The following is a 51,525-nucleotide window of genomic DNA, read 5'->3' on the forward strand; positions in this document are numbered from 1 at the left end:
GCCGCGCTCGTCCGCGCCCTCGCGCACGGAACCCCGAGCGCGGGGCGCCGCGCGGCCGACGCCCTGTTGGGCCTGGGCCCCGGAGCCACCCCCTCCGGCGACGACTTCCTGTGCGGCCTGCTGCTCGCCGCCCGCCTCTCCCCGCTGCCACCCACCTGGCTCCCCGTCCTCGTAGCCACCGCCGAACGGGCCGGAACACGTACGCCCCCGGTCTCGGCCGCGCTCCTGCGGCACGCCGTCGACGGTCACTGCATTCCACAGGTGGCGGCGGTACTGCACGCGGCGGCGACCGGCGCGGATCCGACCGCACCGGTCGCCGATCTGCTCGCCGTCGGACACAGCTCCGGGGGCGACCTGCTGCACGGGCTGTGCGCGAGGGCTCGGCTGACCGCCGAGGTGAGCCGCCCACGTGTCGGAAGCTCACCGGGGTGAGCCGCCCACATGTCGGAAGCCCGCAGGCGTGAGCCGCCCACATGTCAGCAGCTCACCGGGATGAGTCGCCCACGTGGCGGCAGCCCACCGAGGTGAGCCGCCCGCGTGGCGCTGTCAGGCCCCGATCCACACCGTGGTGATGTTGCAGAACTCCTTGATGCCGTGGTCCGACAGCTCGCGTCCGTAGCCGGAGCGCTTCGCGCCGCCGAAGGGGAGGGCCGGGTGCGAGGCCGTCATGCCGTTGACGAAGACGCCGCCGGCCTGGCTGTCGCGCGCGAAGCGCTCGATCTCGCCCTCGTCACCGGTCCACAGGTTGGAACTCAGGCCGAAGGGCGTGTCGTTGGCGACGGCGATCGCCTCGTCCAGGTCCGCTACCCGGTACAGGGTTGCCACCGGGCCGAACGTCTCCTCCAGGTGGATGCGCATCTCGGGAGTCACATCGGCGATCACGGTCGGCTCGTAGAACCAGCCCCGGTCGGCGAGGTCCTTGGGTCGCTGCCCGCCGCACAGCACGGTCGCGCCGCTCTCCACGGCGTCGTCGACCAGCTCCTCCAGATCACTGCGCCCCTGCTCGCTGGAGAGCGGGCCGACGTCCGTGTCCTCGTCGAGCGGATCGCCCACCCGCAGCTCCCGCATGCCGGCCACGAACGCCTCGCGGAACTCCTCGAACACCGACTCGTGCACGATGAACCGCTTGGCCGCGATGCACGACTGCCCGTTGTTCTGGACGCGCGCCGTGACCGCCGTCTTCGCGGCCTTCGCCACGTCCGCCGACGGCAGCACCACATACGGGTCGCTGCCGCCCAGCTCCAGGACCGTCTTCTTCACCTCGTCGCCCGCGATCGAGGCCACGGAACGGCCGGCCGGTTCGCTGCCGGTGAGCGTCGCCGCGACCACCCGCTCGTCGCGCAGAATCCCCTCGACCGCGCCGGACCCGATGAGCAGCGTCTGGAAACAGCCCTCGGGGTAGCCGGCCCGGCGGAAGAGATCCTCCAGGTAGAGGGCGGTCTGCGGCACGTTCGACGCGTGCTTGAGCAGGCCCACGTTCCCGGCCATGAGAGCGGGCGCCGCGAACCGTACGACCTGCCACAGTGGGAAGTTCCACGGCATCACCGCGAGCACCGGGCCGAGCGGCCGGTAGCGCACGTGTGCCCGCGCGGCGCCCGAGTCCTTCACATCCGACTCCGCGGGATGTTCGTCCGCGAGCAGCCGCGCCGCGTGCTCCGCGTACCAGCGCATCGTCTTCACGCACTTCAACGCCTCGGCCCGGGCCGCCGCGACCGGCTTGCCCATCTCGGTCGTCATCACGCGGGCGATGTCCGGCGCATCCGCCTCCAGCAGGTCCGCGGCCCGCTGCAGCAGCCTCGCCCGGTCGAAGAACGTCGTCGTCCGGTACGAGTCGAAGGCGCGCGCCGCGAGGGCGAGCCTGCGCTCGATCTCCTCCGGGGACAGGGCCTCGTACGTCTTGAGGGTCTCGCCGTTCGCCGGGTTGACCGTCGCGATGGGCATGCTGCCGACCTCCTCTGCGCGGTTTCTTCGACCTTCCCGCGCGCCACGCACGTGCGCAACGCGGGCTGCGGGGCGATGCCGGGTACCCGCGGGGAGGTCCGTCAGACGTCCGCCGGTCGGATCACTGCCCGCAGGTGCACCCCGCCTCGGCCTGCGCGCTCTTGCCGAGCGCGTCGGCGTCGGCCTTGACCACGTACACCTCCCAGGGCTCCTGGCCGGGACCGTGGACCCACACCTTGTCCTGGAGGGCGTAGCAGCACGAGGTGTCGTTCTCCTCGAACGTCGCGAGGCCCGCGTCCTTGAGCCGGCCGGTGGCCGCACCGACCTGGTCGGCGGACTCGACCTCGACGCCGAGGTGGTCGAGGCGGGTCTCCTGCCCGGGCTTGCCCTCGATGAGGACGAGCTTGAGTGGGGGTTCGGCGATGGCGAAGTTGGCGTAACCCTCGCGGCGCTTGGCCGGTTCGGTGCCGAACAGCTTCGAGTAGAAGGTGATCGACGCTTCCAGATCGCTGACCCGCAGGGCGAGCTGAGCACGAGACATGGCGGTACCCCCAGCGGCTTGTGTCGATAGTGGCTTGTATCGATCCACTTGCATTGACCCCTGTCGATGCAACGGTGCGCCCTGGATCGAAGACTGTCAACATAGAGGGGTATCGACACAGTGGCGCGTGGCGCGTAGGGCGTGGCGCTGAGGCCAGATGGCCAGGACGCCCGGTCAGGACACCTGCGCCGCGAGCCGGTCGAGGAAGACTGCCTGCGCCTTCACGATCCGGGTCCGCGCCGAGTCCAGGCCGAACCAGGCCACCCGGTCCAGCTCGGGGAACTCCGCCGTACGACCGGAACCGCGCGGCCACTCCATCGTGAACGTCCCCGGCACCATCTCCGCCGGATCCAGATCCGCCTCCACCGCCCACACGGTCACGTGCTTGCCGCCGGACTGCACCGTCTCGCCCAGCGGCAGCGCGACCCCCTCCGGCGGCGGCAGCCCCAGCTCCTCCTGGAACTCGCGCCGCGCCGCCTCCCACGCCGTCTCTCCCTGCTCGTACTCGCCCTTCGGCACGCCCCACGCGCCCGCGTCCTTGCGCGCCCAGAACGGGCCACCCATGTGCCCGAGCAGCACCTCGACCCCTTCCGACGCACGCCGGAAGAGAAGCAGACCCGCGCTGCGCTTCATTCGCCTCGTCCCGTCAGCCATGCGTCAAGTCTCGGTGCAGGAACCGGATGACCGCGAGTACACGGCGATTGTGATCCTCCGACACCGGCAGCCCCAGCTTCCCGAAGACCGCCGCGACGTGCTTCTCGACCGTGCCCGCCGACACGTGCAGCGACTCGGCGATCGCCGCGTTCGACCGGCCCTCCGCCATCAGCTCCCACACGTCCCGCTCCCGCTCCGTCAGTGAGCTCAGCTCCTCGGTCGCCCGGCCCGCACCGGCGAGCTGGGTCACCACCTCCGGGTCCAGCGCGGTGCCGCCCGCCGCGACCCGGGCGAGCGCGTCGGTGAACTCCGCGACGTTCGCCACCCGTTCCTTGAGCAGATACCCGACGCCCGCCGAGCCTTCGGCGAGCAGCCGCGTGGCGTACTTCGTCTCCACGTACTGCGAGAACAGCAGCACACCGGTCCCCGGATGCTCGCGCCGAATGTCGATCGCCGCGCGCAGCCCGTCGTCGGTGTGCGTCGGCGGCATCCGGATGTCGATGACCGTCACGTCGGGCCGGTGCTCCGCCACGGCCGCCCGCAGCGCATCGGCGTCACTCACCGCCGCCACGACCTCGTGCCCCCGCATGGACAGCATCTGAGCCAGCAACTCCCGCAGCACGGCGGCGTCTTCGGCGATGACTACGCGCATGGCCGGGATCGTCTCATGGGCCCTCTCCGCATTCACCTTGCTCCCTCGCCTCCCTTCCGCTCCCGCCCGCTCCCGCCCGTGCCTGAGTCTGCGCCTATGTGTGCTCCCATGTGTGCGCCTACGTGTGCAGCGGCAGCGACACCGTCACCGCTGTCGGCCCGCCCTGCGGACTCGTCACCTCCAGCGTCCCGTCCACCGTCCGGGCCCGCTGCACCAGACCCGCAAGGCCGCCACCCGACTCCATGCGTGCGCCGCCCCTCCCGTCGTCCGTCACCCGCAGCCGCAACGTGCCGTCCCCCGCGGCGATCTCCACCCCGCAGCGCTGCGCCCCACTGTGCTTTATCGCGTTGGCCAGCAGCTCCGCCACGCAGAAGTAGGCCAGGCTCTCCATCGCGGGCGCCGGCCGCTCCGGCAGATCCACGCTCACATCGACCGGCAGCGTGCTGCGCGCCGCGAGCGTGCCCAGCGCATCGCCGAGCCCGCCGTCGAGCGCGGGCGGATGCAGGCCCCGCGACAGGTCGCGCAGCTCCGTGAGGACCTCCGTCGCGTTGTCCCGGGCCGCCTCCACCATGCGATGCAACTCCGGCCGGTCCCGGTCGTCCAACTGCTCGCGCACCATGTCCAGGCTCATCGCGAGCGCCACCAGGCGGACCTGCGCCCCGTCGTGCAGATCCCGCTCGATCCGGCGCAGCCGCTCATTGGCTTCCTCCACCGCCAGCGCCCGCTTCTCCTCCAGGTCCCGCACCCGGTCGGCCAGCTCACCGGGCCCGAGCAGCGCCGGCATCAGCGTGCGATCCGCCTTGACGGCGATCCGCGTCAGCCACGGCGCGACCACTACGATCAGCAGCCCCCGCAGCGCGACGCCGAACGCCCCGGCCAGCGAGTGCACCTGCGGCTGCCCGCCCCACGGCAACGGTGTCACCAGCGTCAGATCCCCGGGCGTGAACGCCCACCGCACCGGCGCCGCCAAGTTCACCGCGCCGATCACCCACCACACCACCCCGTACAGCCCCACCGTCGCCAACGGCAGCTTCACCAGTACGTACGCGACCGCCCGCCACGCCGCCCCGTCCCGCAGCCGCGCCTCCACGCGCGCGAACATCCCGCCCTCGGCCGACGGCGGGCCCGGCGCCGCCACCCGCTCGCCGAGCAGCGCGCCCGCGAGGCGCCGGTGCAGCGCGCCGAGACCGCGGGCCAGGCCGAGCGCGGCCAGCAGGAACACCGCGCCGAGAACCGCCCCGACCACCGTCAGCGTCAGCGCCGACCCCAGGGCCAGCGCGATCACGACGAGGAGGAACCCCGCGAGCGCGGGGACGTAGGACAGCAGGCAGTACGCCGCCTCCGCCCACGCCCGTCGCGTCACGCAGGCCGTCAGCGCCGCCCGCAGGCTCGGCAGGCGGACGAGGGGGAAGTCAGGCATCGCGGCGCGCCAGCAGCCGGTCGCCCACGGCGAGGAACGCCGCCGTGTACAGGCACAGCACCCCGAACCCGGCCCACGGCGACAGCATCCCGTCGACCGGCACCGTCACCGCCAGCGAATTGCCCGCGATCATCGTCGGGAAGAACTTCGCGACCGTCGTCCCCGTCGTCCCGGCCAGGAGCGCGGGCAGCACATACGTGATGCCGACCAGGACACCTATCGCGCTCGCCGTGTGCCGGGTGATCGCGCCGATCCCGAGGCCCATCAGGCCGACCATCGCCAGATACGCGCCCGACATGAGCACGGCGCGCAGCACAGCCGGGTCACCGAGCGAGGGGCGGGGCACACCCGGGGAGAGCGCCGCGGTCCCCGCGAGGAACGTCACGAACGTGACCACCTCGCCGATGACCAGCGCGAGTGCGCCGAACACCGCGGCCTTGGCCGCCAGCGCGAGCCGCCGGTCCGGCACCGCGGCCAGCGTCGAGCGGATCGTCCCCGATGAGTACTCGCCGGATATCGCGAGGACGCCCAGCACACCGATGATGAGCTGCCCGAGGGCCACACCCGCCAGGACATTGTTGGTCGGGTCGAAGGACGCCACCCGCGAAGCGCCCTGCGGTGCCTTGGTGTTGGCCATCGTCACGATCCCCATGGCGATCATGCCGGCCACGGTGAGGAGTAGCGCGTACATCGTCGACCGCAGGCTCCGCAGCTTGATCCACTCCATCCGCGCGGCCTGCCGGAAGCCGTAGTGCCCCGCCAGGGCGGGCGCGTACGTCGTGGCGCTCATCGGGCTCCTCCTGCCTGGTACACGGCCGCGCCCCCGGTGAGCGCGAAGAACGACTCCTCCAACGACCGCCCGCCCGCCGTGAGTTCGGCGACCGAGGTGTCCGCGAGCAGCCTGCCCTGGCCGATCACCAGGAGATGGTCGGCGGTCAGGGCCATCTCGCTGATCAGATGGCTCGACAGCAGGACCGTACGTCCCTCGGCGGCCAGCGAGCGCAGCAACTCCCTTATCCAGCGGACGCCTTCGGGATCCAGGCCGTTCACCGGCTCGTCGAACAGCAGCACCGCCGGGTCGCCCAGGAGCGCCGACGCGATCCCGAGGCGCTGTGCCATGCCGAGCGAGAAGGAACCCGCCCGCCTGTGCGCGACCGACGCCAGACCGACCCTCTCCAGGACCGTGTCCACCCGCGCCGATTCGATGCCGCCGCCCGCCGCGAGCGCCGCGAGATGGCTGCGCGCGCTGCGGCCCGGGTGGAACGTACGGGCCTCAAGGAGCGCGCCGACCCGGCGCAGCGGCCAGTCCAGCTCGGCGTACGGGCGGCCGTCGATCGTGGCGTGCCCGGCGTCCGGCCTGTCGAGGCCCATGATCATGCGCATGGTCGTGGACTTCCCCGACCCGTTCGGCCCGAGGAAGCCCGTGACGCTCCCGGGCCGCACCCGAAAGCTCAGGTCCTCCACGGCGACCGTCTCGCCGTACCGCTTAGTGAGACCCCTGGCCTCGATCATCACGACTCCCTCTGCCCGCGCGCTCTGCCGTCGCGTCCTTCGTGTGACATCCACGCTAGGAACCGGGACGATCCGCCGGAACGAGGTTGTCCTCCGACCTGCCTGGGGGAAATCCCCCAGGCCACGTCCACGGGGGAGCAGCGCGAGGAGAGCAGGAGACGCGGCAGGCGCTCGCTCAGGCCCGCCCCCGCGGCACGACCCCCAACGCCGTCGCGTCCGCGAGATGCTGCCCCAGACGCAACCGCAGCGGCCCGATCGGACCCGAGAGCTCCGACAGCAGACTCAGCGAGCCCACCGCCCGGTCCGAGGCCCGCAGCGGCACCGCCACCACGCACGCGAAGCCCAGACTGCGCGCCATCGCCGTGTACGACGGCCAGTTGGCGCGCGCGTAGGGATGCGCGAGCGGGACGCCGCTGATGGCCGTGGCGGAGCTGCGGCAGTCCAGACCGGGACCCTCGCCCCAGGTCAGCGAGGCCCGCTCCAGACGCAGGCCGCGCGGGTCGGACGCCGCGACCTCGATCCGGGCCGCGGGCGGATTCAGCACCGCCACCGCCGACGCCACGTCGAGCAGCGACACACAGTTGCCGACGAGCGCGCCGAGGGCCTGTGCACCACCCCGTACGGCGGCTTCGGCCACTTCCACGAACGCCGTCGCCAGCCGCTCGCTGTCCACCTGGTACGCCTCGTACGGCACGCCACGCATGACGGCTCCCTCGCCCCTGTCTCGTCCGCCCCGCGCGGCGCAGCCTCCCGCCCTGCCACTTGTCTGCGGGGCGGACTGTGCTCAGGGGGTATGCCCCCTGAATGGGCCGCGCGAACCGCACGCCCGCCTCACATGTGCGTGGCTCCTTCGCCGGACATCACCTTCGGTGCCCCCGGCCGGTACAGAAGCAGCGTCACGATGAAGCCGACGCCGAAGAACGCGGCCGACCACCAGTAGGCGGTCGAATAGCTCTCGATCGCGGCCTGCGCCCGCACCAGCGGCGTGGGCCGCTTGCCGACGAGGTAACTGGTCGCGGCGGTCGTGGCCAGCGTGTTCAGCAGCGCCGTGCCGATCGAACCGCCCACCTGCTGACTGGTGTTGACCATCGCGGAGGCGACACCCGCGTCGTGCGTCGCGATGCCGGACGTGGCGAGGTTCATGGCCGTGGCGAAGATCATGCCCATGCCGAGGCCCATCACCATCGTGGGCGGCAGCACATGGCCGGCGTACGTGCTGTCGATGTCGAGGAAGGTCAGCCAGATCATCGCCCCCACCGCCAGGGCCATGCCCAGCGGAACGATCGGCTTCGGTCCGAACTTCGGCGCGAGGGAGTTCTGCGTGACCATCGACGAGAAGATCATGCAGGCGACCATCGGCAGGAACGCCACACCCGTCTGCACCGGCGAGAACTCCAGGATCTGCTGCAGGTAGTACGTCAGGAACAGGAACACGCCGAACATGCCCGCACCGGCGATGAACATCGCCAGGTACGACGCGCCGCGGTCCCGGTCGAGAGGCACGCGCAGCGGCAGCAGCGGATGCGCGGCCCGCGTCTCGAACCAGGCGAACGCCGCCAGCAGGAGCGCGCCGATCACCAGGAAGCCCCAGGTCGCGAACGAGCTCCAGTCGTGCGTCTCGGCGTTGGAGAACCCGTACACGATGCAGAACAGGCCCGCCGACACCAGGATCGTGCCCGGCACGTCCAGCTTCGGCCGGTCCGCGGGACGCCCGCCGTGCAGCAGCCGCAGGCCGCCCAGGAACGCGAAGGCGGCGAAGGCCAGGTTCACGAACAGGCACCAGCGCCAGTCCAGATACTCGGTCAGCACACCGCCGAGCAGCAGCCCGACCGCGCCGCCCGCACCGGCGATGGCGCCGTAGATGCCGAAGGCCTTGGCCCGCTCCTTGGGATCGGTGAACGTCGTCGTCAGCAGGGAGAGCGCGGCCGGTGCGAGCAGCGCGCCGAACGCGCCCTGCAGGGCGCGCGCCGCGACCAGCATCTCGAAGCTGGTCGCCGCACCACCCAGCGCGGAGGCCACCGCGAACCCGATCAGGCCCGTGAGGAAGACCGCCTTGCGGCCGACGAGGTCGGCGATCCGCCCGCCGAGCAGCAACAGGCTGCCGAACGCCAAGGAGTACGCGGTGACGATCCACTGCCGGTTGCCGTCGGAGAACCCGAGGTCCTGCTGGGCCGACGGCAGCGCGATGTTCACGATGGTGGCGTCGAGGACGACCATCAGTTGCGCCAGGCCGATCACGGCGAGGATCAGCCACCGGTGCTCGTGCCTGCCCCCGCCCGCGTACGGCACGGAGCCGCCGTCGGGAGGGGAGCTGCGTATGCCGGGTTCGGCGTCTGTCTGGGCGGGGTCGGGCGAGCGATCCATCGTGGCCTCCAAACCACCGGACCCCCCGATCGACTTCGCCCACCACGCTAAGCGCCCTGGTCATGGCAGGCGACTGGAGAGAGAACGGGGCCGTTCTCCATGGAGGGAGAACGGCCCCGTCGGGTTCCGGGATTCAGCGGTGTGTGCCGAGGTTCAGCGGTGTGTGCTGAGGCTCAGCAGTGTGTGCCGAGGCTCAGCGGCTGATCGTCAGTGGCTGTGCTCGTCCAGAACGGCCGGCTTGTCGCCGGGCTTCGCGTCCGGCTGCTCGTCCGGCTTCGCGTCGCCCTGGGCGGGCTGCTCGGCCGCACGCGGCTCGGGAATCGCGCCGACGCCCGCCGCCGCGCGCTGCGGGAACAGCCGCTGCGCGAGAGGCTGGACGAACCGCGCGGTCAGCGGGCCCACGATCACCAGGATCAGCACGTACGCCGTGGCCAGCGGGCCGAGCCGAGGCTCGATACCCGAGGTGACGGCGAGGCCGGCGATCACGATGGAGAACTCGCCGCGCGCCACCAGCGCGCCACCGGCCCGCCAGCGTCCCTTGACGGAGATCCCGGCGCGCCGCGCCGCCCAGTACCCCGTCGCGATCTTCGTGCAGGCCGTGACCACGGCGAGCAGCAGCGCGGGCAGCAGCACCGGCGGAATGCTCGCGGGGTCGGTGTGCAGGCCGAAGAAGACGAAGAAGACGGCCGCGAACAGGTCTCGCAACGGGGACAGCAGCGTATGCGTGTTCTCGGCGACCTCACCGGACAGCGCGATGCCCACGAGGAACGCGCCCACGGCCGCGGACACCTGGAGCTGCTGCGCGAGGCCCGCGACCAGGATGGTCAGACCGAGCACCACAAGAAGCAGCTTCTCCGGGTCGTCGCTCGACACGAACTTCGAGATGTGCCGCCCGAACCGCACCGCGATGAACAGCACCAGACCGGCGGCGCCGAGCGCGATGGCGAGCGTGAGCCCGCCGGCCGCCCAGCCGACACCGGCGAGCAGCGCGGTGATGATGGGCAGATACACGGCCATCGCCAGGTCCTCGAGCACCAGAATGCTGAGGATCACCGGCGTCTCTCGGTTGCCGAGCCGGCCGAGGTCACCGAGCACCTTGGCGATCACGCCGGACGACGAGATCCAGGTGACACCGGCGAGCACCACGGCCGCCACCGGACCCCAGCCCATGAGCAGCGCGGCGACGGCACCGGGCAGCGCGTTGAACGTCATGTCGACGAGGCCGGCCGGGTACTGCGTCTTCAGATTGGTGACGAGATCGCTGGCCGTGTACTCGAGGCCGAGCATCAACAGCAGCAGGATCACGCCTATTTCGGAGCCGATGGCGACGAACTCCTCGCTGGCGCCGAGCGGCAGCAGGCCGCCCTCGCCGAACGCGAGCCCTGCCAGGAGATACAGCGGGATCGGCGAGAACCGCAGCCGTCCCGCGAGCCGCCCGAGCAGCCCGAGCGCCAGAGTGATGGCACCGAATTCGATCAGAAACAGAGCACTGTGCATACGGTCACTCCCGCCCCAGAATCGTGGCCGCCGCGTCGACGCCCTCGCGCGTACCGATGACGATGACCGTGTCGCCGCCCGCGAGCCGGAAGTCCGGCGTCGGCGACGGGATCGCGTCGGCGCGGCGCAACACGGCCACGATCGACGCGCCGGTATCGGTGCGCATCTTCGTCTCGCCGAGCAGCCGCCCGTTCCAGATCGAGGTGCCCGGCACCTCGATGCGCTCGGCGACAAGTCCCAGATCGGTGGTGTGCAGCAGGTTCGGGCTGTGGTGCGACGGCGTCAACGCGTCGATGAGATACGCCGCTTCCCCCGACGTCAGCTTCAGCGACAGGTCGCAGGCGTCCGGGTCGTCCGCCCGGTACGCGCTGAGGGTCCGGCCCCCGTCCCGGTGGGCGACGACCGACAGCTGACGCTGCTCGCGGGTCGTGAGGTCATAGCGGTAGCCGATCCCCGGCAATGGTGTCCTGCTCAGGCGTGAAGCGGGCACGTCTCTCCCCTTGTCCGTGCGTGGCCGCTGTCCCGGCGGCCAATAGGTGGCAGATGCAACTTTAGTTGGATGACCGTCACCCTATACGCGCCAAGCTTTGGCAAAAAAACGGTCAGGCATGGAAAAGGACATTCGAAGCCATACAGGACCAAGCGAGGCCAAGCAGCGGGGAGGTCGTACACAGGGAGGTCGTACACGGGGAGGTCATGCACGGGGAGGCCATACAGCGTCATACAGCTAAGCGTTCGGGCATCGACACGGTCACGCGTCGAACGACGGATGCGCGGCGAGCACCGCCTCCACCGTGTCCGCCTCCCCGGCCGACTTGTCCTCCCGATACCGCACCACGCGCGCGAAGCGGAGCGTCACGCCCGCCGGGTATCGCGTCGAGCGCTGCAACCCGTCGTAGGCGATCTCCACGACCAACTCGGGCCGCACGGTCACGACATGACCGTCGTCACTGACGGCCGACGCGAGCAGCCGCTCCGTCTGCCAGGTCAGCAGCGCGTCGGTGAGCCCCTTGAACGTCTTGCCGAGCATTGCGTACGTACCGTCGGCGCGGCGCGCGCCCAGATGCAGGTTGGACAGCTTTCCGGTGCGCCGCCCGTGCCCCCACTCGGCGGCGAGCACGACCAGGTCCAGCGTGTGCACAGGCTTGACCTTCACCCAGGACGCGCCGCGGCGGCCCGCGCTGTACGGCGCCTCCAGCCCTTTGAGTACGACGCCTTCGTGACCGCGCGCGAGGGTGTCGGCGAAGAACGCCTCGGCGGCGCCCCGCTGTTCGGCATCGCTGGCATCCTCCACGAGGAAGCGCCGCACCCGCATCGCCTCCGGCGCGAGCCGGGCCAGCTGCTCGTGCCGCCCGGCGAACGGCAGGTCCAGCAGATCCCGCCCGTCGACGTACAGCACATCGAAGAACACGGGGGAGACCGGCAGCGCCTCCGCCGCCCGCGCGACGTCGACCCGCGACCCGACCCGCCCCGCGACATCCTGGAACGCCCGCGGCCGCCCGTCTTCACCGAGCGCGATGACCTCCCCGTCGAGAATGAACCGCTCACCGGGGAACTCCCGTACGGCGTCGGTCACTTCGGGAAGCCGATCGGTGATGTCGTCTAGCGTGCGCGTATAGACCCGTACGACATCGCCGTCCCGATGAACCTGTACGCGAATGCCGTCGAGCTTCTCCTCCACGGCGCAGGCGCCCAACTTGTCGAGCGCCTCGCCGACGCCACCGGCGCTGTGCGCGAGCATCGGCAGCACGGGCCGGCCGACCGTGAGCCGGAAGTCGTCGAGCGCCTCTGGCCCGCGGGCGAGCAGCGCCTGCGCGACGTCCTGCAGCCCACCCGCCAGCATCACGGCACGCCGTACGTCGGCGGGGGCGGCGCCCGTCGCCTGCGCAAGCCCCTCGGCCGCGACGGCATCCAGGGCGCCCTGCCGCACCTCACCGGTCACGAGCCCGAACAGAAACCGCTGCTCGCCCTCGGTCGCGGCCCCCATCAGCTCGCCAACAAGACGCTTCCGCTCGGCCTGCGACCCGGCGCCGGACACATCCCCGAGCTCGGTCATCAGGGCATCGACATCCTGGACGCTCAGCCGCGGCTCCGGCGCCGCGTCGACCCGCTCGCTCAGCACCCGCCACCCGACCCCGAGCCGCCCCTGGGGCAGCCGCCCCGCCAGATACGGAATGACGATAGGCACGTCGTCCGGATCGGCATCCCGGAACAACTCGGCGAGCAACGCGATCTTCCGCGACCGCGCGGAGGCGGCGGCGACGTCCTGTGACACCTGAGCGAGCCGGGCGAACAGCATGTAGCCATGGTGCTACGGGGGGAGCGGAGGCGCAGCGGGGCGGAGCGCCGGGCGCGCCCGCCACCCGCCCCCGATCCTCAGCTCTCCGTCGAGAGCTCCCGCTCGATGGCGGCCACGACCTCCGGGGCGTCCGGCGTCGTCTGCGGCGAGAAGCGGGCGACGACGTCGCCGGAGCGCCCGACGAGGAACTTCTCGAAGTTCCAACGAACATCACCGGTGTGACCCTCGGCGTCCGCCATGTCGACGAGGTTCGCGTACAACGGGTGCCGCTCCTCGCCGTTGACGTCGACCTTCTCCGTCATGGGGAACGTGACGCCGTACGTGGCCGAGCAGAACTTGGTGATCTCGTCGGCGGTACCGGGCTCCTGCCCCATGAACTGGTTGCAGGGCACGCCGAGGACGGTGAAGCCACGGTCCGCGTACTGCTTCTGGAGCTCCTCCAGAGCGGTGTACTGCGGCGTGAGCCCGCACTTCGAAGCAACGTTGACGATCAGGACGGCCTTGCCCTGGTACTGGGAGAGGTCGGCGGAGCCGCCCTGAAGGTTGTCCATCTGAACTGCGTCGTAAATGGTCATGGTTCGGAGCGTACGCCGCCACGGAGCCGTGGCTGCCCCTGCCCCTTTGCCGTGTGAAGCGCCCCTCGGCACGTTGAGGGGCGCTTCGTGCCGGGAAGGCCCTCAGCGAACACGCTCTGGCGGGAGCGGCCGGGCGTCAAGGCACATCAACGTGCGCCGTCGGCTTCAGCCCTCGGTGCGCCTGCTGCACCCGATCGGCCTGGAGCTTGGCCGCCATCTCGGCCCGCTCGCCCGTGACTGCCTTCTCGGTGCCCATGGCGTACGTCCATATGACGGTCCTGCCCACACGCACCTTGTCGTGGAAGCTCACGAGGGGGTGTTCCCCCTTCAGCACGTCGCTGGACGCTGCGCTTTCGTCTCCGAGCGAAGAGATCTTCTTGCTGCCGGGACGCGCGGCGTAGTCGGGCAGCGCCTCGTACATACGCCGGGCATGGTCCTCAGTGCGGCAGGAATAGACGTTGAAGCTGTACCGGAGCCACTTGTCGGTGCGCTTCGGTCCGCGTACGAAGTTCGCCGTTCCAGTGGCAACCACGCCTTTGCAAGCGTCGCCGGCCACGACCTGGCACATGTAGACGTCTGTATCGACACGGCGTGCACCGACTTGCGTCCAGCCTGGCAGCGACGACTTGTCCGGCAGGGCCGTTTTCGCCTGACGGGCCTGCAACGTGTCCACCGGCTTTGCGGCCGGCTCGCTGCCCGAGCCGCTCCCGGACCCGCACCCACCCAGCAGCAACACCGCCGCCGCTGCAACTGCCAACGCCCCGCGGCTTCCTGCGTGTCTTCGCGCACTCCACACCATGCATCCCACCCCTTGTTTGATGTGGCGTGATCATACGTAGCCAGGGGCCGGAGGTCTTTGCGGATCAGCTGCGTTGGTATCTGGCTGCCATCGTGTGGAACACCTTCTTCGGTTCCCAGCGCCTCTCGTCGAGCATCCGGACGACGCCGTAGGAGCCAAGGTCGTGCTCCCCGCGCCTGCTGTAAGCGGCGAAAGTGAACCAGAGTGCGGTGTCCACGCCTTCCTCTTCGAAGATGTCCAGCAGTTCGGTGAGGTAGCGGGCCTGCTCGTCCTCGTCCGGGACTGCGCCGTGCGGCACCTGCCAGGCCATGCCGCCACGTTCTCCCGCGCCTTGGTAGGCACAGGTTCCGTACTCGGTCACCGCTACGGGCTTGCCGTGGGCGAGGTGCCCACGCAGCTCGTCCCGGAAGGTCTCGGCGTTGTAGGCGGCCCGGTAGGCATCGATGCCGACGAGGTCGAACGCACTCCAGTCGACGAACTCCCAGGGCGCCGAGGCGTAGGTGACCTGTCCGCTGAAGTGCGTCCGGACACTCGCGGCGACCTGGAAGAGAAATTCGTTGAGTCGTTCTTGCACCGGCCCGAGGGAGGACCACCATGCCATGTCGGCGGATGCCATGGCCTCCATACGGTCGCCGTAGGTGTCGCCCGGGAGGAAACCGCCGCAGAACGCGCTGATCTCGCAACCGGCGACGAACACCACATCGGCGCCGGCGGCCCGTACGGCTTCGGCCCGAGCGGCGCAGTCGGCGAAGAACGGGAGCAACTGGTCGCGGGGGAGGTCCACGGGAAAGGGGGCGAACCAGACCTCAAGGCCTGCGTCTGCGGCGTGTCGGGCAGCGATGCTCAACCGTTCCGGTTCTCGCCCGGAGATACGAACGGCGTCACAATGCAGTTCCTCGGCGATCACCGCCATGTCGTGCCGGACAGCCTCAGGGGTGAAGCTCTTGCGGGAGAGTTGTTCCCCTGGGAGGAACCCTGTGTCGTAGTTGATGCCCCGTGCGCGCACGTCCCTGTCCCTTCACGTGACCGTTGCCGTGTTCGGGCAAGTCAAAGCCGCGTTCGGGGTTATTGGCCAGAGGGCGGACTGGCTCCGAAGGTGGTGTCGCATCCGCACGCTGCACGCTCGTCAGTGGGAACCGGTGAGTTCCGCCGCTGACGGACGAACTACTGCCGGGGCGGTGACAACGATGTGACCGCGCCCCGGCTCTGGCTCCTGCCTGGGCTCAGAGGATGAAGACGCTCTGTGCGGTCTCGGTGTTGTACGTCTCGCCGGGGTACACCAGCCACTGGACCTGACCGGTGCAGCCGGGGCCCGAGCGCACTTCCGCGATCGCATTGGTGTTGTTGGTGACGGAGGAAGGGAACCAGTCCACCGGGTAGCAGCCGCTCGGGTTCTCGTACGACACGCCGTTGACTGTGAGGATGCCCTCGGCGGCGAAGGCGGAGGTGGGAACGGACAGGGCGACAAGAGCCGCCGCTGCCATGGTGCCGAGCGCAGTGGTGATGCGACGAAGGTTCATGATCGAGACAACGCGGAGCAAACGCATTGGTCACGCGCGCGTGGGGGTGACCTGAGGGGACGTCAACCTCCGCTCTCATGACGTCCGTTGGGGGTCGGTACGAACCTAGGATCGCCTTCAGGATTCGTTCGGCGGAGTGGAGTTGACCGGCTGTGCTGCCCCCGTGCTGCGAGATCTGCCGCGCGTCCCCCAGGGACCACGACTACGAGACATTCACGCTCGTGTACTTCCGCGCGACAGCGCCACCGCTCGACCACGTGGGGCATCCCGAGAACGCCCTCTGGTTCTGCAAGGACCACGTAAGACCCACATGAGCGCCATCCTGGCCATGGTCCACATTCGCGCGGCGGTGCGGCGCGACGCCCCGAACCCCTGGCCGCTCACCGGCATGCCCTGAGGTCCGGGGGCCGGTGGGCGACACGCGCCTCGTGCGTCTCGCGTGTCAGCTTGCGTTGGAAATCGAACACGCGATCTAATCTGTCTCATGCGGAACACGATCACTGAGGACCTCGTGCAGACACAGCGGGAGTGGGACGCGACCTATCGGCAGCTTGCCGATAGGCCTGGGCGTACCGCTCTGCGGCGGCGTCTGCTGTATCTGTCCCGGGTGCTGGCGGGCGAGAAGCTCACTCCGACGCAGAAGGCGGAGCTGCGCCGGCGGGCGCGGGGGCGGGCGTGACGCCGCGTCTGGCCCGTCGGTCGACGGGGTGTGGTGGCGTGGTGGGTGTATGGCGCCGGAGATAGTCGTGCACCGGCCGTCGGCGCCGAACGGAGGGCGCAGGGTCACGGTCGGCGGTGTGGACGTCGGTCTGGCCCGTGACGACCACGACCTGGTCGAGTTCCTGCGTCGGTCCGGGCTCGACGACGCCGATCAGCTGGTGTCCGGGGACTCGCCGATCATTCAGTGGCGCGGCGGGCGCGCGCACGAGTACGAGGCCGCCGGGGGATAGCCCCACCCCGGATACGGGTGGCCGCCCCAGCGTGCGGCGCGAACGCAGCGGGCATCGTGGTGACCTTGGGCGAAGTTGGGCGTTGGTCCGCTCGGCGGGGAGACTGTACGCGGCGCCCCTTAGGGGGCTCCCAGAGGTTTCCCCGAGATACGTCAACTCCTCTGGTTTTGTTCATCTTCGCCCCGTTACCTGTAGGTATGCCCGACTATTTGATTTACGGCTTGCTTGTTCTGTGCGTCGTGCCTCCGCTGGTGCCCAATTCGTGGCTGCTCGTCAGTGCCGGGGCCATGGCGGCCGACGGCCGACTCCAACTCGCCCTCGTGCTGCTGGTGGTGTCGGGCGCCGCCATCCTCGGGGACCTGCTGGTGTACCGGTCGACGCGGCGGTTCGGTGGGCCGGTGGTGCGTCGGCTGCGACGCAAGCGGCGACGTGCCGTGCTGCTCGATTGGGCTTCTGTACGGGTGCGTCGGCACGGGATCCCGTTCATCATCGGCATCCGGTTTCTGCCCACCGGGCGGTTCGTCGGCGCGGTGGCGGCCGGGCTGGTCGACGTTCGGTTGGGCCGGTTCCTCGTGGCCTCGGGCGTCGCCGAGGCGGTCTGGGCCGCGTACTCGACAGGTGTGGGTCTGCTGGGCGGGATCGCCGCCGGCGGGCCGTTCACCGGCGCGCTGCTCGGGCTGGCGATCTCCGGGGTCGTGGCGACCCTGGCCGGGGGCGCGCAGTGGCTCGTGGCACGGCGCAGGCGGCGGGCGTCGGCCGGCTGTGCGGACGCCTGGGCGCGCCGCGCCGAGCCGGCGGCGTGAAGACGTCACCTGTCGCTGTCGCGCGAGAAATCCGCGTCATGAACGACTGAGCCTCCCCCACGCCACCAGCTCCACCGTCGCCGCCACCGCGATCGCCTGTACGGCCAGCAGCGCCACCAGGACGAAGAGTTGCACCGCCCCGGCGGTCACCGGTGACGCGCCGCCCAGGAGCATGCCGACGAAGGCGCCCGGGAGCGTGACCAGGCCCACCGTCCGGGTCTGGTCGAGGCCGGGCAGGAGGGCGTCGGAGGCGGTGGGGCGGGCGATTTCGAGGCGGGCCTCGTGGGGGAGCAGGCCGAGGGCCAGGCACGCCTCCACCTCGCCGTTGCGCGCGGTCAGCTCGTCGAGGGCGCGGCGCCCCGCCAGCACGGTCGCGGTGAGCGCGCCGCCGATGAGGATGCCGGTCACCGGGATCACGGCGATGCCCCGGAGCGGGAGCAGGCCGCAGGCGATCAGTGCCGTGACGAGCGGGGTCACCGGCGCCGCGATCGGCAGGGCCGCCCAGATCCAGGTCCGGTTCGGGGTGAGGCGGCGGCCCGCCGTGCGGGTGGCCACCGCCAGCATGAGCAGCAGGAAGGCGAGCAGCGCCGCTCCGTGGTGCACCACCCAGCCGATCAGGAGCGACACCACGGCGAGTTGGACCGTCGCCCGGACACCGGCGATCGCGAGGTCCCGGGCCCGGCGGCGCGACCCGTCCGGGGAGAGGCGGTACACCGCCGTCACCGCTGCCGCGATCACGAGGAGAACGACGAGCACCGCCGCGAGAGTTCCGTTGACGGGCAGCAGGGTGGCCGCTGCCTGGGTTCGAACGCGCACGGGAACACAGTAGAGCGCTCCGACCTGGGCACCGGTGCTGTTATCCGCTTGACCGGTGAGCGAGGATGGGCGGGTAACAAAGCGTGAAGTTGCCGCGATTGAGAAAGAGGGCTGACCGTCATGGCACAGCAGGTGCAGGGCGTGATCGCGCGGGCCAAGGGTGCCCCCGTGGAGATCGCGACGATCACGGTGCCGGACCCGGGTCCGGGCGAGGCCGTCGTGAAGATCCAGGCGTGCGGGGTCTGCCACACCGATCTGCACTACCGGGAGGGCGGGATCAACGACGAGTTCCCGTTCCTGCTCGGTCACGAGGCGGCGGGTGTCGTCGAATCGGTGGGTGACGGGGTGAGCGAGGTTGCCCCCGGTGACTTCGTGATTCTCAACTGGCGTGCGGTGTGCGGGCAGTGTCGTGCCTGTCGGCGCGGGCGTGCCCAGTACTGCTTCAACACCCACAACGCGAAGCAGAAGATGACCCTGGCCGACGGCACCGAGCTGTCGCCCGCGCTCGGGATCGGGGCCTTCGCCGAGAAGACCCTGGTGGCCGCCGGGCAGTGCACCAAGGTGGACCCGGCGGCCTCGCCGGCCGCCGCGGGCCTGCTGGGCTGCGGTGTGATGGCCGGGCTCGGTGCCGCGATCAACACGGGCAACGTCGGCCGCGGTGACTCCGTCGCCGTGATCGGCTGCGGTGGCGTGGGCAATGCCTCCGTCGTCGGGGCCCGCCTCGCCGGTGCCGCGAAGATCATCGCCGTGGACATCGACGACAAGAAGCTCGCCACCGCGCGCGAGCTGGGCGCCACCCACACCGTCAACTCCCGCTCCACCGACCCGATCGAGGCCGTGCGCCAGCTCACCGGCGGCTTCGGCGCCGACGTCGTCATCGAGGCCGTCGGCCGCCCGGAGACGTACGAGCAGGCCTTCTACGCCCGCGACCTGGCGGGCACGGTCGTCCTCGTCGGCGTGCCGACGCCGGAGATGAAGCTCGAACTGCCGCTGCTCGACGTGTTCGGGCGTGGCGGCGCGCTCAAGTCGTCCTGGTACGGCGACTGCCTGCCCTCGCGCGACTTCCCGATGCTCATCGACCTGTATCTGCAGGGGCGCCTCGACCTGGACGCGTTCGTGACCGAGACGATCGCCCTGGACGACGTGGAGAAGGCGTTCGAGCGGATGCACCACGGCGACGTGCTGCGTTCGGTGGTGGTGTTCTGATGACCGACACGACTGCTTCCGGCGCCCGTATCGAGCACCTCGTCACCTCGGGAACGTTCTCCCTCGACGGGGGCACGTGGGACGTCGACAACAATGTGTGGATCGTCGGGGACGACCGTGAGGCGATCGTCATCGACGCCGCCCACGACGCCGACGCCATCGCCGAGGCCGTCGGCGAGCGGCGGCTCGTCGCGATCGTGTGCACCCACGCGCACGACGACCACATCGACGCCGCGCCCGCGCTCGCCGCGCGCACTGGGGCGCCGATCCTGCTGCACCCGGCCGACACCGAGCTGTGGAAGCGCACGCACCCGGACCGCGCGCCGGACGGGGAGCTGGCCGACGGGCAGAGGATCGGTGTCGCGGGCGTCGAGCTGACCGTGCTGCACACGCCGGGGCACTGCCACGGCGCGGTCAGCCTGTACGCTCCCGCGCTCGCCACGGTGTTCACCGGGGACACCCTCTTCCAGGGCGGTCCCGGCGCTACCGGGCGGACCTTCAGCGACTTCCCGACCATCGTGGAGTCGATCAAGGACCGTCTCCTCGCGCTCCCGGCCGAGACCGCCGTACGCACCGGACACGGTGACAGCACGACGATCGGCGCGGAGGCGCCGCATCTCGACGAGTGGATCGCGCGCGGGCACTGATCCGAGGTCCTGGCCGGGGTGGCATGGCCGCCGCTCCGGTCGGGCCGGGATTCAGCAGGGTGCCAGCACCGCCAGCACCGTCTTTCCGCCCCTGGGGTCGGGCCGCACGCTCCAGCGGCGGGCGAGCGCCTGGACCAGTGCGATGCCCCGGCCCGACTCGGCCGTCCGCGAGTCCGGCATCAGGCGGGGGCCGCCGGGCGCGTCGTCGTGCACGGCCACGGTCAGCTCGCCGGAGTGCAGGCACAGGCTCATCCGGCAGCTGCCGCTCTGCGCCTCGATGGCGTTGGCGACGAGCTCCGACACCACCAGCTCGGCGTCCGTCACCCCTTCGCCCGCACGTCCCGCGAGAAACCCTCGGGTCAGCCGCCGGGCCCAGCGGGCGGCGCCCGACCCCTGCGGCATCAGGAATTCCACGCGCGCGGCACGCCGGTCGGCGCCCCTCGACGCACGCATGACGACCACTTCCTCTCGTGGTGGATTGTGCTCGGTTCGCATCTCGGTGACGGTCCCCATTCCCACCGCACCGTGGCGTCACCCCTGCTCCTGTGCACCGAGTGCCCCGCACCGTCCGTTTCAGGCCGTGTCAGCCGCTCTCTGTGGGATGCGGGTGCGCCAGCGTGTCGAGGAACCGGTCGATGGCGGGCGAGGAGGCCCCGTCGGCGCAGTGGGAGCGCTCCACCTGCGGTATCGGCAACTTGCCCAGACGCGGTGCACGGGCTTCCAGGGCCCGCGTCAAATGGAGCCGCTCCAGGGCCCGTTCGGCGGCTGAGGAGCGTACGTACTCGACCAGGGTCACGCCTAAGTGGTCCGCATGACTGCGTACCGCGGCGTACTCATCCGGTGTGAAGAGCTCCCGTAGGAGCGCAGTACTACCGTCCATGTCGGCATGATGCCGCGCCGTGCCGCGCCGCGCGGGCGGTTGGCATATTCACCCCCCGTTCGCGTGGAGTTGGCGGTGTTCGATGGCGCACGCGGGGGAGGGCGGCACTCAGAAGCGGTCGGGGTCCGCGGCCGCCCAGTCCGCCGCCCAGGTCGCGGGCGGCCGCCCGGTCAACTGGCCCGGCTCCAGCCAGTCGTGCAGGTGCGCGTAGGAGACCGGCAGGTCCGCCGTGGTGCGCCGCATGAGCTGGGCCGGGCGCAGCTCGCGCGGGTCCCGCACGCCCATCGCCGCCATGATCTGCGCCGCGCCGCGCACGGTCGCCTCCTGATAGTGGCGTACGCGCTCCGCCTTGTCGTCGACGTCCAGGGCGCGCACCCGGCGTGGATCCTGCGTCGCGACCCCGACCGGGCAGGTGTTGGTGTGGCAGCGCTGGGCCTGGATGCAGCCGACCGCGAACATCATGGCGCGCGCCGCGTTCGTGAAGTCGGCGCCCTGCACGAGGCGTTTGACGATGTCGGCGCCGGTGGCGACCTTGCCGCTCGCCCCGATCCGGACGGCGTCGCGCAGCCCCGTGCCGACGAGCGCGTTGTGGACCGTGATCAGCCCCTCGGTGAGCGGGGTGCCGAGGTGGTCGGCGAACTCCAGCGGCGCCGCGCCCGTGCCGCCCTCCGAACCGTCCACGATCACGAAGTCCGGTGTCACGCCCTCCGCGACCATCGCCTTGCACACGGCGAGGAACTGCGTACGCGAGCCCAGGCACAGCTTGAACCCGACCGGCTTGCCGCCCGCGAGCTGCCTCAACTCGGCGAGGAACAGCACTAGTTGGCGTGGGGTGTCGAACTCGCGGTGGTAGGGCGGCGACACCACGGTCCGCCCCTCGGGAACGTCCCGTACGCGCGCGATCTCCGCGTTGACCTTGCCGCCCGGCAGCACGCCGCCGATGCCCGGCTTCGCGCCCTGCGACAGTTTCAGGGAGACGCACTTGATGTGCTCGTGCGCCGCCTTGGCGGCGAACTCGTCGCGGTCGAAGCGGCCCTCGCGCGTGCGGCAGCCGAAGTAGCCGGTGCCGATCTCCCACACCAGGTCGCCGCCGTGCGCCAGGTGGTGGTCGGACAGGCCGCCCTCTCCGGTGTCGTGGGCGAAGTTGCCGAGGGCCGCGCCCTTGTTGAGCGCGCGGATCGCGTTGCCGGACAGGGCGCCGAAGCTCATCGCCGATACGTTGAGCAGCGCCATGTCGTAGGGCCGGGTGCAGTCGGGGCCGCCGACGCGGACGGTGGCCGGCCGTTCGGGCGGGTCGACCGGGCGCAGCGACGGCACCAGGAACTCGTGGCCCGAGGCGTACACGTCGCGCTCGGTGCCGAACGGCTCCTCGGCCTCCTGCTGCTTCGCCCGCTCGTAGACGATGCTGCGCACGTCCCGGTCGTAGGGCCGGCCGTCGTAGTTGCGCTCGACGAAGTACTGCTGCATCTCGGGGCGCAGGGACTCCATCACGAAGCGCAGATGCCCGAGGACCGGATAGTTGCGCAGCACGGAGTGGCGCGACTGGGTCAGGTCCCAGGCGCCCAGCGTCGCAAGGGCGAGGAGCGGGGCGGCGGCGAACCACCACCACGCGGAGAGCAGCAGTGACAGGGCCAGGGCGGCGGCCGCTGCGGCGACGGCGACGAGGAACACGACGTATCTGCGCACCCGTCGAGTCAAGCGCACAAGGCCGCTCACGTCGGCGGGCGACACAGGAAGACGGAGGGGTGTGGGGTGGACCGCCATCGATCTTCTCGGGTAAGTTAGGCAAGGCTTACCTAATGGAGGTTCGGGATGGGTGTCCGACAGATCGCTGCCGCCGTGCCCAGCACGGCGGCCCACGCACGCTCCGTGCTCGCCGCCGCATGGACCTGCGGCGTCACCACCGATGTGGGGCAGGACGACCTCGTCGGCGCGCACCGCGTCGACGACGACGGCGCGGTGCGCATCGCGCCGCCGCCCGACAGTGTGCTGGCCGCCGCCGTGCTCTGCTCACCGCACGGACGGCCCACCACGCTCCTGGAGTTCGCCGACGCGGCGCCCGTCCCCGTACGCGACCGGGTGCGCGCGCGGGTGTGGCTGTCGGGCGAGCTGGTCCCGGACGGTGAGGAGTTGGTGCTGCGGCCCGAACGGGCGGTCCTGCAGAACCGGTCCGGGCGCACCGGCATCGACCTCGACGAGCTCGCCGCCACCGCGCCCGACCCGCTCGCGCTCGCCGAGCCCCGCCTGCTCACCCATCTCGCCGACGCCCACCCCGAGGCCGTCGAACAGCTCACCCGGCTCATCGCCCCCGACAGCCTGCACGGCGTCGTCCGGGTGCAGCCGCTCGCCGTCGACCGGAACGGCCTGACGCTGCGTCTGGAGCGGATGCGCGGCCAGGCCGACGTGCGGCTCACCTTCCACCGGCCCGCCGACGACCTGGGTTCGCTCACCGAGCGGATGCACCAGCTGCTCGCCTCGGCGCAGACCGTCAGCCGCCGCCGGAGGTGACCTTCTCGCGCGGCGCCGTCTGTTCGGGCAGGGACCGTTGCCCGGTCGGCCGCCGGAACGCCCAGTCCATCCGGGGCTCGACGACGTAACGGAACACCCGCCGCACCGGTTCCGTGCACAGCACGGTGATGAGGGCGACCGCCGCCGCCGTCACGGCCAGCTCACCGAGCGGGCCGTGCAGCCACGGGTGGTCGTACCAGCCCCAGAACCGGGAGGACTTGATGACGAAACCGTGCAGCAGATACGCGTAGATCGTCCCGGTGCCCAGGGCCGTGAACCACAGCCTGCGGCCCGGCACCCACGCCAGGAAGCACGCGCTCAGCACGAGCGCGAGCACGAACAGGGCGGGCGTCGCGAACAGGCCCGCCCACCCGGGCACACCCCGCCCCTGGACGCTGCCCCGGTGGTAGAACCAGCCCGCGTCGAACCACGGCGCCACCCAGTACGCGGCGACCAGAGCCACGCCCACGACCCCCAGCGCCACCCACCGCACGCGCCATGTCCGCAGCCTCGCGAAGTGCTCGGGCCGCAGCACCAGCCCCGCCACGAAGAACGGCAGGAACTGCAGCACCCGTTGGAGCGCCAGGTCACCGCCCGCGCCCGGCCACATCGACACGGCCGTGCCCACGGCCAGCGACACGAGCACGGGATGGCGCAGCTGGAGCCACAGCGGCGTCGACAGGCGCCAGATGAACAGGGCCACCAGGAACCACATCAGATACCAGGGGTCCAGCAGGCTGATCGGATATCCCGGATCGTCCTGCGCCCACCGGTAGAAGAGCGTGTACGCCACCTCGAAGACGAGGTAGGGCACGACGACCCCGGTCACCAGGCGCCGCAGGCGGTGCGGCGCCATGTCGAAGCTGCGCGAGAAATAGCCCGACACCAGTGCGAAGGCGGGCATGTGGAAGGCGTAGACGGTGAGATAGGTCGCCGTCACCGCGCGGGAGCCGTAGGTCAGCGGCTCCCACGCGTGCCCGCAGGCCACGAGGACGATCGTCAGGAACTTGACGTTGTCGAAGTACGACTCGCGTGCCTGCCCTGCCATTGCGTTCGCTGCACCCTCCGCCTCGGGACGGTCCGGGTCTCCTGCCCGTACCCCTCGCCGACCGTTCCATGAGGTGGACGTGTGACACAAGTGGCGTATGCGGCGTGGCGGGTCAGACCGCCGTGTATGCGCCGTCCACGAGGTGGTAGCTGCCCGCGATGAACGAGGCGCGGTCCGAGAGCAGGAACACGATCAGCTCGGCGACCTCCTCGGACGTGCCCAGGCGGCCCGCCGGGTGCAGCCCGACGAGACCGTCGTGGGCGGCCTTGTCCATCTCCTTCAGGAGCGGGGTCTCGATGAAGCCCGGGCCGACCGCGTTGACGCGGATGCCCTGCGCGGCGTACTCGGCCGCGGCCGTCTTCGTCAGGCCGACCACGCCGTGCTTCGCGGCGACGTACGCGGGGGAGCCGGCGAAGCCGACCGAACCGAGGATCGAGGCGACGTTCACGATGGCGCCGCCGTTGCCCGCGGCCTGCATGGCGGGGAGTTCGAAGCGCATCGAGTAGAAGACGCCGTCCAGGTTCGTGCGCACCACGCGGTTGTACACGTCGATGGCGTACTCGCCCGTGGGGGCGCTCGCGCCGCCGATGCCGGCGTTGTTCACGGCCAGGTCGAGCCCGCCGAACGTGTCGACGGCGAACGCCACGGCCGCCTCGACGGAGGCCGGGTCGGTCACGTCGACGGCGACCGCGGCGGCCTTGAGGCCCTCCGCCTTCAGCGTCTCGGCGGCCTCCTGCGCGCCCTTCTCGTTGTAGTCCGCGATGACGACGTTCGCGCCGCCGCGGCCGAGGCGGCGGGCGGTGGCCAGGCCGATGCCGGAGGCGGAGCCGGTGACGAGGGCGGTCTTCCCGGCGAACTCGGCGGCGTAGTCGATCACGTTGCCGGTGGTGGGGGTGGTGCTCATGGTGCGATCTACTTTCTGGTAGCGACGTCGGGGGCCGCCGCGCGGGCGGCCTCCTCGATGAGGGCGTCGTAGGCCCGCGCCACCAGTTCGGCGAGGTCTTCGGCGTCCGTGCCCGCGCCGCGCGCCCAGGTGCGCAGCGCGGCGGTCAGCACTCCGGCGGCGGCCCCGACGACGACCTCGGGACGCGGGTCCCGGGCCGGGTCGGTGCCGAGCCGGTCGGCGATGATGCGTACGGACTCGTCCTGGGCGTCGACCCGGATGCGTTCGTACGCGGCGAACAGTGCGGGCTCCGCGTCCACGACGGCGTACAGCTCGCGCAGCCGCGGACGGTGGTGCCAGCCGGGTGTCTCCCGGGCGGCGAGATGGTCCGCGACCGCGCGCCGGTAGGCGAGCAGCGGTGGCTCGGCGGCGGGGCGGGCGCGCAGCGCGGCGTTGATTCCCGCGCCGTCGGCCCGCGTGAAGTCCAGGGCCGCGTCCTCCTTGCCGGCGAAGTGCCGGCTGAAGGTGCGGCGCGTGACGTCCGCGCGCTCGGCGATGGCCTCCACGGTCACATCGCCGAGCCCGCGCTCCAGCACCAGCTCGACGGCGGCCTCGGCGAGCGCCTCACGCGTGCGCCGGGCCTTGGCCTGCCGGCGGTCGCCGGCGGGCCGGGAGCTGGTGGCCTCGTTCGCCTTCATGTCTTCGACGATACACCTTGATGTCCCAATGGGACATGTGTCCCGAAGGGACATTTCTGTGGGGGAGGGGCGGCCGGGTCCGTCAGGCGTGCCAGTGCCCGTGCAGCGCGGCGGTCGTGAAGCCGGGGCCGTACGCGACCATCGTTCCGCGGGTGCCCGCGGGCGGCGGCTCCTGGTGGGTGCGCTCCAGGACGCGGAGCACGCTCACGCCGCCCAGATTCCCCTCGTCGGTGAGCGTGGCCGTGGAGTGGCGGGCGTCGTGCGCGGTCAGGCCCAGGGCCGCGGCCGTGTCCGCGATGATCCGGCCGCTGCCCGGGTGGATCACGGCGAAGTCGGTGGGGCGGGCGCCGAGCCAGCCGGTGACACTCGGCAGCGTCACGGTGAAGGCGGCGCGGCCCTGTTTCGTGGCGTCGAAGTGCAGGCCGTCGGCGGTGATGCGGCCGCCCAACTGCCCGGCGGTGTCCGGCAGGACGTGCTCGAAGCTGTCCTCGCACGCGAAGCCGGGGCCGAGCGGCTCGTCACTGACCACGGCCGCGCCGGCGGAGTCGCCGAACAGCGCCTTGTAGATCATCGCGTCGATGCCGGTGTCGCTGTGGTGGTAGACGGCGGAGATCACTTCCGCGGCGACCACGAGCACCCTGCTGCCGGGCCGCGCCGCCACCATGTCCGCCGCCCGGATCAGCGACTTGGCGCCGCCCGTGCAGGCCAGCGTCGTGTGGGCGAGGGAACGGGCCGTGGGGCGCAGGCCGAGCCGGGTCATGAGGTGGACGTCCAGGTTGGGCGCCGCCCACCCGGTGGAGTGCGTGGTGACCAGGCCGTCCAGGTCCTGCGCGCGCAGGCCGGCCGCCGCGACGGCCGAGGTGGCCGCCCGCTCGGCGAGGTCGAGGGCGTCCGCGAACGCGGTGCGGGCGCGCTCGGCGATGCCCGCCGCCCCCGCGACCGTGGGGGAGTCGAGCGGCCGGGCGAAGTAGCGGGTGTGTACGCCGCATCCCTGAACGGCGCGCACCGCGGCGGCGATCCGCGGATGGCCCGGATGACGGGTGCGTATGTCGTCCGCGATCTCGTCGGTGGTCACCTTGTGGGCGCCGAGAACGCTGTGCGGCATCGAGACGTAGGCGGGCATGGATGTCTCCCACGGGGCTCAAGGGGCTGTGGGGGGCCCGCTCAACCTACGTCGCTGCGACGCGTCTGCCACGGGGAAATGTGGTGCGAGGGGTGGAAATCAGCCTGCGCGCAGGGCGGGCCTCCTGGGGTGTGCGCGCTGCACGCCCGGGTGGAAGACCAGGATCATCAGGCGCGCACCCGGCGTGGTGAGCGGCTGCGCCGCGCACATCGTCGCCCAGCCGGGACCCAGGCGGGCGTGCAGCAGCGGGCGTTCGTCGCCGTCGGGGTGCATGGCGGACCCGCCGGACAGGTAGATCGGGGCGGCCTCCGGGTCGGCCAGCACCTCCTTCTCGATCTGGGCGAGCGTGTCGTCGTCGGGGCGCGCGGCGAGGGCGGCGCGCAGCTGGGGGAGCAGCAGCGGCGCCCACGCGTTCTGCCAGTCCACCAGCATGTGCCGGGCGTGCGGGTCGAGGAGCATCCAGCGCATGGTGTTCGCCGGGGCCCGGTGGCCGGGGAACAGCTCCGCGAACGCCCGGTTGCACGCCAGCAGGTCCCAGGACGAGTCCGAGAGATACGCGATGTGGTCGATGCCGTCGACCGCCTCCTGCCACACGCCGGGGATCTCCTTGCCCGACGTCGGATACAGCGGCCCCGGCGGGTCCTGCAGCAGCGCGTAGCGGCACAGCAGCACCCACTCCTGCTCATTGAGCCCGAAGAGGCGCGCCACGTCGCGCAGCAGTTCCGCCGGCGCGTTGGGGTACGTCCCCGACTCCAGGCGGTGGTACGTGCCGAGCGTGCGGTGCAGGAGCTGGTCGACCTGGTGCTGGGAGAGTCCGGGGGCGCGGCGCCCTTGTCCCGTCGGCCTGCTGAAGCCATGGGATTCGGGAGCTATGAGGGCGCGCCGTTCACGGAGCAGGGCGCGAAGCGCCGTCTTGTTCATGGTGGGTAATCCCTCGTTGTTCACACCGAGTTGAGCGTGAGCAGTCTAAATAGTCCCAAGGCCTTTGGTAATAAACATTGCCCGAAGAAAACGATCAGACGGTGCGTCATGATGAGGTGAGTTGGGCTACCCACCTGCTGGTTCTCTCGCTCGTGCGCATGCGGGCGCGGCGTTGCGGCACCTGTGCCGGGCCACTCGAAAATGGCTGAAATTTCCCGCTGCGGGTAACCCACAAGCCTCTGCGACCGTTCACGCAAGTGCGAGTGGGGCCGGGCCACCAATTACGTTCCATGTGGCCGGAAAATGCGTTGCGAGACGCAAACGCCCACGCTCGTCCGGGCGGCCGGTGGAGGTCACTGGCTGCGGTCGGTGCCGTCACTCGCCATCACGTAGCGGCCACGGCACCGGCCGCGCCCGGTCCACGGCCCCGTCACCGGCCGGTCTTGTGCACATCGCGTACGTAGTCGTCGGCCGCCGCGTCGAGGCCGATGTCGTGCTGGGCGCGCTCGGACAAGTACCAGCGGTGCTCCAGGACTTGGTGGTACAGCTCGGCCGAGTCCATCGGCGTCGAGACGCGGTCGCGGACGGCGCGGACCGTGGGGCGGAACACGTCACGGACCCAGCGGTGGGCGAGGACCTCGGGGCGGGCGTCGGCCGCGTCCTCCTGTGTCGCCATCCAGCTCTCCAGGTCGCCGAGCAGTCGCCGCGCCTGGTTCTCCTCGGCGTCCATGCCGGTCAGGCGAAGCAGTTGACGCTGATGGTGGCCCGCGTCGACGACCTTCGGGACGAACGTGACGGTGTCGCCGTGCGGCGAGCGGGAGATCTGCATCTCGGCCACGTCGAAGCCCAGATCGTTGAGGCGGCGGATGCGGCGCTCCATGTAGTGGTGCTTGCCGGCCGGATACACCGAGGTGCGGGTCAGCTCAGTCCACAGGTCCGTGTACCGCTGCACGATCTCCGTGCCGAACTCGATCGGGTCGATCGACGGGTGCAGCGCGCCCGACGCCTCCAGGTCGAGCATCTCGCCCGCGATGTTCACCCGCGCCAGATCGATGTCGTACTCGCGCTGCCCGTCGCTCAGTCGAGGGTGCAGCTCGCCGGTCTCGGCGTCCACCAGGTAGGCGGCGTACGCGCCCGCGTCCCGGCGGAAGAGGGTGTTGGACAGCGAGCAGTCGCCCCAGGCGAACCCGCTGAGATGCAGCCGCACCAGGAGCACGGCGAGCGCGTCCATCAGCCGGTGCACCGTCGTCGGCCGCAGCGTCGTCTCGAACATCGAGCGGTACGGCAGCGAACCGCCCAGGTGCCGCGTGATGAGCACCGGCTCCAGCGGGCTCCCGTCGGGCTGCTCGCGGCCGGTGACCACCGCGAGCGGGTCCACCGCGGGGATCCCCAACCGGTCGAGCGTGCGCAGCAGTTCGTACTCGCGCAGCGCAGGGCGCTGGGCCAGCTCCTTCACGGCGACGACCTCGTCCCCGGCGCGCGCATAGCGCACCACGTGCCGCGAGATGCCGCGCGGCAGCGGCACCAGGTACTCATCCGGCCACTCCTCCAGCGGGATGTGCCAGGGCAGGGCGAGCAGGAGCACCGGGTGCTCGGGGTTGGTGGCGCTGATCTCGAGCGGCATGGCCACCAGGGTAAAGGGGCCCGGACGCTGCCTCGGCCTAGTGTTCGGGGACCGGCTCGGCGCGGCCCGACGCCAAGGAGCGTTCGGCCGCCGCGAGGGTCTGCGTCAGCCGCAGGCCGAACCGCGCGTCGCACGGGTGCGCCGCGCCGCCGCGTGCCGCCTCCAGCAGTGCGTCGACGGCCGCGGCCAGCGCCTCCTGGGCCGTGCCGGTGCCCGTCGGCATCGCCGACACGCCCTGCGTGCCGCGCAGTTCGACGGCGGTGCCGCCTGCCGCCGGGGGAGTGGTCAGGCTGAGCGCCGCCGTGCTGGAGGCGCCGCTCGCGTGCCGGAGCACGAGATGCACCGTGTCGCCGGGGCCGCCGTGCGCGGCCACCGTCCGCACGTCGCCCAGGATCGGCAGCAGCACCGACAGGGCGTGCGGACCCACGTCCCACAGGGCGCCCTTTTCGGCCCGCCACGGCGTCGTGGCCCGCACATGCGCGTCGTCGCCGGGCGTGTACAGGGCGCCGTACCAGTCCGCGCGGCCCGTGAACCAGCCGTCCGTCCCGGCCTGTTCGGCGATCCAGGCCGCCGTGAGCGGCGCGTGCCGCAGCGTGCAGAAGACGGTCGACGCGACGCCCGCGGCATCGGCCGCCTCCACGACGGCACGGGCCGCGTCGGGACGCGTGGCAAGGGGCTTGTCGAGGAGCAGATGACAGCCCGCCGCCGCGGCCCGCGCGGCGAGCGGGGCCTGGACGTCCGGCGGCACCGCGAACGCCACGACGTCGCTCGCCGCGAACAGGGCGTCCACATCGTCGTACGCCGTCGTGCCGTGCCCTGCCGCGAGTTCGGCCGCCGCCTGCGGCCTGCGCCCCCAGATCCCGACGAGGTCGACGGCCTTGTGGGACCCGAGCACGGGGGCGTACGTCCGCCCGGCCCAGGAGCCGGTGCCGACGAGCCCGAAACGCGCGGGGCCGGAATCGATGGGCAGGGTGGAAGAGGTCATGAGCGGCAGTATCCGCCAGTTGAGTGCCCCCTGCACAGAGGGCCCGGCCGAGCGGTGCAGACAGGGCGTGGGGTTCGGTGAATACTGATTCACCGAACTGGTGAACAGGAGAACAGGAGACATGTGAATCCCGCCCCGATATCGGCGATGCGACCGTATTCGCCGAGGCCCGGCTCCGCGCGCGAACGGCTCGCCGTGCCCGTGCTCGCCTTCGGCGGCATCCTCATGGCGGTCATGCAGACCGTCGTCGTCCCGCTCCTGCCCGACCTGCCGCGGCTGACCGGCGCCTCGCCCGCCGCCGTGTCCTGGATGGTCACCGCGACCCTGCTCGCCGGAGCCGTCCTCACCCCGGTCCTCGGCCGCGCCGGCGACATGTACGGAAAGCGGCGCGTACTGCTGGGCGCGCTCGCCCTGATGACCGCCGGCTCGGTGCTGTGCGCCCTGACCTCCGACATCCACCTGCTCATCGCCGCCCGCGCGATGCAGGGCGCCGCGGCCGCCGTCGTGCCGCTCTCCATCAGCATCCTGCGCGACGAACTCCCGCCCCACCGCACCGGATCCGCCGTCGCCCTGATGAGCTCGACGGTCGGCATCGGCGCGGGGCTCGGCCTGCCACTGGCCGCGCTCATCGTCCAGTACGCCAACTGGCACGTCATGTTCTGGGCGACCAGCGCACTCGGCGCGCTCGGCCTCGGCCTCGCCTGGTGGGCGGTGCGCGAGTCACCCGTCCGCTCCCCGGGCCGCTTCGACGCGCTCGGCACCCTGGGCCTCACCGCGGGCCTCGTCTGCCTGCTGCTCGGCGTCTCCCAGGGCGGCCAGTGGGGCTGGGGGAGCCCCACCGTGCTCGGCCTGTTCGCGGGCGCCGTCGTGGTCCTCGGCCTGTGGACATGGCAACAACTGCGCACCGAGCGGCCCCTGGTGGACCTGCGCCTGGCCGTCGGCCGCCGGGTCGGGCTGCCGCACCTCGCCGCGCTGCTCACCGGCTTCGCCTTCTACGCCAACTCGCTCGTCACCGCACAACTCGTGCAGGCCCCCGTCGCCACCGGCTACGGCCTCGGCCTGTCCATCGTCGCCACCGGCCTGTGCATGCTGCCCAGCGGTGTCATCATGCTGCTCTTCTCGCCGGTCTCGGCCCGTATCTCCGCCGCGCGCGGCCCCCGGATCACGCTCGCCATCGGCGGCGTGGTCCTCGCCCTCGGCTACGCGGTCCGCATCGTCGACAGCACCGACCTGTGGGTGATCCTCGTCGGCGCCGCCGTCGTCTCGACCGGCACCACCCTCGCGTACTCCGCGCTGCCCACGCTGATCCTGCGCGCCGTCCCGGCCGACGCGACGGCCTCCGCCAACGGCGTCAACGTCCTCATGCGCACCATCGGACAGGCCGTGTCCAGCGCCGCCGTCGCCGCCGTACTGGTCCACCACACGACCCGGATCGGCGGCGCCGACGTCCCGTCCCTGCACGGCTATCAGCTGGCCTTCGCCATGGCGGGTACGGTCGCCGTGATAGCCGCGACAGTGGCCCTGGCCGTCCCCTCCGACGGCACGCCGGGCCGCGCCGTCACGGGCGCACCGGCCCCGGTACCCACCGCGAAGGGGGCGTGAGGCGATGACCGCGGCCCACACCGACGAGCGGCGGCCCGGCACCGGCAGGCGCGACGCCGAGGTGACCAAGGCCGACATCGTCAAAGCGGCCCGGCACCTGCTCGCCCGGCACGCGCACGGCGACATCACCCTCAAGGCCGTCGCCGACCGGGCCGGGGTCAGCCCGCCGCTCGTCCTCAAGTACTTCGGCAACAAGGACGCCCTGTTCTCCCGCGTCATGAACTTCGAGGCCGACGTGGACTCCTTCCTCGACGCGCCGCTGCACGACCTGGGCCGCCACATGGTCCGCCACGTCCTGACCGGCCAGGCCGAGCGGGGCAGCGACCCGATCCTGCGCATCGTATTCGCCCCGCTCCACGGCGAGCAGGGCGACATCCTGCGCACCAACTTCCGCGCACAGGTCTGCGAACGGCTGGCGGAGCGCCTGCCCGGCGACGACGCCGCCCTGCGCGCGGAACTCGCCGTGTCCCTGCTGCTGGGGCTCGGCGTCATGTACGGCATCGCCCGCGGCCCGCACGTGCGGGCCGCGGACATCGAGACGGTCGTCGACCGCTACGCCCCCGCGGTGGACGCCCAGTTGGCGGCGCCGCGAACCGAAGACGCCTCCTAGCCGTGCTGAACGTGCGGAGGCTCGAACCCGACGACGGTCCGCGCACCGTCGGCCCAGCGCACCGTCAACTCCCGGTCCAGGAGGGCGACATCGGCCACGGCGTCCGCCAGCGGCGTGTTCGGCTGCTCCGCGCCGAGTGCGGCCAGCGCCACGAACACCGCCGTCCCCTCCACGTCCGCCGCGAGGCGCGGCACCCGCACCCACGGCTCGTACGCCGTGCCCTGCGGCGCGCGCACCTCATCCCGCCGATCCCAGCCGTGCAGGCCGACCAACTCCGAGTGCAACGCGTCCGTGGCCCAGCCGGTGAGCGTCACCCGCGCACCGTGCGGGGCACCGACCACCCGGTGCACCCGCAGCTCGTACGCACCGCGCGCCACGGTCACGCTCTCCACACGCAGCCCCGGCACCATCGGCGGACCCGAGGCGAACACCGGCCGGTGCCAGGACGCCGCCCAGCCCCAGCCGTCGCCCTGGCCCGCCCCCAGCGGGTGGATGCGGCGCCGCACGCTGCCGACGCCGCCGCACTCGACGGAGAGATGGTTGTCCGCCGGGTTGGCCTTGGACGTGGGACCGGTGTGCGTGGAGTAGGCCTGGTGGCTGTAGAGCGCGTCCTCGTCGGATGCGGACTCGCCCTCGAACGGACGGACGTGGTCACTGCCGTGGTTGTGCAGCCGGACGATCCCGTCCGCCTGCGTGGACTGCACCAGCAGGCCCGGCGCGGGCAGCGCGAGCACCCGGTCCGGGCCCTCGCTCGGCGCCGCCTCCTCGGTCGCCGTCCACAGCGGATCGTCCTCGCCCGCCAGCAGCGCGACGAAGCCCTTCGACGCCCAGTACGGGGACGCCGGGCCCGAGTAGTACTGCAGCGTCGCGTCGTGCGGGCCGTGCCAGCCGAGACTGAGCAGACCCTCGTCCGTGACCCCGCCACGGTCCAGGAAGTAGCGCAGGTTCCCGCTGATCAGACGGCGTGACGCGCCCGGGGACAGCGGCGTGTGCCCGGTGACCGCGCCGATGCCGACGGCCGCCGACGCCGCGAACCGGTAGGTGAGCGAACGCCCGAAGTGGATCGGTGCCCCGTCGCCGCCGAAGAGCAGCGAGAAGCTCTCCAGGTGCTCGCGCAGCCGCGGACCCACCCGCTCCGACAGGGCGGAGTCGCCCGTCAGATGCGCGTGCAGCATCGGGTACAGGTGCAGCGCCCACCCGTTGTAGTGGTCGAAGGCCCGCCCGTCGCCGTCGCGGTACCAGCCGTCGCCCTCGTACCAGGTCTCCATCAGCTCAAGGGCCCGCTGAATGGCGCGCGTCGTCGCCCCGTCGGACCGGCCGACGGACTCCAGGAACGAGGCCACCATGAACGGGAACAGGTACCAGTTGTTCGGCGCCGGTGTGTGCGTGATCGCGCCGCGCAGCCACTTCTCCGCCCGGTCCTGCACGTCGCCGTCGAGCCGGTCCCACAGCCACGGGCGGGTCAGCGACAGGCCGAGCGCCACCGAGGCGGACTCCACCATCGGCTGGCCCTGTATGTGGTGGTCGAGGATCAGCGGCCAGGACTCGGCGTCGTCGCGCCCCGGCGTGCGGGTGCCCGCCGCGAGGCCGCCCGCGTACCGCTCCAGCCAGCCGTGCGGGTCCTTGCCCTGCGCGCCCGCGACCCGGAAGCCGGCCGACAGGAACGTACGGGCATAGCCCTCGAGACCGTCCGAGCGGACACCGGACCCCGAGGGGCGGCCCGGCAGGTCGAGCAGCGCGCCCTCGGGCGTCGCCCACCGCCAGGCCGCCCCGAGCAGCCCGTCGGCGACGGCCTCCCAGTGCGCGCGGGTGAAGCCGGTGTGCGGGCTCAACTCCCGGTCTTCGGCGGGGAGATCGAACGGGGTGGTGTTCATGCTCATGCGAGGAACGCCAGCCTTTCGCGTCGTACGGGATGGGCGAAACCGTCGCCCGCGGCCCAGCGCGTGACCTCGCCGACCGCGGTGTCGGCGAGGCGCTGCCACTCGGCGCCCTGGGAGCCGGCCAGATGGGGGGTGATCAGCGCGTTCGGGCAGTTCCACAGCGGGTGGTCCGCGGGCAGCACCTCCGGGTCGGTGACGTCGAGAACCGCGCGGACGCGGCCCGCGCGGACCACGTCGGTCAGGGCGTCCTGGTCGACGACGGCGCCGCGTGCGGTGTTGATGAGCGTGGCGCCCGGCCGCATCGAACTCAGCAGCTCCCTGCTGACCAGGCCGGTCGTGGTGGGCAGCAGCGGCGTGTGGACGCTCAACAGGTCGCTGCGGGTGAAGAGTTCGGGCAGCGTCACCGGTTCCGCGCCGAGCTCCTTCGCCTCCTCGTCGGAGACGTACGGGTCGTGCAGCAGCACCTCGAAGTCGAAGGGGCGCAGCAGTTCGATGACCCGGCGGCCGATGAGCGAGGCGGACAGGATGCCCACCGTGCGACGGTAGTTGCCCACCTCGTGCGAGGTGAGCAGCCAGTCGCCGCGCTCGCGCTCGCGCCGGAAGTCGCGGGCCCGTTCCAGGACGTGCTTGCCGTGCAGCAGGATCATCGCGAGGGTGTACTCGGCGACCGGCAGCGCGTTGGCCGCGGCGGCGGAGGACACCGCGATGCCGCGCTCCCAGCAGGCGTCGGTGACATGCCCGCGCACCGAACCGGCCGAGTGCACCACGGCCTTGAGCGCGGGCGCCGCCGCCAGCACGTCGGCGTCGAGCGGCGGGCAGCCCCAGCCGGTGACGAGCACCTCGACGTCGGCGAGCACCTCCTTCGCCCGCGCCGCCGTCAGATCGTCGAGCACGGGCAGCGGCGCGAGCTCGCAGACCTCGGTGAGCGCGGCCATGGACCGCGGCGTGAACACGGCCGCCGCGGCCTGGGGGGACATGGCCAACGCCACGCGGGGCCTGCTCACTTGACCGCCCCCGCCGTGAGGCCGGACCGCCAGAACCGCTGGAGGAAGACGAACGCGAGGACGAGAGGGAGGACCGCGAGGAGCGAGCCCATGATCACCACCGGGTAGTACTCGGGTGAGACGGTCGCCTGGCTGTTCCACTGGAACAGGCCGAGGCTGACGGGATACAGATCTTGGTTGGACAGCATGACCATCGGCAGGAAGAAGTTGTTCCAGATCGTGGTGAGCTGGAAGAGGAAGACGGTGACCAGGCCGGGCCCCAGCATCCGCAGCGCGACCTTGAAGTACGTCGCGAGTTCGCTCGCGCCGTCGACGCGTGCGGCCTCCAGGACCTCGTTGGGTACGTAACCCTGGGCGAAGATGCGGCCGAGGTACACGCCGAACGGGTTGAACAGGACCGGGATGAACACGGACCAGAAGGTGTTCACGATGCCGGCCGCCGACGCGATGAGGTACAGCGGCAGCGCGAGCACCGTCTGCGGCACCATGACCGCGGCCAGCACCAGGCCGAACAGCTTCTCCTTGTGCCGGAAGTGGTACTTGTCGAAGGCGTAGCCGCAGGCGACGCTGATCAGTGCGCCGATCGCCGCGCCCACGACCGCGTACAACAGACTGTTGCCGTACCAGCGGCTGTAGAGGCCGCCGTCCATCGCGAACAGGTCCTTGAGGTTCTGCAGCAGAGAGAAGTCGCTGAAGGACAGGATGCTGCTGCTGAACAGGGCGTCGCGGGACTTGGTCGAGGCGAGGACCAGCCACAGGACCGGCAGCAGCGTGTAGAGAACGGAGATCGCGACGACGACGTTGACCGTCGCGCGCCCCAGCGTCCGGGGGCGAAGGAGGGTGGAGTCGGTGGGGCTCATCGGGCGTCCTCCTCGGCCGAGTTGACGCGGTTGGTCCAGCGGGTGACCCCGTAGGAGACCGCGATGGTGATGATCAGCAGGATCACCGAGGCGGCGGCCGCGAGCGAGTAGTTGTTGCGGCTGAAGGCCGCGTCGTAGATGTACATGCTCGGCGAGAACCGGGTGTCCACCATCTGCGAGGACTGGTGCAGCAGCATGGGTTCGGTGAACAGCTGCAGCGCCCAGATCAGCGTGAACATCGCGACCATGACCACGGATGAGCGCACCAGCGGCGTCTTCACCTGCAGCGCGGTGCGCACCGGCCCCGCACCGTCGACGACGGACGCTTCCAGGACCTCACGGGGGACCGCCTGCAGAGCCGCGTAGAAGATGACCATGTTGTAGCCGAGGTTCGACCACAGGGCGATGTTCACGATCGACGGCAGCGTGGTGTGCAGACCGAGGAAGTCGATGGTGATGTCGGCCTTGCCGAGTGCCTCGACGACCGGGCTGATGCCCGGCGTGTAGAGGTACAGCCAGATCAGGGCGGCGATGATGCCGGGCACCGCGTGCGGCAGGAACAGGCCCAACTGGGCCCAGGACCGCAGTCGTACGACACCGGAGTCGAGCAGCAGCGCCAGCGTGAGCGAGCCGATCACCATCAGCGGGATGTAGATCACGCAGTACAGCGCGACCGTGCCGAGCCCGGACAGGAACGTCGGGTCGGTGATCACTGCGGCGTACGAGCGCAGGCCCACGAAGACGCTGCGCTCGGGGCCGAAGCCGAGGCCCGGTTGATCGTCGCTGAAGAAGCTCATCCACACCGCGGTGCCGACCGGGATCAGGAAGACCAGCGTGAGCAGGACGAAGAACGGTGCCATCAGGACGCCGGCCGCACCGCCGCGGCGACGTTTGGCCGCCCGCTGTGCCTTGCGCGCGGCGTGGCCTCCTGCCTTCAGTGGGGCGGACGGGGCCGTGGGGGCATGGGTTGTCGCGGTCATGGGTCACCTGCCTTTCGGGGTGCGGGCGTTCACGTGGAACGGGTGGTGGTCTTGAGGCCGAGCGCCTTCAGATCGGGCATGGTGCCGTCCTGCGCGGCGCGCGCGGCGGTCAGGAGGGTGCCGGAACCGGCGCCCGCACGGGCGAAGGCGTCCTGCATGACATAGCCGGTCGCGGTCATGCGCGGACCCCAGACCCAGCCGTCGCGGATCTTGTGCGCCTCGTCCTCGAAGAGCCGGTAGATGTCCTGCCCGCCGTAATAGGCCTCGTCGAACGCCTTGCTGCCGACCGGGATCAGATCGCTGACCGTCGGGTACTGGCTGCTCGCGCCGCTGGACAGGCGGGCCTTGAGGGCGTCGGGGTGCGACACCTGCCACTCGATGAACTCCATGGCGGCCTCGGGCTGCTTGCAGTCCTTGGTGACGGCGAACGTGGAGCCGCCATGGGTGCCGAGGGACGGCTTGTCCGGAGTCCACTGGGGCAGCGGTGCGATGCGCCACTGGCCCTTCTGCTCGGGGTGCGCGTTCATCTGCGCGCCCGCGTCCCAGGCCCCGCTGAGCCGCGTCAGGACCAGGCCCGTGCCGATCTGCGCGTCGGCGATGCGGGCGCTGGAGGCGTTGGTGTAGACGAGTCCCCCGTCGATGAGGCGCTGCCAGTACGCGGCGACCTTCCGGGTCGGGGCGTCCGCCATGGAGACGTTCCACGCGCCGTGCGAGGTGTCGAACCACTGGGCGCCCGCCTGGCAGGACCAGGCGGCGAACTGCGTCATCCCGTCGGTGGGGAACAGCGTGATCCTGCGACCGCCGCCCGTGCGCCGCACCTTGCGCGCCAGATCCGCGAACTCGTCCCAGGTGACGGGGACGTCGAAGCCGAACTTGTCGAAGAGGTCCTTGCGGTAGTGCATCACCATCGGCTCGACGTCCAGCGGCACGCTGTAGGCGTGCCCCTCGAAGGTGGTCAGGCCGAGCGCCTGCGGAAGCAGCTTGCGGCGCAGCTTGTCGCTGATGAGCTCGGTGATGTCGCGCGTGACACCGTCGATGGCGAAGCCCGGCAGCTGGGGGTACTCGATGGTGGCGACATCGGGGGCGTTGCCCGCGCGCGCCGCGTTGCTGAGTTTCAGATAGCCGCCCTGCGTGCCGGACGGGACCTGCTGGTAGTCGACCTGGATGTGATCGTGCGTCTTGTTGAACTCGTCCACCACTTCCTGGCTGCCGCGAAGGGCGGACCAGAAGGTGATGGTCGTCTTGCCTGTCCTGCGTGAACTAGGGCTTGCCGACGCCGCGCTGTCGTTCCCACTGCAGGCGCTCAGGGCGCCCGTCAGGGGCAGCGCGGTGATCGCGGCGAGCACCGATCGACGGCTCTGTCGACCAGGCATGGGCGCCTCCCGCGGCTCCTGCGTGTTCGAGTCACGGGAATCCTGATCGGTTCACGGGATCCGGTCAATAGACCGATCAGAAGAAAATGAAACGATCAAACGCTCAGTGTGCGGCGGGAGTTGAGGGCAGCGGGTCGCGATACGGGGCGGAACGGGTGGAACCGCGCACCTTGAGCGTCGGCAGCAGCTCGGCCCGGTGTGCGGGGCCGGCGGCCGCGCCCCGGCCCAGGCGGCGCAGCAGCAGCTCGGCCGCCGCCCGGCCGACCTCCGCCTTCGGCGGGGACACGGCCGTCAGCGGAGTGCTGCCCAGCCCGGCGACCACGTCGTCGTACGCGATCGCGGAACAGTCCTCAGGGACGCGCACCCCCGCGTCACGCAGCGACTGGACGAGCATCAGCGCGTCGACGTCGCCGTGCAGCAGGGCGCCCGTGGCCCCCAACTCATCCAACAGGCGGGGCAGTTCGAGCGGCTTCTCCGCAGGCTCCGCCGACGGCTCGGGAACGGCTCCGGGGGAGCTGAGGGCGACCGCCCACTTGTCGACCTGCGGATGGTCCGCCGCGATCTCCGTGAACGCGGCGCGCACCGCGCGCGCCGTCGGGCTGTCGTCGCGCGCCGCGAGCACGATACGGCGGTGGCCGAGGCCCGTGAGGTGCTCGACGGCGAGGTGGACGCCGTACCAGTGGTCGGTGCACACCGTGTCCACGCCGTGCAGCGCGCTGCCCCTGCGCGGCCTGCGCTCCATCACCACCGTGGGCACGTCGACCCGCGCGAGCCAGGCGTAGTCGGCCTCCTCGGTGGCGAGGCTGCGCCAGCGCGGGGCGATCAGGAGGCCGCGGGCCCCGTCCGCCAGCGCCCGCTCCACGAGGGGCTGTTCGGCGCCCGGCGCGGCGGGGGCGATGTGCAGGGCGATCCGGACCCCCGCCTCCTCGAACGCGGTGCGCGCGCCGTGCAGCATCTCGTACAGGTACGCGTGCCGCTCGGGGACGACGACGGCGACGGGGCCGCCGTCCGGGCCGGGGCCGGAGGCCGACGCCGGGGTCTCGCTCTGCTCCTGTCGCCGGTCGTGGCCCTCGTCCTGCTCCGGCAGGATCGGGCGGGCGATGCCGTGGCCGCGGCGCAGCTTGCCCGCGCGTGCGAGCTCCTCCACGTCGCGGCGGAGCGTCACCACCGACACCGCGAGCTCCGTGGCCAGATCGCTGACCCGCGTCGCGCCGCGCGCCTGCACGGCGGCGAGGATCCGCTGCCGCCTGAGATCGACCGGTTCGCGCATGCTGATGGCCCCCTCGTGTCCCGCTGGTCCTGCTGTTCGTTTGAGCGTTTCGCTGAACGCTTCGGCCGAGCATAACCAGCGGGGCGCGTCGGACGTCAGCCCTCCGCAGGATTGGGCTCCGGCGGCTACGTGATCGAGGACGAGGGTGAAGTGCTGGTCGTGGGCCTCGGGAGCGGAGGCGTCGGTGGGCGGCTCGGTGCGCGTGCGCTCACCGTCGGCAGCGGCCGTGAGCGTATGACCGCTGAGGGTGATCCGGCAGGCGCGTGACGGGCGGGACCGGCGTTCCGTGGTGGGGGTCAGCCGTGACGGGCGTCAGCCGTGGCGGGCGTCCGGGCCCGGACGCACCGGGAGTTCGCGGACGCTGTTGCCCACGAAACTGGCGTTCACCGGCAACTCCTCCTCGCGAACGGCCAGGTCGAGCGCGGGGAACCGGGCGAACAGGCGCTCCAGGGCCACCGTGGCCTCAAGTCGGGCCAGCGGGGCGCCCAGGCAGTAGTGCGCCCCGTGCCCGAGCGAGAGGTGCCGGCCCGGCGGGACGCGCGTGACGTCGAAGCGGTCGGCGTCCGGGCCGTGCGCCGCCGGGTCGCGGCCCGCGCCCGAGTAACCGGCGAGCACGGGCGTGCCCTTCGGTATCAGCGTGCCGTCGACCGTGAGGTCCCGCGTCGGGTAGCGGAACGGGAAATAGCTGACCGGGCTGTCCCAGCGCAGCGTCTCCTCCACGACATCCGCCCAGCCCGCCGCGCCGTCGCACACCAGGTCCAGCTGCTCGCGGTGGGCACAGAGTGCGCGCACCGCGTTCGTGATCAGGTTCAGCGTCGTCTCGTGCCCGGCGACGAGGAACAGGATGAGCGTGCCGATCAACTCCTCGCGACTGAGCCGGTCGCCGTCCGCCTCATGCGCCGCGAGCAGAGCGCTGGTCAGATCGTCGCCCGGCTCCCGCTCGCGGGAGGCGACCACCTGGGCCAGCACCGACACCATCTCCCGGTTGGCGGCCACGGCTCTTTCCGGCTCGATGTTCGTGGCCACGACGTCGTTCGACAGTCGGTGCAGCAGCTCCCTGAACTCCGCGTCCACGCCGAAGAGTTCGCAGATCACACCCATGGGCAGCGGCAGCGCGAAGTGCGCGCGCAGATCGGCCACGCCGTCCCCGGACCGCGCCGCAGCGGCCAGCCCGTCCAGCAGCTCGTCCGTCAGCGCCTCCACCCGCGGCCGCAGCGCGTCGACCCGCCGCGCCGTGAACGCCCGGCTCACCAGGGACCGCAGCCGCCGGTGGTCCTCGCCGTCGGCCGTCGTCATCCCGCGCACCGTCGCGAACGTCCGCAGCGGCCACCCCTCGGGTATCCGGCCCTCGGCGAGCGCCGCGAAGTGCCGGGAGTCCTTGGCGACATCGCTGTGCCCGAGGAACTCCTTCAGCGCCTCGTGGCCCAGCACGAGCATGCCCCGCACGTCATCGGGCAGCACCACGGCGGCCACCGCGCCGCCCTCCCGCAATCGGGCGTTGCGCGCGTGCGGGCAGCCGCCGGACGGGTCGATGCGGTGCGGCGGGTCCGAGGAGACAGTGCTCATATCGTGCTCCTTGCAAGCCAGAGGACAACCGATGCACCGGACCACGACCGACACACCGCATGCGGATCACGATGCTAGGGCGACTCGGCCTCCTGGCCCAGCCCGTAGATCCGCTCGAGCAGCCATGCCTCGTTGCCCGCGAGGCCCGCCCTGCTCAGCGCCTCGTCGGCCTCGGCGATCGGCACGGTGAGCACCGCCGCCGTGGCCGGTGACTCGGATGAGGAGAGCGCCGCGCGTGCCGTGTGCATGAGGCGCAGGCAGGCCTGCGCCGCGGCCAACTCGGGGTTCATGGTCAGCTGTCCGTGATTCCTGGTCCCGTTCATGACTCCACTCTTGCGCATGGGTCTGACAATCCCGCCGAGCCGACGCGGGACTACCCTCGGGAAGATCAACCCGATGGAGAGGAGGGTCCCGCTCTTGTCGTCCCCGCTCGCGTTCTCCCTGTTCGACCCGGCCGCCGGGCAAGGCCTGCGGCAGCTCGCCGAGTTGGGCCTCGCTCTGGTGCTCTCCACGCTGATCGGGGCGGAGCGCGCCGTCCAGCAGAAGAGTGCCGGGCTGCGCACGCACACCCTCGTCGGCGTGGGAAGCGCGCTGTTCATGGAGGTGTCGCAGCACGGGTTCAACTCCGTGCTCGGCATGGATGGCGTGTCGTTCGACCCGTCACGCGTCGCCGCGCAGATCGTGTCCGGCATCGGCTTCATCGGCGGCGGCCTCATCTTCGTGCGGCGCGACGCGGTGCGCGGACTGACCACCGCGGCGACCGTCTGGCTGACGTGTGCCATAGGGATGGCCTGCGGTGGCGGCCTGCCGCTGCTCGCGTTCTCCGCGACCGCCTGTCACTTCCTGGTCGTGCGCGGCTATCCCTGGCTGACGCGGCGCGTGCCGGCCCTGGGCACGGAGCGGCGTTCGGGCCTGCACCTCGCCTACCGGGTCGGCTCCAGCGTCCTCACCCGTGTCCTGGAGGAGTGCACGAGCCGCGGGTTCCGGGTCGTCGAGCTGCGGGGCGGCAGCGCCGACTGGGAGCCGGGCCGGGTCCGGACCGGGACGATGGCCGTACGCATGGAGATCGAGGGAGCGTCCGACGTGCCCGAACTCGTGGCCGTGCTAGCGGAGTTGGACGGGGTGCTGGATGTGGCGTCGCTGGCGGCGGCGCCGGACGAGTAGCCCGGCGAGCCCCACGCCCGCCAGGACGCTGGTCCGGCGGGCGTGGGGCTCCCCGGCCTACGTCGGCGTCCCGTGCCACGACCGCCACAGCGCCGCGTACGCGCCGTCCGCCTCCACCAGTTCCGCGTGCGGGCCGAGTTCGGTCAGCCGGCCGTCCTCCATGACCGCGACCCGGTCGGCGTCGTGCGCCGTATGGAGGCGGTGGGCGACGGCGATGACGGTGCGGCCGTGCAGCACCGCCGCGAGGGCCCGTTCGGTGTGGCGGGCCGTCGTCGGGTCGAGCAGGGCGGTCGCCTCGTCGAGGACCACGGTGTGCGGGTCCGCCAGCACCACGCGGGCCAGCGCCAGCTGCTGCGCCTGCGGGCCTTCGAGGTGCAGGGCGCCGGCGCCGAGTTCCGTGTCCAGGCCCTGGGGGAGTGCGTCCGCCCAGTCGTCGGCGCCGACCGCCGCGAGCGCCGCGCTCAGCTGCGCGTCGTCCGCCTCCGGCGCCGCGATGCGCAGGTTGTCGCGGACCGAGCCGAGGAACACGTGGTGCTCCTGGGTGACCAGGACGATGTGACGGCGCAGCTGTTCGGGCGCGAGCGCGGTGACCGGGACGCCACCGACGTCGACCGTCCCGGTGCGCGGTGCGTCGATCGCCGCGAGGAGTTTGCTCAGGGTGGTCTTGCCCGCCCCGGACGGGCCGACCACGGCGAGCCGTTCGCCCGCCCGCACGGTCAGGTCCACCCCGAGGACGACATCGCCGCCGCCCTCGTACGCGTAGTGCACCGAGCGGAGCCGGATGGCGTCGCCGCACGGGACGGCCTCCTCGCACGCGGGCGCGCGTGGCGGTGCCCCGGCGAGCCCTCCGATGCCCTCGACGCGGGCGAACGAGGCGCCGCTGCTCTGCAGTTGCTCCACCCAGAACAGGATCGTGTCCAGCGGCCCCGACAACTGGCGCAGATACAGGGCGCACGTGACGATCGCGCCGAGGCTCACACCGCCGTGCGCGTGCAGGGTGCCGCCCACAAGGAGGACGGCGGCGACCGGCAGGGCGTACGAGAAGTCGACCGAGGGAAACAGCACGCTACGTAGGGACAGGGTGCGCATACGCGCGCGGTAGCTGTGCCGGATGCCCCGCTCGCAGGCCTCGATGCGCTGCTCCTGGAGGCGGAAGGCCTCGACGGTGCGGGCCCCCGACGCCGTCGCCGCGAGCTGCTCGGCGAGGTGCGAGTCGGCCTCGCCCTGGGCGAGATACGCGGCGCGGGCCCGGCGCAGATACCAGCGCACCGCCACCGGGATGCCTGCCAGGCAGCACAGGGAGACCAGGCCGAGCACGGGCTCGACCACGACGACGGCGCCCGCGAGGAACACGACCTGTGCCGCCGACACGAACACGTCGGGGCCCGCGTCGCGCAGCGCGCTCGCGACGGCCGCCACGTCGTTCGTGCCCCGGTTCGTGAGGTCTCCGGGCCCTGCCCGGTCGACCACGGAGGCGGGAAGCCCGAGCGCCCGGTCCACGAAGCGGTCCCGCACCCGTGCCGCGACCCGCTCCCCGAACCGGTGCCCCACCAGGCGCGCCCAGCGCAGGAGCAGGAGTTGGGCCACGGCGCAGCACAGGATCACCAGCGCCGCCCGGTCGACGTGCGTCACGCTGGTGCCGCCCCGCACATCGTCGACGATCCGCCCGAGCAACCAGGGCCCCACGATCCCGGCGCCCGCCGCGAGGCAGTTGAGCACCAGCGCCGAGGCGAAGGCGCGCCGGTCCGTACGGACGAGTTCGAGGGCGGCGCGACGCACGGTGGCGCGGTCGGCGACGGGGAGGGAGAAGCGGGGAGCGCTCATGACTCGGCCCCCGTAGCAGGCACGGATCCCGGTCCCGGGACGGTCCCCGGTTCCGGGACGGTCCCCGGTTCCGGGGCAGCGTCCGTGCCGCGTGCCACCAAGCGCCGGTACTCCTCGTCGTGGGCCAGCAGTTCGCGGTGGGTACCCGTGGAGCGGACCGTGCCGTCGTGCAGGAAGCACACCTCGTCCGCCCGGTCGAGCAGGAGCGGGGACGTGCCCGTGACCACCGTGGTGCGGTCGCGACGCGCCGCCCGGAGCCGGTCGGCCGCGCGTGCCTCCGTGTGGGCGTCTAGGGCCGATGTCGGTTCGACGGCGAGGAGGATCTCGGGGTCGGCGAGCAACGCCCGTGCCAGGCGCACCCGTTGACGCTGGCCGCCGGAGAGGTTGCGCCCCTGGGCGAGGAGTTCGGCGTCCGTGCCGCCCGGCAGGTCGTCGGCCGCGGCCGCGTGCAGGGCGGCCGCCACCGCCGTGTCGTCCGGGGTGTGCCGCCCCGCGACCGCCTCGCGCACCGTCCCCGCGAACAGATCCGCCTCGGGCGCCGCGAGCAGGATCCGGCGCCGCACCTCCGCCAGGTCCACCGCATCCAACGCGGCGTCACCCCAGGTGGCCAACGTCGGCGCGAACTTGCCCAGCCGGTCGACCACGGCCGCCGCCTCGCCGGGCCGCGCCGACACCAGCGCCGTGAGCCGCCCCGGCGTCACCGTCACCCCGGACACCGGATCGTGCAGCGCAGCGCCCTCGGGCGGGCCCGGAACGGGGGAGCGGTGCCCGTCCGACTCGGGCTCCAGGGCCAGGAACCGCAGCACCCGCCGCGCCGCGACGAGCCCCCGCCCCAGGTCGTAGCCGCCCTCGATGAACGCCTCGACCGGCACGACCAGCATCGCCACATACCCGTAGACGGCCACCAACTCGCCGATGGACAGCTCTCCTTGGGCCGCCATCCGGGCGCCGAGCCACGTCACGACGGCGAGGAAGACCGCGGGAAGGCCGACGGCGAGCGCCTGGATCCAGCTGATCACGCGCGCCACCCGGTACCCCTCCTCGCGCAGCCCGGCCGTGTCCTGCCGCAGCCGCCCCGCGTACACGTCCTTGCCACCGAGCCCGGCGAGCACCCCGAGCCCGCCGACGAGGTCGGCGAGCCGCGACGCCAGCACACCCTGCCGTTCCCGGTAGCCGGACTCGGCGCCCTGCAGCCGTGTGAGCAGCGGCCCGAGCGCGCCCGCGAGCAGCGGCACACCGAGCAGGATCACCGCCGCGAGCAGCCCCGAGATCGACAGGAGCAGCCCGGCCACCACCGCGTAGGCGACGACCGCGCCGACACCGGGGCCCGCGATCGTCAGCGTCTGGCTGATGCGCTGGACGTCGCCGACGCCGATCGTGACGACCTCACCCGCCGCGACGCGCCGCGGCAGCGCGGCCCCCAGCACGGTGGCGTGCCGCGTGACGAGCCGCGTCGTACGGAAGGTGGCATCGAGGCGTACCCGCGTCATCGTGCGGTGCCGCATGATCGCGAGCCACGCGTTGACCGCGCCGAGGGCGACGAGGACGCCGCACCACCCGTACAGCGCGCGGGAGTCGCCCGCCCGCAGCCCGTCGTCGACGGCGCGCGACAGGACGTAGGGCGGGAGCGCGAGCCCCACCATCCACAAGCTGCCGAACAGTGCGCCCGCGGCGACGCGACCGCGTTGGCGCGCGATGAGCCAGACCAAGTACCTTGCCGGTCCGCGCAGTTCGGGCACACCGGGATCGACGTGGGAGGGGCTGCCGTCGGGGAGGTCCATGGTGGTGGCACTCATTGACGCACCCTATGCGGGGCGTCGGAGCACCGGGTGGATCACCTACGGGTCAGGTGCAGCCGCAGGCCGCGCGGCATCAGCGTCAGGCGCTCCGTGATCGCGAGCCGGTAGTCGGGCTCGGGTCGCAGGTCGTAGCGGCGCAGCAGCAGGCCGAGCACCAGCGTGGCCTCGTGCAGCGCGAACTGGCGGCCGATGCAGGCGCGGGCGCCCGTGCCGAACGGCTTGAAGACATGGGCGGGCCGGGCGCGGACCGCCTGCGGGGTGAACCGCTCCGGGTCGAAGGATTCCGGGTCCTCGCCCCACGCGGCGGTGTCGCGGTGCAGCATCGTCGTCAGGACCAGCGCCCACGCGCCGCGCCGCATCGGGTGTGTGCCGCCGAGCGTGGTGTCCGCGAGCGCCTCGCGCGCGAAGGCCGGCGCGGTCGGCCACAGCCGCAGCGACTCGTCCAACACCCGCCGCAGATAACGCAACTTGGCGACCTGCTCGTACGCGGGTACGTCGGCGTCGCCCCAGACACGGTCGACCTCGTCGCGCGCCTTGGCCAGCACCTCGGGGTGCTGCGCGAGGTAGTGCAGCGCGAAGGACAGCGCGCCCGACGTCGTCTCGTGCCCGGCCACCAGGAACGTGATGACCTGGCGGCGGATGTTCTCCGGCGAGAGCCGCTCGCCGGTCTCCGGATGCGACACCTCCAGCATCCGGTCGAGCAGGTCACCGGGCCCGCCGTCGGAGGCGCGGCGCGCCGCGACCACCTCGTCGACCGTGTGGTTGAGATACGCGCGGTCCGCGGCATTGCGCTTCTCGGCGCCGCGCAGCAGCACGGACGACAGGAGCGGAGGCACGACGTTGCGGCGCTGCGCGAACGTCAGGGCGCCGACCATCGCCGTGACGAACGGATGCGGCCGCTCACGCTCGAAGGACCCGAAGTCGTGCCCGAACCCGGTCCGGGAGATGGTCTCCAGGGTCAGCTTGGTCATGTCGGCGGGTACGTCGACCGGCTTGCCCGCGGCCTCGCTCGTGTCCCAGGAGGCCATCAACTGCCCGGCCACGTCCAGCATCAGCGGGTGGTAGCCCGCCATCGCGTCGCGGCTGAAGCCCGGCGCCAGAATGTCGTGCGCCAGCTGCCAGTTGGGCTCGTGGTTGTACGCGGTGAACAGGCCGTCGCCCGCCATCGGACGCAGATTCGCGACGCCGAGCCCGACGTGCTTGGCGAACCGCGACTCGTCGGCGAGCTCCGCCGCGAGGTCCGCGCCCGCCACGAACACGATCTCCTTGCCGAACCCCTTGCGCCGGAAGATCGGCCCGAGCTCGGCGGCGAGCTTCATCGAATCCTGCAGCGGGGAGCGGACGTTGGCGCCGACCACGTCGCCGATGAACGGGACCCGGCGCGATGGACGCGGGATGCGGTCCAGGCGTGGCCACCCCTGCTCGGCACTGCGAAAACCTCGCGGCAGCGGGGTTCCCGCGGCCTGTGTCACCTGCGGCGTCGTCGTCATCGTGCCCATCTCCCTTGCGACGATGCCCCGTTGGAGCACCCCGACCACACTGTTAGACGTGGATTCAATAACGCGGCACAGTCTGATCCTGTTATTGAACTCACGTCAAGTAAGGAGCGGTGTGTCCAGTAGGGTGCGCCCCATGACCAGGGAGCGAGGGGGAGCGACGGCGCCGGGGGAACGCACCCGGCGCAGGCTCAGCACGCAGGAGCGCCGCGAGCAACTGCTCGCCGTGGGCGCCAGGCTGTTCGCACAGGCCCCCTACGGCGACGTATGGATCGAAGAGGTCGCGGAGATCGCCGGAGTCTCGCGCGGGCTGCTGTACCACTACTTCCCGAACAAGCGGGACTTCTTCGCCGCCGTCGTGCAGCGCGAGAGCCAACGCATGCTGCGCCTGACGGCTGCCGTGCCCGGCATCCCCGTCCGCGACCAGCTCGGCACGGGCCTCGACACCTTCCTCGAGTACGTCGCCACGCACGCGCACGGCTTCCGCGCCTTCCACCGCGCCGAGGCGGCGGGCGACCCGGCCGTGCGCGCGGCCTACCAGGAGGGGCTCGCCGCGCACGAGGAGCAGATCATGGCCACCCTCGCGGCGGACCCGCACATCGCCGACCGGCTCCCCGCGCCGGACGTGCTGCGGCTCGCCGTGCGCGGCTGGCTCGCGTTCCTCGTCGCCGTCTGCCTCGACTGGCTCGACGCCTCGCGGCTCACGCGGGAGCAGGTCCGGGACCTGTGCGCGCGGGCGCTTGTGGGTGCGATCGGCCTGTGACGGTCCCGAGGGCCGCGGATGTGCACCCCAGAGAGTCATAAGGATAACTTGCAAGGCTTCCTGTCTACCTCGTACGGTGGCCGCATGTCAGGAACGCAGTCAGCCGCAGGGGACGAGCCGCCCACCCAGCAGGTCGCCGCCGACCTCGCCACCGTCGTCGGCCGGCTCTCGCGCCGGCTGCGCACCGCGTCGCCGGACAGCCTGCTCACGCCCACCCAGCGCACCGTCCTCGCCCGCCTGGAGAGCGAGGGCCCCGACACGACCGCGGCGCTCGCCCGCGGCGAGTACGTACGGCCGCAGTCCATGCGGCTCACGCTCGGCGCGCTGGAGGAACAGGGCTTCGTGGCCCGCGAACCGGACCCGAACGACGGGCGGCAGTCCGTCGTGTCGATCACCGACAGCGGACGCGCCACCCTGGACGCCGTCCGGGCCGCCAAGCACGGCTGGCTCACCCAGGCGCTCACCGAAGAACTCGACGCCGCCGAGCGGCGCACCCTCGCCGAGGCCACCGCGCTCCTCGAACGGCTGGTGCGCAAGTGACACAAGGCGTGGGAGGCCAAGCCGTCGTCACCGCCGAAGGCGAGGCTCCCGCGCGGCAGGAGGGGTTCCGGGCCCGGCTCACCGCGCCCCTGCTCCTCGGCTCGGTGCTCAACCCGCTCAACACCACGATGATCTCCACGGCCCTGGTGGCCATCGGGCACGACTTCGGGATCGGCGCCGCCGACACGGCCTGGCTGATCTCCGTCCTCTACCTGGCGAGCGCCGTCGCCCAGCCCGTGCTCGGCAAGCTCGCCGACACCCTCGGCCCGCGCCGCGTGTTCCTCGCGGGCCTCGTCGTCGTGTGCATCTCCGGGATCGTCGGAGCCCTCGCCCCCGCCTTCGGCTGGCTCATCGTCTCCCGGCTCCTCCTCGGCATCGGCACCTCCGCCGCCTACCCGGCCGCGATGGCCGTACTGCGCGACGAGGGCCGCCGGGTGGGCCGCCGCCCGCCGCGCCCTGTCATGGCCCGCCTCTCCTTCGCTGCGCTCGGCAGCGCGGCGGTCGGCCCGACGCTGGGCGGACTGCTCGTCATGGTCGTCGGCTGGCGCGGCATCTTCGCGGTCAACGTTCCGGTGGCGGCGATCGCGTTCGCCGCCGCCCTGCTGTGGATCCCGCGCGACCCTCCGCGCTCCACGGACGGGGAGCCGGCACCGCGCGCCGCCCTCGACCCCCTCGGCATCGGCCTGTTCACCACCGCCCTCACCGTCCTCGTCTTCTTCCTGCTCGACCTGTCCGACCCCATGTGGTGGCTGCTCGCGCCCTTCGCCGCGCTCAGCGCCGTACTGGTGTGGTGGCAGCTGCGCAGCAAGGCACCGTTCATCGACATGCGCATGCTCGCCGGGAACGGCCCGCTGGCCCGCACCTACCTCCGGCACGGCCTGAGCTATCTGCTCATCTACTGCGTGATGTACGGCTTCACCCAGTGGCTGGAGGAGGGCCGCGGCTTCTCCTCCGGGCACACCGGCCTCCTGATGCTGCCGATGTCGCTCACGGCGCTGGTGTGCTCGCTGCTCGGCGCCCGCACGAAGGGCATCCGCGCTCCGCTCATCACCGCGTGCGTGCTGCTCACCGCGGGCGCGGGGCTGCTTGTGTTCCTCGACGGCGACACACCGCTGGCGCTGTTGCTGCTCGCGGGCGCGTGCTTCGGCATCCCGCAGGGGTTCGTCGGCACCTGCAACCAGGCCGCCGTCCAGGAGCACGCCCCCGCCGCCGACATCGGCTCCGCCGCGGGACTCCAGCGCACCGCCCAGTACATCGGCGCCATCACCGCGTCGAGCCTGATCGCCCTCGCGTACGGGCAGCGCGCCAGCGACAGCGGCCTGCACCTCATGGCCGGTGTCTCGGTCGTCCTCGGCGTCCTCCTGGCGATCCTGACGGTGACGGACCGGGCGCTGCGCCGGAGTTGAGGTCGGCATAATGCGCGCATGGATCATGTGACCGCGCGGACGTTCGTCGACTCCTGGGTGACGGCGTGGAACGCGCACGACCTGGACGCCCTGCTGGCCCACTTCACGGACGACGTGACGTTCAGCTCCCCGGTGGCCGCGCAACTGCTCGGCGGTGACGGCGTCATGCGCGGCAAGGACGCGCTGCGCGCCTACTGGACGGAAGGGCTGCGCCGCATCCCCGACCTGCGGTTCGAGGTGGTGGGCAGCTACGTCGGTGTGAGCAGCGTGGTGATCAACTACCGCAACCAGAAGGGCGGTCTGGTCAACGAGGTGCTGATCTTCGACGGCCCGCTCGTCGCCGAGGGCCACGGCACCTACCTCGGCGAGGATGCCAACCCGGCCGGAGCCCACTGAGCCTGTTCAGGAGGCCGGCGGCTGCGGCTGCGGCTGCTGCGCCCGCTCCAGGAAGCGCAGCAGCTCGACCGGGAAGGGCAGCACCAGCGTGGAGTTCTTCTCGGCCGCGACCGCCACCACGGTCTG

At 71.8% G+C, this 51,525-nt stretch carries 51 protein-coding genes and 1 pseudogene; 13 read left to right on the forward strand and 39 right to left on the reverse strand.

From position 1 onward, the window contains the following. Positions 1-432: DUF2877 domain-containing protein (locus OKJ99_RS35670; RefSeq protein ID WP_326022431.1), on the forward strand; the 432-nt coding region annotated here is incomplete at its 5' end. A 114-nt stretch (positions 433-546) separates the two neighbouring features. Here the strand turns inward: OKJ99_RS35670 and OKJ99_RS35675 are convergent. The 16 genes from OKJ99_RS35675 to OKJ99_RS35750 all read right to left on the reverse strand — a co-directional run bounded on the left by OKJ99_RS35675 (position 547) and on the right by OKJ99_RS35750 (position 15,774). Continuing rightward, on the reverse strand, positions 547-1,941 hold the full coding sequence (locus tag OKJ99_RS35675) for an NADP-dependent succinic semialdehyde dehydrogenase (RefSeq protein ID WP_326022432.1): 1,395 nt from the start codon (positions 1,939-1,941) through the stop codon (positions 547-549). A gap of 121 nt (positions 1,942-2,062) precedes the next feature. Continuing rightward, positions 2,063-2,482: an ArsI/CadI family heavy metal resistance metalloenzyme gene (locus OKJ99_RS35680; protein WP_326022433.1), complete on the reverse strand. Its 420-nt coding sequence runs from the start codon at positions 2,480-2,482 to the stop codon at positions 2,063-2,065. Between the two features lie 174 nt (positions 2,483-2,656). Beyond that, the gene (locus OKJ99_RS35685; protein WP_326022488.1) at positions 2,657-3,115 is read right to left on the reverse strand and encodes an NUDIX domain-containing protein; all 459 of its coding nucleotides are present in this window, start codon (positions 3,113-3,115) and stop codon (positions 2,657-2,659) included. Positions 3,116-3,128: 13 nt separating this feature from the next. Continuing rightward, entirely contained in the window at positions 3,129-3,788 is a 660-nt protein-coding gene (locus OKJ99_RS35690; RefSeq protein WP_326022434.1) for a response regulator transcription factor, read from the reverse strand. A gap of 118 nt (positions 3,789-3,906) precedes the next feature. Next, complete coding sequence (locus tag OKJ99_RS35695) at positions 3,907-5,208, reverse strand: sensor histidine kinase (protein WP_326022435.1); 1,302 nt, start codon at positions 5,206-5,208, stop codon at positions 3,907-3,909. Further along, positions 5,201-5,998 carry an ABC transporter permease gene (locus OKJ99_RS35700; RefSeq protein ID WP_326022436.1) on the reverse strand — a complete coding sequence of 266 codons (798 nt, stop codon included), beginning with the start codon at positions 5,996-5,998 and terminating at the stop codon, positions 5,201-5,203. The genes OKJ99_RS35695 and OKJ99_RS35700 overlap by 8 nt, the downstream gene beginning before the upstream one ends. Next, a complete protein-coding gene (locus OKJ99_RS35705) occupies positions 5,995-6,720 on the reverse strand; it encodes an ABC transporter ATP-binding protein (protein ID WP_407700827.1) in 726 nt (241 codons plus the stop codon). Before OKJ99_RS35705 ends, OKJ99_RS35700 begins: the two co-directional genes overlap by 4 nt. A 175-nt stretch (positions 6,721-6,895) precedes the next feature. Continuing rightward, the gene (locus OKJ99_RS35710; RefSeq protein WP_326022437.1) at positions 6,896-7,423 is read right to left on the reverse strand and encodes a hypothetical protein; all 528 of its coding nucleotides are present in this window, start codon (positions 7,421-7,423) and stop codon (positions 6,896-6,898) included. A 128-nt stretch (positions 7,424-7,551) separates the two neighbouring features. Beyond that, entirely contained in the window at positions 7,552-9,084 is a 1,533-nt protein-coding gene (locus OKJ99_RS35715) for an MFS transporter (protein WP_326022438.1), read from the reverse strand. Positions 9,085-9,291: 207 nt separating this feature from the next. Beyond that, positions 9,292-10,581, reverse strand: a complete 1,290-nt coding sequence (locus OKJ99_RS35720; protein WP_326022439.1) for a cation:proton antiporter — start codon at positions 10,579-10,581, stop codon at positions 9,292-9,294. Between the two features lie 4 nt (positions 10,582-10,585). Continuing rightward, complete coding sequence (locus OKJ99_RS35725) at positions 10,586-11,071, reverse strand: cation:proton antiporter regulatory subunit (RefSeq protein ID WP_326022440.1); 486 nt, start codon at positions 11,069-11,071, stop codon at positions 10,586-10,588. A 261-nt stretch (positions 11,072-11,332) separates the two neighbouring features. Further along, positions 11,333-12,880 (reverse strand): ATP-dependent DNA ligase, encoded by a 1,548-nt coding sequence (locus OKJ99_RS35730; RefSeq protein WP_326022441.1) that lies wholly within the window; start codon positions 12,878-12,880, stop codon positions 11,333-11,335. A 77-nt stretch (positions 12,881-12,957) separates the two neighbouring features. Further along, positions 12,958-13,455: a glutathione peroxidase gene (locus OKJ99_RS35735; protein ID WP_326022443.1), complete on the reverse strand. Its 498-nt coding sequence runs from the start codon at positions 13,453-13,455 to the stop codon at positions 12,958-12,960. A gap of 136 nt (positions 13,456-13,591) precedes the next feature. Next, positions 13,592-14,212: a hypothetical protein gene (locus tag OKJ99_RS35740; protein ID WP_326022445.1), complete on the reverse strand. Its 621-nt coding sequence runs from the start codon at positions 14,210-14,212 to the stop codon at positions 13,592-13,594. Positions 14,213-14,318: 106 nt separating this feature from the next. Next, positions 14,319-15,260 (reverse strand): hypothetical protein, encoded by a 942-nt coding sequence (locus OKJ99_RS35745; RefSeq protein ID WP_326022446.1) that lies wholly within the window; start codon positions 15,258-15,260, stop codon positions 14,319-14,321. 217 nt (positions 15,261-15,477) lie between these two features. Further along, positions 15,478-15,774 (reverse strand): hypothetical protein, encoded by a 297-nt coding sequence (locus OKJ99_RS35750; RefSeq protein ID WP_326022447.1) that lies wholly within the window; start codon positions 15,772-15,774, stop codon positions 15,478-15,480. Positions 15,775-16,502: 728 nt separating this feature from the next. Here OKJ99_RS35750 and OKJ99_RS35755 point away from each other — a divergent pair. Beyond that, positions 16,503-16,724 (forward strand): hypothetical protein, encoded by a 222-nt coding sequence (locus tag OKJ99_RS35755; RefSeq protein ID WP_326022448.1) that lies wholly within the window; start codon positions 16,503-16,505, stop codon positions 16,722-16,724. Positions 16,725-16,963: 239 nt separating this feature from the next. Continuing rightward, entirely contained in the window at positions 16,964-17,527 is a 564-nt protein-coding gene (locus tag OKJ99_RS35760; protein ID WP_326022450.1) for a DedA family protein, read from the forward strand. A 36-nt stretch (positions 17,528-17,563) separates the two neighbouring features. Here the strand turns inward: OKJ99_RS35760 and OKJ99_RS35765 are convergent, their stop codons facing one another. After that, complete coding sequence (locus tag OKJ99_RS35765) at positions 17,564-18,343, reverse strand: ABC transporter permease (protein ID WP_326022451.1); 780 nt, start codon at positions 18,341-18,343, stop codon at positions 17,564-17,566. Between the two features lie 120 nt (positions 18,344-18,463). Between OKJ99_RS35765 and OKJ99_RS35770 the strand changes: the two genes are divergently transcribed. After that, positions 18,464-19,549, forward strand: coding sequence for an S-(hydroxymethyl)mycothiol dehydrogenase (locus OKJ99_RS35770; protein WP_326022452.1), 1,086 nt, complete (start codon positions 18,464-18,466; stop codon positions 19,547-19,549). Then, a complete protein-coding gene (locus OKJ99_RS35775) occupies positions 19,549-20,196 on the forward strand; it encodes an MBL fold metallo-hydrolase (RefSeq protein ID WP_326022453.1) in 648 nt (215 codons plus the stop codon). The genes OKJ99_RS35770 and OKJ99_RS35775 overlap by 1 nt, the downstream gene beginning before the upstream one ends. Before the next feature lie 51 nt (positions 20,197-20,247). On the opposite strand, the gene OKJ99_RS35780 is transcribed toward OKJ99_RS35775, so the two are convergent. The 3 genes from OKJ99_RS35780 to OKJ99_RS35790 all read right to left on the reverse strand — a co-directional run bounded on the left by OKJ99_RS35780 (position 20,248) and on the right by OKJ99_RS35790 (position 22,762). Then, positions 20,248-20,649, reverse strand: a complete 402-nt coding sequence (locus tag OKJ99_RS35780; protein WP_326022454.1) for an ATP-binding protein — start codon at positions 20,647-20,649, stop codon at positions 20,248-20,250. A 130-nt stretch (positions 20,650-20,779) separates the two neighbouring features. Beyond that, positions 20,780-20,992 (reverse strand): hypothetical protein, encoded by a 213-nt coding sequence (locus OKJ99_RS35785; RefSeq protein WP_326022455.1) that lies wholly within the window; start codon positions 20,990-20,992, stop codon positions 20,780-20,782. Between the two features lie 192 nt (positions 20,993-21,184). Beyond that, positions 21,185-22,762 (reverse strand): FMN-binding glutamate synthase family protein, encoded by a 1,578-nt coding sequence (locus OKJ99_RS35790; protein WP_326022456.1) that lies wholly within the window; start codon positions 22,760-22,762, stop codon positions 21,185-21,187. A gap of 126 nt (positions 22,763-22,888) precedes the next feature. Here OKJ99_RS35790 and OKJ99_RS35795 point away from each other — a divergent pair, with 126 nt between their 5' ends. Continuing rightward, entirely contained in the window at positions 22,889-23,584 is a 696-nt protein-coding gene (locus tag OKJ99_RS35795) for a DUF2470 domain-containing protein (RefSeq protein WP_326022458.1), read from the forward strand. On the opposite strand, the gene OKJ99_RS35800 is transcribed toward OKJ99_RS35795, so the two are convergent. The 7 genes from OKJ99_RS35800 to OKJ99_RS35830 all read right to left on the reverse strand — a co-directional run bounded on the left by OKJ99_RS35800 (position 23,565) and on the right by OKJ99_RS35830 (position 30,866). Further along, on the reverse strand, positions 23,565-24,632 hold the full coding sequence (locus OKJ99_RS35800; RefSeq protein WP_326022459.1) for an acyltransferase family protein: 1,068 nt from the start codon (positions 24,630-24,632) through the stop codon (positions 23,565-23,567). The two genes, OKJ99_RS35795 and OKJ99_RS35800, sit on opposite strands and share 20 nt — an antisense overlap. A 112-nt stretch (positions 24,633-24,744) precedes the next feature. Next, entirely contained in the window at positions 24,745-25,536 is a 792-nt protein-coding gene (locus OKJ99_RS35805) for an SDR family NAD(P)-dependent oxidoreductase (protein ID WP_326022461.1), read from the reverse strand. An 8-nt stretch (positions 25,537-25,544) separates the two neighbouring features. Continuing rightward, complete coding sequence (locus tag OKJ99_RS35810) at positions 25,545-26,213, reverse strand: TetR family transcriptional regulator (protein WP_326022462.1); 669 nt, start codon at positions 26,211-26,213, stop codon at positions 25,545-25,547. Positions 26,214-26,295: 82 nt separating this feature from the next. Beyond that, on the reverse strand, positions 26,296-27,336 hold the full coding sequence (locus OKJ99_RS35815) for a beta-ketoacyl-[acyl-carrier-protein] synthase family protein (RefSeq protein WP_326022463.1): 1,041 nt from the start codon (positions 27,334-27,336) through the stop codon (positions 26,296-26,298). Positions 27,337-27,435: 99 nt separating this feature from the next. After that, entirely contained in the window at positions 27,436-28,257 is an 822-nt protein-coding gene (locus OKJ99_RS35820; protein WP_326022465.1) for an MmyB family transcriptional regulator, read from the reverse strand. Between the two features lie 430 nt (positions 28,258-28,687). Further along, positions 28,688-29,881: a DUF4032 domain-containing protein gene (locus OKJ99_RS35825; protein WP_326022466.1), complete on the reverse strand. Its 1,194-nt coding sequence runs from the start codon at positions 29,879-29,881 to the stop codon at positions 28,688-28,690. A 37-nt stretch (positions 29,882-29,918) separates the two neighbouring features. After that, a complete protein-coding gene (locus OKJ99_RS35830; protein ID WP_326022467.1) occupies positions 29,919-30,866 on the reverse strand; it encodes a Gfo/Idh/MocA family protein in 948 nt (315 codons plus the stop codon). A gap of 147 nt (positions 30,867-31,013) precedes the next feature. On the opposite strand from OKJ99_RS35830, the gene OKJ99_RS35835 reads away from it, so the two are divergent. After that, positions 31,014-32,468 (forward strand): MFS transporter, encoded by a 1,455-nt coding sequence (locus OKJ99_RS35835; protein WP_326022468.1) that lies wholly within the window; start codon positions 31,014-31,016, stop codon positions 32,466-32,468. 4 nt (positions 32,469-32,472) lie between these two features. Continuing rightward, entirely contained in the window at positions 32,473-33,078 is a 606-nt protein-coding gene (locus OKJ99_RS35840) for a TetR/AcrR family transcriptional regulator (RefSeq protein ID WP_326022469.1), read from the forward strand. Here OKJ99_RS35840 and OKJ99_RS35845 read toward each other — a convergent pair. The 8 genes from OKJ99_RS35845 to OKJ99_RS35880 form a co-directional block, all read right to left on the reverse strand. Then, positions 33,075-34,952, reverse strand: coding sequence for a DUF2264 domain-containing protein (locus OKJ99_RS35845; RefSeq protein WP_326022489.1), 1,878 nt, complete (start codon positions 34,950-34,952; stop codon positions 33,075-33,077). The genes OKJ99_RS35840 and OKJ99_RS35845 overlap by 4 nt on opposite strands. A gap of 2 nt (positions 34,953-34,954) precedes the next feature. Next, positions 34,955-35,935 carry a hydroxyacid dehydrogenase gene (locus OKJ99_RS35850; protein WP_326022471.1) on the reverse strand — a complete coding sequence of 327 codons (981 nt, stop codon included), beginning with the start codon at positions 35,933-35,935 and terminating at the stop codon, positions 34,955-34,957. 23 nt (positions 35,936-35,958) lie between these two features. Further along, the gene (locus OKJ99_RS35855) at positions 35,959-36,822 is read right to left on the reverse strand and encodes a carbohydrate ABC transporter permease (protein ID WP_326022472.1); all 864 of its coding nucleotides are present in this window, start codon (positions 36,820-36,822) and stop codon (positions 35,959-35,961) included. Beyond that, positions 36,819-37,802 (reverse strand): carbohydrate ABC transporter permease, encoded by a 984-nt coding sequence (locus OKJ99_RS35860; protein ID WP_326022473.1) that lies wholly within the window; start codon positions 37,800-37,802, stop codon positions 36,819-36,821. The genes OKJ99_RS35855 and OKJ99_RS35860 overlap by 4 nt, the downstream gene beginning before the upstream one ends. A gap of 29 nt (positions 37,803-37,831) precedes the next feature. After that, a complete protein-coding gene (locus OKJ99_RS35865) occupies positions 37,832-39,175 on the reverse strand; it encodes an ABC transporter substrate-binding protein (protein ID WP_326022474.1) in 1,344 nt (447 codons plus the stop codon). A 103-nt stretch (positions 39,176-39,278) separates the two neighbouring features. After that, a complete protein-coding gene (locus tag OKJ99_RS35870; RefSeq protein WP_326022475.1) occupies positions 39,279-40,445 on the reverse strand; it encodes a substrate-binding domain-containing protein in 1,167 nt (388 codons plus the stop codon). 312 nt (positions 40,446-40,757) lie between these two features. Continuing rightward, complete coding sequence (locus tag OKJ99_RS35875; protein ID WP_326022476.1) at positions 40,758-42,011, reverse strand: cytochrome P450 family protein; 1,254 nt, start codon at positions 42,009-42,011, stop codon at positions 40,758-40,760. A 74-nt stretch (positions 42,012-42,085) separates the two neighbouring features. Beyond that, the gene (locus OKJ99_RS35880) at positions 42,086-42,334 is read right to left on the reverse strand and encodes a hypothetical protein (RefSeq protein WP_326022477.1); all 249 of its coding nucleotides are present in this window, start codon (positions 42,332-42,334) and stop codon (positions 42,086-42,088) included. A 94-nt stretch (positions 42,335-42,428) separates the two neighbouring features. On the opposite strand from OKJ99_RS35880, the gene OKJ99_RS35885 reads away from it, so the two are divergent. After that, positions 42,429-43,175: an MgtC/SapB family protein gene (locus OKJ99_RS35885; RefSeq protein ID WP_407700828.1), complete on the forward strand. Its 747-nt coding sequence runs from the start codon at positions 42,429-42,431 to the stop codon at positions 43,173-43,175. 57 nt (positions 43,176-43,232) lie between these two features. Here OKJ99_RS35885 and OKJ99_RS35890 read toward each other — a convergent pair whose 3' ends face one another. From OKJ99_RS35890 to OKJ99_RS35900, 3 genes are read right to left on the reverse strand one after another with little or no spacing between them, the layout of a single operon-like run. After that, a complete protein-coding gene (locus OKJ99_RS35890; protein WP_326022480.1) occupies positions 43,233-44,999 on the reverse strand; it encodes an ABC transporter ATP-binding protein in 1,767 nt (588 codons plus the stop codon). Beyond that, the gene (locus OKJ99_RS35895; protein WP_326022481.1) at positions 44,996-46,795 is read right to left on the reverse strand and encodes an ABC transporter ATP-binding protein; all 1,800 of its coding nucleotides are present in this window, start codon (positions 46,793-46,795) and stop codon (positions 44,996-44,998) included. Before OKJ99_RS35895 ends, OKJ99_RS35890 begins: the two co-directional genes overlap by 4 nt. A 38-nt stretch (positions 46,796-46,833) precedes the next feature. After that, on the reverse strand, positions 46,834-48,288 hold the full coding sequence (locus tag OKJ99_RS35900; protein WP_326022482.1) for a cytochrome P450: 1,455 nt from the start codon (positions 48,286-48,288) through the stop codon (positions 46,834-46,836). A 142-nt stretch (positions 48,289-48,430) separates the two neighbouring features. Between OKJ99_RS35900 and OKJ99_RS35905 the strand changes: the two genes are divergently transcribed. From OKJ99_RS35905 to OKJ99_RS35920, 4 genes are all read left to right on the forward strand, one after another. Continuing rightward, entirely contained in the window at positions 48,431-49,057 is a 627-nt protein-coding gene (locus OKJ99_RS35905; RefSeq protein ID WP_326022484.1) for a TetR/AcrR family transcriptional regulator, read from the forward strand. Between the two features lie 84 nt (positions 49,058-49,141). Beyond that, positions 49,142-49,597, forward strand: a complete 456-nt coding sequence (locus OKJ99_RS35910) for a MarR family winged helix-turn-helix transcriptional regulator (protein ID WP_326022485.1) — start codon at positions 49,142-49,144, stop codon at positions 49,595-49,597. An 8-nt stretch (positions 49,598-49,605) separates the two neighbouring features. Then, on the forward strand, positions 49,606-51,003 hold the full coding sequence (locus OKJ99_RS35915; protein ID WP_326022486.1) for an MFS transporter: 1,398 nt from the start codon (positions 49,606-49,608) through the stop codon (positions 51,001-51,003). 18 nt (positions 51,004-51,021) lie between these two features. After that, complete coding sequence (locus OKJ99_RS35920) at positions 51,022-51,399, forward strand: nuclear transport factor 2 family protein (RefSeq protein WP_326022487.1); 378 nt, start codon at positions 51,022-51,024, stop codon at positions 51,397-51,399. A gap of 6 nt (positions 51,400-51,405) precedes the next feature. Here the strand turns inward: OKJ99_RS35920 and OKJ99_RS35925 are convergent. Next, positions 51,406-51,525, reverse strand: a pseudogene (locus tag OKJ99_RS35925) (slipin family protein); the annotation flags it as partial.

The organism is Streptomyces endophyticus (assembly GCF_035798155.1).
Lineage (GTDB): Bacteria > Actinomycetota > Actinomycetes > Streptomycetales > Streptomycetaceae > Streptomyces > Streptomyces endophyticus.

What these genes read in the sequence shown, in the direction of transcription:
- OKJ99_RS35860 (WP_326022473.1), bottom strand. Translation starts at nt 37,802, where the DNA reads ATGACCGCGACAACCCATGCCCCCACGGCCCCGTCCGCCCCACTGAAG.
- OKJ99_RS35715 (WP_326022438.1), bottom strand. Translation starts at nt 9,084, where the DNA reads ATGGATCGCTCGCCCGACCCCGCCCAGACAGACGCCGAACCCGGCATA.
- OKJ99_RS35840 (WP_326022469.1), top strand. Translation starts at nt 32,473, where the DNA reads ATGACCGCGGCCCACACCGACGAGCGGCGGCCCGGCACCGGCAGGCGC.
- OKJ99_RS35920 (WP_326022487.1), top strand. Translation starts at nt 51,022, where the DNA reads ATGGATCATGTGACCGCGCGGACGTTCGTCGACTCCTGGGTGACGGCG.
- OKJ99_RS35695 (WP_326022435.1), bottom strand. Translation starts at nt 5,208, where the DNA reads ATGCCTGACTTCCCCCTCGTCCGCCTGCCGAGCCTGCGGGCGGCGCTG.
- OKJ99_RS35815 (WP_326022463.1), bottom strand. Translation starts at nt 27,336, where the DNA reads ATGCCCGCCTACGTCTCGATGCCGCACAGCGTTCTCGGCGCCCACAAG.
- OKJ99_RS35755 (WP_326022448.1), top strand. Translation starts at nt 16,503, where the DNA reads ATGGCGCCGGAGATAGTCGTGCACCGGCCGTCGGCGCCGAACGGAGGG.
- OKJ99_RS35690 (WP_326022434.1), bottom strand. Translation starts at nt 3,788, where the DNA reads ATGCGCGTAGTCATCGCCGAAGACGCCGCCGTGCTGCGGGAGTTGCTG.
- OKJ99_RS35870 (WP_326022475.1), bottom strand. Translation starts at nt 40,445, where the DNA reads ATGCGCGAACCGGTCGATCTCAGGCGGCAGCGGATCCTCGCCGCCGTG.
- OKJ99_RS35855 (WP_326022472.1), bottom strand. Translation starts at nt 36,822, where the DNA reads ATGAGCCCCACCGACTCCACCCTCCTTCGCCCCCGGACGCTGGGGCGC.
- OKJ99_RS35730 (WP_326022441.1), bottom strand. Translation starts at nt 12,880, where the DNA reads ATGCTGTTCGCCCGGCTCGCTCAGGTGTCACAGGACGTCGCCGCCGCC.
- OKJ99_RS35820 (WP_326022465.1), bottom strand. Translation starts at nt 28,257, where the DNA reads ATGAACAAGACGGCGCTTCGCGCCCTGCTCCGTGAACGGCGCGCCCTC.
- OKJ99_RS35910 (WP_326022485.1), top strand. Translation starts at nt 49,142, where the DNA reads ATGTCAGGAACGCAGTCAGCCGCAGGGGACGAGCCGCCCACCCAGCAG.
- OKJ99_RS35775 (WP_326022453.1), top strand. Translation starts at nt 19,549, where the DNA reads ATGACCGACACGACTGCTTCCGGCGCCCGTATCGAGCACCTCGTCACC.
- OKJ99_RS35875 (WP_326022476.1), bottom strand. Translation starts at nt 42,011, where the DNA reads ATGAGCACTGTCTCCTCGGACCCGCCGCACCGCATCGACCCGTCCGGC.
- OKJ99_RS35845 (WP_326022489.1), bottom strand. Translation starts at nt 34,952, where the DNA reads ATGAACACCACCCCGTTCGATCTCCCCGCCGAAGACCGGGAGTTGAGC.
- OKJ99_RS35865 (WP_326022474.1), bottom strand. Translation starts at nt 39,175, where the DNA reads ATGCCTGGTCGACAGAGCCGTCGATCGGTGCTCGCCGCGATCACCGCG.
- OKJ99_RS35680 (WP_326022433.1), bottom strand. Translation starts at nt 2,482, where the DNA reads ATGTCTCGTGCTCAGCTCGCCCTGCGGGTCAGCGATCTGGAAGCGTCG.
- OKJ99_RS35800 (WP_326022459.1), bottom strand. Translation starts at nt 24,632, where the DNA reads ATGGCAGGGCAGGCACGCGAGTCGTACTTCGACAACGTCAAGTTCCTG.
- OKJ99_RS35710 (WP_326022437.1), bottom strand. Translation starts at nt 7,423, where the DNA reads ATGCGTGGCGTGCCGTACGAGGCGTACCAGGTGGACAGCGAGCGGCTG.
- OKJ99_RS35880 (WP_326022477.1), bottom strand. Translation starts at nt 42,334, where the DNA reads ATGAACGGGACCAGGAATCACGGACAGCTGACCATGAACCCCGAGTTG.
- OKJ99_RS35700 (WP_326022436.1), bottom strand. Translation starts at nt 5,998, where the DNA reads ATGAGCGCCACGACGTACGCGCCCGCCCTGGCGGGGCACTACGGCTTC.
- OKJ99_RS35805 (WP_326022461.1), bottom strand. Translation starts at nt 25,536, where the DNA reads ATGAGCACCACCCCCACCACCGGCAACGTGATCGACTACGCCGCCGAG.
- OKJ99_RS35890 (WP_326022480.1), bottom strand. Translation starts at nt 44,999, where the DNA reads ATGAGCGCTCCCCGCTTCTCCCTCCCCGTCGCCGACCGCGCCACCGTG.
- OKJ99_RS35830 (WP_326022467.1), bottom strand. Translation starts at nt 30,866, where the DNA reads ATGACCTCTTCCACCCTGCCCATCGATTCCGGCCCCGCGCGTTTCGGG.
- OKJ99_RS35850 (WP_326022471.1), bottom strand. Translation starts at nt 35,935, where the DNA reads ATGTCCCCCCAGGCCGCGGCGGCCGTGTTCACGCCGCGGTCCATGGCC.
- OKJ99_RS35735 (WP_326022443.1), bottom strand. Translation starts at nt 13,455, where the DNA reads ATGACCATTTACGACGCAGTTCAGATGGACAACCTTCAGGGCGGCTCC.
- OKJ99_RS35810 (WP_326022462.1), bottom strand. Translation starts at nt 26,213, where the DNA reads ATGAAGGCGAACGAGGCCACCAGCTCCCGGCCCGCCGGCGACCGCCGG.
- OKJ99_RS35905 (WP_326022484.1), top strand. Translation starts at nt 48,431, where the DNA reads ATGACCAGGGAGCGAGGGGGAGCGACGGCGCCGGGGGAACGCACCCGG.
- OKJ99_RS35825 (WP_326022466.1), bottom strand. Translation starts at nt 29,881, where the DNA reads ATGCCGCTCGAGATCAGCGCCACCAACCCCGAGCACCCGGTGCTCCTG.
- OKJ99_RS35770 (WP_326022452.1), top strand. Translation starts at nt 18,464, where the DNA reads ATGGCACAGCAGGTGCAGGGCGTGATCGCGCGGGCCAAGGGTGCCCCC.
- OKJ99_RS35900 (WP_326022482.1), bottom strand. Translation starts at nt 48,288, where the DNA reads ATGACGACGACGCCGCAGGTGACACAGGCCGCGGGAACCCCGCTGCCG.
- OKJ99_RS35780 (WP_326022454.1), bottom strand. Translation starts at nt 20,649, where the DNA reads ATGCGTGCGTCGAGGGGCGCCGACCGGCGTGCCGCGCGCGTGGAATTC.
- OKJ99_RS35675 (WP_326022432.1), bottom strand. Translation starts at nt 1,941, where the DNA reads ATGCCCATCGCGACGGTCAACCCGGCGAACGGCGAGACCCTCAAGACG.
- OKJ99_RS35720 (WP_326022439.1), bottom strand. Translation starts at nt 10,581, where the DNA reads ATGCACAGTGCTCTGTTTCTGATCGAATTCGGTGCCATCACTCTGGCG.
- OKJ99_RS35795 (WP_326022458.1), top strand. Translation starts at nt 22,889, where the DNA reads ATGGGTGTCCGACAGATCGCTGCCGCCGTGCCCAGCACGGCGGCCCAC.
- OKJ99_RS35835 (WP_326022468.1), top strand. Translation starts at nt 31,014, where the DNA reads ATGCGACCGTATTCGCCGAGGCCCGGCTCCGCGCGCGAACGGCTCGCC.
- OKJ99_RS35685 (WP_326022488.1), bottom strand. Translation starts at nt 3,115, where the DNA reads ATGAAGCGCAGCGCGGGTCTGCTTCTCTTCCGGCGTGCGTCGGAAGGG.
- OKJ99_RS35705 (WP_407700827.1), bottom strand. Translation starts at nt 6,720, where the DNA reads ATGATCGAGGCCAGGGGTCTCACTAAGCGGTACGGCGAGACGGTCGCC.
- OKJ99_RS35750 (WP_326022447.1), bottom strand. Translation starts at nt 15,774, where the DNA reads ATGAACCTTCGTCGCATCACCACTGCGCTCGGCACCATGGCAGCGGCG.
- OKJ99_RS35895 (WP_326022481.1), bottom strand. Translation starts at nt 46,795, where the DNA reads ATGAGTGCCACCACCATGGACCTCCCCGACGGCAGCCCCTCCCACGTC.